The 55,865-nt window shown below is 71.7% G+C and carries 53 protein-coding genes and 1 riboswitch (2 of these 54 cut by a window edge); of the genes, 17 read left to right on the forward strand and 36 right to left on the reverse strand.

Translation table 11 applies throughout. The annotated features are described in order from the left end of the window. The 3 genes from pknB to AB0F77_RS17550 form a co-directional block, all read left to right on the forward strand. Positions 1 to 1,783, forward strand: partial view of a Stk1 family PASTA domain-containing Ser/Thr kinase gene (gene pknB / locus AB0F77_RS17540; RefSeq protein ID WP_361948607.1) — the 3' portion only. 140 nt of this gene lie to the left of the window's left edge; 1,783 of the gene's 1,923 nt are visible here — the last part of the coding sequence; its start codon lies off the left edge, out of view; its stop codon occupies positions 1,781 to 1,783. 49 nt (positions 1,784 to 1,832) lie between these two features. After that, entirely contained in the window at positions 1,833 to 2,720 is an 888-nt protein-coding gene (locus AB0F77_RS17545; protein ID WP_361948610.1) for a deoxyribonuclease IV, read from the forward strand. Between the two features lie 121 nt (positions 2,721 to 2,841). Continuing rightward, positions 2,842 to 3,327 (forward strand): DUF4396 domain-containing protein, encoded by a 486-nt coding sequence (locus AB0F77_RS17550; RefSeq protein ID WP_361948613.1) that lies wholly within the window; start codon positions 2,842 to 2,844, stop codon positions 3,325 to 3,327. Positions 3,328 to 3,359: 32 nt separating this feature from the next. Here AB0F77_RS17550 and AB0F77_RS17555 read toward each other — a convergent pair whose 3' ends face one another. Then, complete coding sequence (locus tag AB0F77_RS17555) at positions 3,360 to 4,001, reverse strand: sulfite oxidase-like oxidoreductase (RefSeq protein ID WP_361948616.1); 642 nt, start codon at positions 3,999 to 4,001, stop codon at positions 3,360 to 3,362. A gap of 173 nt (positions 4,002 to 4,174) precedes the next feature. Here AB0F77_RS17555 and bfr point away from each other — a divergent pair, with 173 nt between their 5' ends. Beyond that, positions 4,175 to 4,654 (forward strand): bacterioferritin, encoded by a 480-nt coding sequence (bfr, locus tag AB0F77_RS17560; RefSeq protein WP_361948618.1) that lies wholly within the window; start codon positions 4,175 to 4,177, stop codon positions 4,652 to 4,654. A gap of 16 nt (positions 4,655 to 4,670) precedes the next feature. Here bfr and AB0F77_RS17565 read toward each other — a convergent pair whose 3' ends face one another. Beyond that, positions 4,671 to 4,895: a (2Fe-2S)-binding protein gene (locus AB0F77_RS17565; protein WP_361948621.1), complete on the reverse strand. Its 225-nt coding sequence runs from the start codon at positions 4,893 to 4,895 to the stop codon at positions 4,671 to 4,673. Positions 4,896 to 5,049: 154 nt separating this feature from the next. After that, entirely contained in the window at positions 5,050 to 6,405 is a 1,356-nt protein-coding gene (locus tag AB0F77_RS17570; protein WP_361948624.1) for a class II 3-deoxy-7-phosphoheptulonate synthase, read from the reverse strand. Between the two features lie 101 nt (positions 6,406 to 6,506). On the opposite strand from AB0F77_RS17570, the gene AB0F77_RS17575 reads away from it, so the two are divergent. Together AB0F77_RS17575 and AB0F77_RS17580 are read left to right on the forward strand one after the other, a co-directional pair. After that, positions 6,507 to 6,563: a trp operon leader peptide gene (locus tag AB0F77_RS17575; protein WP_361948863.1), complete on the forward strand. Its 57-nt coding sequence runs from the start codon at positions 6,507 to 6,509 to the stop codon at positions 6,561 to 6,563. A gap of 106 nt (positions 6,564 to 6,669) precedes the next feature. Beyond that, positions 6,670 to 8,565, forward strand: coding sequence for an anthranilate synthase family protein (locus tag AB0F77_RS17580; RefSeq protein WP_361948627.1), 1,896 nt, complete (start codon positions 6,670 to 6,672; stop codon positions 8,563 to 8,565). Here AB0F77_RS17580 and AB0F77_RS17585 read toward each other — a convergent pair. The 4 genes from AB0F77_RS17585 to AB0F77_RS17600 form a co-directional block, all read right to left on the reverse strand. Then, entirely contained in the window at positions 8,535 to 9,563 is a 1,029-nt protein-coding gene (locus AB0F77_RS17585) for a 6-phosphofructokinase (RefSeq protein WP_361948630.1), read from the reverse strand. The two genes, AB0F77_RS17580 and AB0F77_RS17585, sit on opposite strands and share 31 nt — an antisense overlap. Positions 9,564 to 9,686: 123 nt before the next feature. Further along, entirely contained in the window at positions 9,687 to 10,364 is a 678-nt protein-coding gene (locus AB0F77_RS17590; protein ID WP_361948633.1) for a response regulator transcription factor, read from the reverse strand. Next, positions 10,361 to 11,587 carry a DUF5931 domain-containing protein gene (locus tag AB0F77_RS17595; protein WP_361948636.1) on the reverse strand — a complete coding sequence of 409 codons (1,227 nt, stop codon included), beginning with the start codon at positions 11,585 to 11,587 and terminating at the stop codon, positions 10,361 to 10,363. Before AB0F77_RS17595 ends, AB0F77_RS17590 begins: the two co-directional genes overlap by 4 nt. A 33-nt stretch (positions 11,588 to 11,620) precedes the next feature. Then, on the reverse strand, positions 11,621 to 12,367 hold the full coding sequence (locus AB0F77_RS17600) for a lysophospholipid acyltransferase family protein (RefSeq protein ID WP_361948866.1): 747 nt from the start codon (positions 12,365 to 12,367) through the stop codon (positions 11,621 to 11,623). 268 nt (positions 12,368 to 12,635) lie between these two features. Here AB0F77_RS17600 and AB0F77_RS17605 point away from each other — a divergent pair, with 268 nt between their 5' ends. Continuing rightward, complete coding sequence (locus AB0F77_RS17605) at positions 12,636 to 13,196, forward strand: hypothetical protein (protein ID WP_361948639.1); 561 nt, start codon at positions 12,636 to 12,638, stop codon at positions 13,194 to 13,196. 30 nt (positions 13,197 to 13,226) lie between these two features. Here AB0F77_RS17605 and AB0F77_RS17610 read toward each other — a convergent pair whose 3' ends face one another. The 6 genes from AB0F77_RS17610 to AB0F77_RS17635 form a co-directional block, all read right to left on the reverse strand. After that, the gene (locus AB0F77_RS17610; protein WP_361948642.1) at positions 13,227 to 13,970 is read right to left on the reverse strand and encodes an endonuclease/exonuclease/phosphatase family protein; all 744 of its coding nucleotides are present in this window, start codon (positions 13,968 to 13,970) and stop codon (positions 13,227 to 13,229) included. A gap of 128 nt (positions 13,971 to 14,098) precedes the next feature. Further along, the gene (locus AB0F77_RS17615; protein WP_361948645.1) at positions 14,099 to 15,052 is read right to left on the reverse strand and encodes an ROK family glucokinase; all 954 of its coding nucleotides are present in this window, start codon (positions 15,050 to 15,052) and stop codon (positions 14,099 to 14,101) included. A 54-nt stretch (positions 15,053 to 15,106) separates the two neighbouring features. Next, a complete protein-coding gene (locus tag AB0F77_RS17620; RefSeq protein ID WP_361948648.1) occupies positions 15,107 to 15,613 on the reverse strand; it encodes a DUF5304 family protein in 507 nt (168 codons plus the stop codon). A gap of 57 nt (positions 15,614 to 15,670) precedes the next feature. Beyond that, the gene (locus AB0F77_RS17625; protein ID WP_361948651.1) at positions 15,671 to 16,840 is read right to left on the reverse strand and encodes an ArsA-related P-loop ATPase; all 1,170 of its coding nucleotides are present in this window, start codon (positions 16,838 to 16,840) and stop codon (positions 15,671 to 15,673) included. A gap of 61 nt (positions 16,841 to 16,901) precedes the next feature. Further along, entirely contained in the window at positions 16,902 to 17,345 is a 444-nt protein-coding gene (locus tag AB0F77_RS17630) for an SRPBCC family protein (protein ID WP_361948654.1), read from the reverse strand. 114 nt (positions 17,346 to 17,459) lie between these two features. Then, the gene (locus AB0F77_RS17635; RefSeq protein ID WP_361948657.1) at positions 17,460 to 18,257 is read right to left on the reverse strand and encodes a metallophosphoesterase; all 798 of its coding nucleotides are present in this window, start codon (positions 18,255 to 18,257) and stop codon (positions 17,460 to 17,462) included. A gap of 329 nt (positions 18,258 to 18,586) precedes the next feature. Here AB0F77_RS17635 and AB0F77_RS17640 point away from each other — a divergent pair, with 329 nt between their 5' ends. Then, a complete protein-coding gene (locus AB0F77_RS17640; protein WP_361948660.1) occupies positions 18,587 to 20,383 on the forward strand; it encodes an AMP-dependent synthetase/ligase in 1,797 nt (598 codons plus the stop codon). 94 nt (positions 20,384 to 20,477) lie between these two features. Here the strand turns inward: AB0F77_RS17640 and AB0F77_RS17645 are convergent, their stop codons facing one another. Beyond that, positions 20,478 to 21,620 carry a glycosyltransferase family 4 protein gene (locus tag AB0F77_RS17645; RefSeq protein WP_361948663.1) on the reverse strand — a complete coding sequence of 381 codons (1,143 nt, stop codon included), beginning with the start codon at positions 21,618 to 21,620 and terminating at the stop codon, positions 20,478 to 20,480. Between the two features lie 92 nt (positions 21,621 to 21,712). Here AB0F77_RS17645 and AB0F77_RS17650 point away from each other — a divergent pair, with 92 nt between their 5' ends. Further along, positions 21,713 to 22,993 (forward strand): glycosyltransferase 87 family protein, encoded by a 1,281-nt coding sequence (locus AB0F77_RS17650; protein ID WP_361948666.1) that lies wholly within the window; start codon positions 21,713 to 21,715, stop codon positions 22,991 to 22,993. Positions 22,994 to 23,003: 10 nt separating this feature from the next. Here the strand turns inward: AB0F77_RS17650 and AB0F77_RS17655 are convergent, their stop codons facing one another. The 5 genes from AB0F77_RS17655 to AB0F77_RS17675 all read right to left on the reverse strand — a co-directional run bounded on the left by AB0F77_RS17655 (position 23,004) and on the right by AB0F77_RS17675 (position 28,362). Then, on the reverse strand, positions 23,004 to 24,206 hold the full coding sequence (locus tag AB0F77_RS17655; protein WP_361948669.1) for a hypothetical protein: 1,203 nt from the start codon (positions 24,204 to 24,206) through the stop codon (positions 23,004 to 23,006). A 29-nt stretch (positions 24,207 to 24,235) separates the two neighbouring features. Beyond that, positions 24,236 to 25,249, reverse strand: coding sequence for an NlpC/P60 family protein (locus AB0F77_RS17660; protein ID WP_361948672.1), 1,014 nt, complete (start codon positions 25,247 to 25,249; stop codon positions 24,236 to 24,238). A gap of 239 nt (positions 25,250 to 25,488) precedes the next feature. Then, positions 25,489 to 26,529: an NlpC/P60 family protein gene (locus AB0F77_RS17665; RefSeq protein WP_361948674.1), complete on the reverse strand. Its 1,041-nt coding sequence runs from the start codon at positions 26,527 to 26,529 to the stop codon at positions 25,489 to 25,491. 210 nt (positions 26,530 to 26,739) lie between these two features. After that, complete coding sequence (locus AB0F77_RS17670) at positions 26,740 to 28,083, reverse strand: NYN domain-containing protein (RefSeq protein ID WP_361948677.1); 1,344 nt, start codon at positions 28,081 to 28,083, stop codon at positions 26,740 to 26,742. 39 nt (positions 28,084 to 28,122) lie between these two features. Continuing rightward, positions 28,123 to 28,362, reverse strand: a complete 240-nt coding sequence (locus AB0F77_RS17675) for a hypothetical protein (protein WP_361948680.1) — start codon at positions 28,360 to 28,362, stop codon at positions 28,123 to 28,125. A gap of 155 nt (positions 28,363 to 28,517) precedes the next feature. Here AB0F77_RS17675 and AB0F77_RS17680 point away from each other — a divergent pair, with 155 nt between their 5' ends. After that, entirely contained in the window at positions 28,518 to 29,261 is a 744-nt protein-coding gene (locus tag AB0F77_RS17680) for a rhomboid family intramembrane serine protease (RefSeq protein WP_361948683.1), read from the forward strand. After that, entirely contained in the window at positions 29,258 to 29,539 is a 282-nt protein-coding gene (locus tag AB0F77_RS17685) for an Lrp/AsnC ligand binding domain-containing protein (protein WP_361948686.1), read from the forward strand. Before AB0F77_RS17680 ends, AB0F77_RS17685 begins: the two co-directional genes overlap by 4 nt. 45 nt (positions 29,540 to 29,584) lie before the next feature. Here the strand turns inward: AB0F77_RS17685 and AB0F77_RS17690 are convergent, their stop codons facing one another. The 6 genes from AB0F77_RS17690 to AB0F77_RS17715 all read right to left on the reverse strand — a co-directional run bounded on the left by AB0F77_RS17690 (position 29,585) and on the right by AB0F77_RS17715 (position 36,698). Then, the gene (locus AB0F77_RS17690) at positions 29,585 to 30,925 is read right to left on the reverse strand and encodes an aminotransferase class V-fold PLP-dependent enzyme (protein ID WP_361948689.1); all 1,341 of its coding nucleotides are present in this window, start codon (positions 30,923 to 30,925) and stop codon (positions 29,585 to 29,587) included. Between the two features lie 166 nt (positions 30,926 to 31,091). Beyond that, positions 31,092 to 31,208: riboswitch (SAM riboswitch) on the reverse strand. An 83-nt stretch (positions 31,209 to 31,291) separates the two neighbouring features. Continuing rightward, complete coding sequence (trpD, locus tag AB0F77_RS17695; RefSeq protein WP_361948692.1) at positions 31,292 to 32,356, reverse strand: anthranilate phosphoribosyltransferase; 1,065 nt, start codon at positions 32,354 to 32,356, stop codon at positions 31,292 to 31,294. A gap of 145 nt (positions 32,357 to 32,501) precedes the next feature. Next, a complete protein-coding gene (locus AB0F77_RS17700; RefSeq protein ID WP_361948695.1) occupies positions 32,502 to 34,139 on the reverse strand; it encodes a cytochrome bc complex cytochrome b subunit in 1,638 nt (545 codons plus the stop codon). After that, positions 34,136 to 35,194 (reverse strand): Rieske 2Fe-2S domain-containing protein, encoded by a 1,059-nt coding sequence (locus AB0F77_RS17705; protein ID WP_361948698.1) that lies wholly within the window; start codon positions 35,192 to 35,194, stop codon positions 34,136 to 34,138. Before AB0F77_RS17705 ends, AB0F77_RS17700 begins: the two co-directional genes overlap by 4 nt. Beyond that, entirely contained in the window at positions 35,191 to 36,003 is an 813-nt protein-coding gene (locus AB0F77_RS17710) for a cytochrome c (RefSeq protein WP_361948701.1), read from the reverse strand. The genes AB0F77_RS17705 and AB0F77_RS17710 overlap by 4 nt, the downstream gene beginning before the upstream one ends. 74 nt (positions 36,004 to 36,077) lie before the next feature. Beyond that, complete coding sequence (locus AB0F77_RS17715) at positions 36,078 to 36,698, reverse strand: heme-copper oxidase subunit III (protein WP_361948703.1); 621 nt, start codon at positions 36,696 to 36,698, stop codon at positions 36,078 to 36,080. 147 nt (positions 36,699 to 36,845) lie between these two features. Here AB0F77_RS17715 and AB0F77_RS17720 point away from each other — a divergent pair, with 147 nt between their 5' ends. Next, positions 36,846 to 37,247, forward strand: coding sequence for a hypothetical protein (locus tag AB0F77_RS17720; RefSeq protein ID WP_361948706.1), 402 nt, complete (start codon positions 36,846 to 36,848; stop codon positions 37,245 to 37,247). A gap of 105 nt (positions 37,248 to 37,352) precedes the next feature. Here the strand turns inward: AB0F77_RS17720 and AB0F77_RS17725 are convergent, their stop codons facing one another. From AB0F77_RS17725 to coxB, 4 genes are all read right to left on the reverse strand, one after another. Beyond that, complete coding sequence (locus AB0F77_RS17725) at positions 37,353 to 38,615, reverse strand: Ig-like domain-containing protein (RefSeq protein WP_361948709.1); 1,263 nt, start codon at positions 38,613 to 38,615, stop codon at positions 37,353 to 37,355. 163 nt (positions 38,616 to 38,778) lie between these two features. Beyond that, positions 38,779 to 39,177, reverse strand: coding sequence for a cytochrome c oxidase subunit 4 (locus AB0F77_RS17730; protein WP_361948711.1), 399 nt, complete (start codon positions 39,175 to 39,177; stop codon positions 38,779 to 38,781). After that, entirely contained in the window at positions 39,174 to 40,904 is a 1,731-nt protein-coding gene (ctaD, locus tag AB0F77_RS17735) for a cytochrome c oxidase subunit I (protein ID WP_361948714.1), read from the reverse strand. Before ctaD ends, AB0F77_RS17730 begins: the two co-directional genes overlap by 4 nt. Then, positions 40,901 to 41,860: a cytochrome c oxidase subunit II gene (coxB, locus tag AB0F77_RS17740; protein ID WP_361948717.1), complete on the reverse strand. Its 960-nt coding sequence runs from the start codon at positions 41,858 to 41,860 to the stop codon at positions 40,901 to 40,903. The genes ctaD and coxB overlap by 4 nt, the downstream gene beginning before the upstream one ends. 315 nt (positions 41,861 to 42,175) lie before the next feature. On the opposite strand from coxB, the gene AB0F77_RS17745 reads away from it, so the two are divergent. Continuing rightward, positions 42,176 to 43,558 carry an aminotransferase class V-fold PLP-dependent enzyme gene (locus AB0F77_RS17745; protein WP_361948720.1) on the forward strand — a complete coding sequence of 461 codons (1,383 nt, stop codon included), beginning with the start codon at positions 42,176 to 42,178 and terminating at the stop codon, positions 43,556 to 43,558. 33 nt (positions 43,559 to 43,591) lie between these two features. On the opposite strand, the gene AB0F77_RS17750 is transcribed toward AB0F77_RS17745, so the two are convergent. After that, positions 43,592 to 44,566 (reverse strand): carbohydrate kinase family protein, encoded by a 975-nt coding sequence (locus AB0F77_RS17750; RefSeq protein ID WP_361948723.1) that lies wholly within the window; start codon positions 44,564 to 44,566, stop codon positions 43,592 to 43,594. A gap of 127 nt (positions 44,567 to 44,693) precedes the next feature. Here AB0F77_RS17750 and AB0F77_RS17755 point away from each other — a divergent pair, with 127 nt between their 5' ends. Both AB0F77_RS17755 and AB0F77_RS17760 read left to right on the forward strand, forming a co-directional pair. Further along, positions 44,694 to 44,903, forward strand: coding sequence for a hypothetical protein (locus tag AB0F77_RS17755; RefSeq protein ID WP_361948726.1), 210 nt, complete (start codon positions 44,694 to 44,696; stop codon positions 44,901 to 44,903). A 96-nt stretch (positions 44,904 to 44,999) separates the two neighbouring features. Beyond that, complete coding sequence (locus AB0F77_RS17760) at positions 45,000 to 46,547, forward strand: hypothetical protein (protein WP_361948729.1); 1,548 nt, start codon at positions 45,000 to 45,002, stop codon at positions 46,545 to 46,547. 106 nt (positions 46,548 to 46,653) lie between these two features. Here the strand turns inward: AB0F77_RS17760 and AB0F77_RS17765 are convergent, their stop codons facing one another. Further along, positions 46,654 to 47,010, reverse strand: coding sequence for an iron-sulfur cluster assembly accessory protein (locus AB0F77_RS17765; RefSeq protein ID WP_361948732.1), 357 nt, complete (start codon positions 47,008 to 47,010; stop codon positions 46,654 to 46,656). A 302-nt stretch (positions 47,011 to 47,312) separates the two neighbouring features. Here AB0F77_RS17765 and nadA point away from each other — a divergent pair, with 302 nt between their 5' ends. Continuing rightward, on the forward strand, positions 47,313 to 48,497 hold the full coding sequence (nadA, locus tag AB0F77_RS17770) for a quinolinate synthase NadA (RefSeq protein WP_361948735.1): 1,185 nt from the start codon (positions 47,313 to 47,315) through the stop codon (positions 48,495 to 48,497). A gap of 76 nt (positions 48,498 to 48,573) precedes the next feature. Here nadA and AB0F77_RS17775 read toward each other — a convergent pair whose 3' ends face one another. The 3 genes from AB0F77_RS17775 to AB0F77_RS17785 all read right to left on the reverse strand — a co-directional run bounded on the left by AB0F77_RS17775 (position 48,574) and on the right by AB0F77_RS17785 (position 53,898). Further along, positions 48,574 to 51,681, reverse strand: coding sequence for an efflux RND transporter permease subunit (locus AB0F77_RS17775; RefSeq protein ID WP_361948738.1), 3,108 nt, complete (start codon positions 51,679 to 51,681; stop codon positions 48,574 to 48,576). Positions 51,682 to 51,834: 153 nt separating this feature from the next. Beyond that, positions 51,835 to 52,515: a response regulator transcription factor gene (locus tag AB0F77_RS17780; protein ID WP_361948741.1), complete on the reverse strand. Its 681-nt coding sequence runs from the start codon at positions 52,513 to 52,515 to the stop codon at positions 51,835 to 51,837. 90 nt (positions 52,516 to 52,605) lie between these two features. After that, entirely contained in the window at positions 52,606 to 53,898 is a 1,293-nt protein-coding gene (locus tag AB0F77_RS17785) for a histidine kinase (protein WP_361948744.1), read from the reverse strand. Between the two features lie 281 nt (positions 53,899 to 54,179). Here AB0F77_RS17785 and AB0F77_RS17790 point away from each other — a divergent pair, with 281 nt between their 5' ends. Further along, on the forward strand, positions 54,180 to 55,520 hold the full coding sequence (locus AB0F77_RS17790; RefSeq protein WP_361948869.1) for a DUF3616 domain-containing protein: 1,341 nt from the start codon (positions 54,180 to 54,182) through the stop codon (positions 55,518 to 55,520). Positions 55,521 to 55,551: 31 nt separating this feature from the next. Here AB0F77_RS17790 and AB0F77_RS17795 read toward each other — a convergent pair whose 3' ends face one another. Then, positions 55,552 to 55,830, reverse strand: a complete 279-nt coding sequence (locus AB0F77_RS17795) for a hypothetical protein (protein ID WP_361948872.1) — start codon at positions 55,828 to 55,830, stop codon at positions 55,552 to 55,554. Positions 55,831 to 55,859: 29 nt separating this feature from the next. Further along, positions 55,860 to 55,865 carry the final stretch of a PspA/IM30 family protein gene (locus AB0F77_RS17800; RefSeq protein ID WP_361948747.1) on the reverse strand. It continues 795 nt past the right edge of the window, so only the last 6 of its 801 coding nucleotides appear in the window; its start codon lies off the right edge, out of view — the gene reads right to left on this strand; the stop codon is at positions 55,860 to 55,862.

Below are 55,865 nucleotides of genomic sequence, written 5' to 3' on the forward strand. Positions count from 1 at the left end.
GGTGATGCACCCGGCGCTCGCGGCCGACGCGGGGTTCGTCGAGCGGTTCATCCGTGAGGCGAAGTCGGTGGCGCGCCTGGCCCACCCCAACGTCGTGCAGGTCTTCGACCAGGGCACCGACGGGTCGTACGTGTACCTCGCGATGGAGTACGTCGCGGGCTGCACCCTGCGTGACGTGCTGCGCGAGCGCGGCGCGCTCCAGCCGCGGGCCGCGCTGGACATCCTGGAGCCCGTGCTCGCCGCGCTCGGCGCCGCGCACCGCGCCGGGTTCGTGCACCGGGACATGAAGCCGGAGAACGTGCTCATAGGGGACGACGGCCGCGTCAAGGTGGCCGACTTCGGGCTCGTGCGGTCCGTGGACACCGTCACCAGCACCACGGGCGCCGTCCTCGGCACCGTCTCCTACCTCGCGCCCGAGCAGATCGAGCACGGCACCGCCGACCCCCGGGTCGACGTGTACGCCTGCGGTGTCGTCCTGTACGAGATGCTGACCGGGGCGAAGCCGCACGAGGGCGACACCCCGGCCGCCGTGCTCTACAAGCACCTGCACGACGACGTCCCGCCGCCCTCGGCCACCGTGCCCGGCATGCCGTACGAGCTGGACGAGCTGGTCGTCTCGGCCACCGCCCGCACCCCTGACGTCCGGCCGCACGACGCCGTGGCGCTGCTCGCCCTGACCCGGCAGGCCCGCTCGGGTCTGAGCGAGGAGCAGCTGGACGCGGTGCCGCCGCAGGCGCTGTCCGCGGGGCACGACATCTCCATGGACCGCACGAGTGTGATCCCGCGCTCGCTGACCGTGCCCCGGCCGCTGCCCGTCAACGAGGACGAGCCGGCGGACGTGCTGCACACCAGTCGGCTGGAGAGCCCGCCGCCGCTGCCCCCGCGGCGCCGGACGCGACCGCGGCGGGGCCTGATCACCCTGATCGTCGCCGTGCTGGTGGTGTTCGGTGTCGGGGCCGGCGTCTGGTACATCAACTCCGGCCAGTTCACCCGGGTCCCGCCGCTGCTGTCGAAGACCGAGGCCGAGGCCCGGGACCGGCTCGCGCGGGAGGGGCTGGACGTCGGACGGGTCGAGCACGCCTACAGCGACACCGTCGCGCGGGGCACGGTCATCAGCACCGACCCCGGCTCGGGCGCGCGCATCCGCGGCAACGCCTCCGTGGCGCTGACGATCTCCGACGGCCCGGAGACGGTGACGGTGCCGGACCTGGAGGGGCGCACGCTCACCGAGGCGAAGACGCTGCTGACGAAGGAGGGGCTCCAGCCGGGCATGATCACGCGCGCGTTCAGCGACGACGTGCCGCGCGGCTCGGTGATCGCCACCGACCCGGCGACGGGCACCACGCGCCGCGCGGGCTCGGCCGTCGCGCTGGTCGTCAGCAAGGGCAGCCCGGTCGACGTCCCGGACGTCACCGGTGAGGACCTGGACGGCGCGAAGCAGGACCTGGAGGACGCGGGGCTGGTCGTGAAGATCTCCGACCAGGAGGTCGGCTCCCTGTTCGACAAGGGGCTGGTCGCCGAGCAGACCCCGACGGGCGGCGGTCGGGCCGCGGAGGGCGACACGGTGACGCTGACGCTGTCCAAGGGCCCCGAGATGGTCGAGGTCCCGGACGTGGTCGGCTTGGGCTCCGGCGAGGCGAAGCAGCGGCTGGAGCAGGCGGGCTTCCAGGTCAAGGAGGACCGCGGACTGCTCGGGCTGTTCGGGGACACCGTGAAGGAGCAGTCCGTGGACGGCGGCCGGACCGCGCCCAAGGGGTCGACGATCACGATCACGATCCGCTGACGGGGACCGGGCGCGCGGGCGGGCGGCGGGCGCGTGACACCCTGAACGGGTGAACAGTCAGCGGTCCGTCGCCCCCGTCCCTCCCCGCAATCCCGTCGGCGGTCACGTCCCCGTGGCCGGCGGCCTCAGCTCGGTGGGGCTGTCGTACGCCCGTGACCTCGGGGCCGAGACCGTGCAGGTCTTCGTCGCCAATCCGCGCGGCTGGGCCACTCCGGCCGGGAACCCGCGGCAGGACGAGGCGTTCCGGGCGGCGTGCGCCGAGGAGTCGATCCCGGCGTACGTGCATGCGCCGTATCTGATCAACTTCGGCTCGCACACCGGGGCCACGGTGGAGCGGTCGGTGGAGTCGCTGCGGCACTCGTTGCGGCGGGGCCGGGAGATCGGCGCGCTCGGTGTGGTCGTCCACACCGGCAGCGCGACCGGCGGCCGGGCCCGGGACGTGGCGCTCAAGCAGGTACGGGAGCATCTGCTTCCGCTGCTGGACGAGCTGACCCACGACGACGACCCGTGGCTGCTGCTGGAGTCCACGGCCGGGCAGGGCTCCTCGCTGTGCTCGCGCACCTGGGACTTCGGGCCGTACTTCGAGGCGCTGGACGCGCATCCGAAGCTGGGCGTGTGCCTGGACACCTGCCATGTCTTCGCGGCCGGGCACGACCTGACCGGGCCCGACGGGATGCGTCAGACGCTGGACCTGCTGGTGGACACGGTCGGCGAGGGCCGGCTGCGACTGATCCACGCCAACGACTCCAAGGACGTGGTGGGCGCGCACAAGGACCGGCACGAGAACATCGGCTCCGGCCACATAGGCGAGGAGCCGTTCCGGGCGCTGATGGCCCATCCGGCGACGGCGGGCGTGCCGCTGGTGATCGAGACGCCCGGCGGCAAGGAGGGGCACGCGGCGGACGTGGCACGCCTGAAGCGGCTCCGGGGCGCCTGACGGCAGCAGAACACCCCCGTGCGGAACACCTCCGTACGGGAGCGCCCCCGCATGGGAATACCCCTAGGGGGTATACAGTTCCCGTCTGTCGAAGACACCGTCACTCGGCACAGGGGGCATCATGACGCATGAGGCACACGTCCACCACGGTCACGAGGGCGGGGCCGCCGCGGCCGGCTGGGGCGTCGCCGTCCAGGCCACGCTGCACTGCCTCACCGGCTGCGCCATCGGCGAGGTGCTCGGCATGGTCGTCGGCACGGCACTCGGCTGGGGCAACCTGCCCACCACGGTCCTCGCGATCGTGCTGGCCTTCTTCTTCGGCTACTCGCTCACCCTGCGCGGCGTCCTCAGGGCGGGCGTCGGCTTCCGCACCGCCTTCCGGGTGGCGCTGGCCGCGGACACCCTGTCCATCGCCGTGATGGAGCTGATCGACAACGGCGTGATCGTGCTGTGGCCGGACGCGATGGACGCCCAGCTGGACGACCTGCTGTTCTGGGGGTCGCTGGTGATCTCGCTGGTGATCGCCTTCGTGGTCACGACACCGGTCAACAAGTGGACGATCGGGCGCGGCAAGGGGCACGCGGTGGTGCACCAGTACCACCACTGACGGGGGGACCGCCCGCGGGGGCACGACCGGGATCAGAGCTCGGGGCCGTCCCCGGGCTCCTCCTGGTAGGAGTAGCGCTGTTCCTTCCAGGGGTCACCGATGTTGTGGTAGCCCCGCTCCTCCCAGAAACCGCGCCGGTCGGCCGTCATGTACTCCACGCCGCGCACCCATTTGGGACCCTTCCAGGCGTAGAGGTGCGGGACGACCAGCCGGACCGGGAAGCCGTGCTCGGCAGTGAGGAGTTCACCGTCCTTGTGGGTCGCGAAGATCGTGCGGTCGGCGACGAAGTCCGCCAGCCGCAGGTTGGAGCTGAAGCCGTACTCCGCCCAGACCATCACATGGGTGACGTCGGGCGCGGGCGGCGCGATGGCGAGGACGGCGCCCGCCGGCACCCCTCCCCACTCGGAGCCGAGCATGCTGAACTTGGTGACGCAGTGCAGATCGGCGACGATCGTGGTGTACGGCAGGGCCGTGAACTCCTCGTGGGTCCAGCAGTGCTTGTCGCCGTCGGCGGTGGCGCCGAAGACCCTGAACTCCCAGCGTTCGGGGCGGAACTTGGGCACCGGGCCGTAGTGCGTGACCGGCCAGCCGCGCTGGAGCCGCTGCCCCGGCGGGAGCTCGGACCGTACGGCCTCTCCAGATTCTCCAGACTCGCGCTCCACCGGGTGCCCCATGTCTCCATCCTGACAGACCCGGGACAGTGCCCCTGACCAGCCACCCTGCGGGGGGACAACAGGGGACGGGAGGCACTTACCCACTAAGTGCACACTTACTGGACGATCTTCGACACCGGTGCAATCATGCCGCCGCAACCTCCCCATCCCCCCATGCGGAAGGAGCCTCTGCGATGCAGGGCGATCCCGAGGTCATCGAGTTCCTCAACGAGCAGCTCACCGGCGAGCTCACCGCGATCAACCAGTACTTCCTGCACGCCAAGATGCAGGAGAACTTCGGCTGGACGAAGCTCGCCAAGTACACGCGGCACGAGTCGTTCGACGAGATGAAGCACGCCGAGGTGCTGACCGACCGCATCCTGCTGCTGGACGGGCTGCCGAACTACCAGCGGCTGTTCCACGTGCGGGTGGGGCAGACCGTGAAGGAGATGTTCGAGGCCGACCGGCAGGTCGAGGTGGAGGCGATCGACCGGCTCAGGCGGGGCATCAGGGTGATGCGCGAGAAGAACGACGTCACGTCGGCGAACATCTTCGAGTCGATCCTCGCGGACGAGGAGCAGCACATCGACTACCTCGACACACAGCTGGAGCTCGTGGACAAGCTCGGCGAGGCGCTCTACATCGCGCAGGTCATCGAGCAGCCGGAGAGCTAGGGCCCGGGCCCGTGCCCTAGGCGGCCTCGTCCAGCCGGGACAGGACGGGTCCGCCCCGGTCGGCCGTCTCCCGGCGCGGGCACGCCCCTCGGCCCAGGAGCGCCTGGATGCGCCGTACGCACGAACCGCAGTCGGTGCCGGCCTTGCAGGCGGAGGCGATCTGGCGGGGGGTGCAGGCGCCGCCCTCCGCGTGCTGCTTGACCTGCTGCTCGGTGATGCCGAAGCAACTGCACACGTACACGCGGTTCACCTCCCACCGGGATCGGTCACTGGCGCCATCCCGTTGCTCGGTGAGGCTAACCTAACCTTACCCGCAGGGCGGGAACCGCAAAAGCGCGAGGGGGCGCGGATCCACTGTGATCCGCGCCCCACTCGTCGTGTCGTGCCTGCCGGGCCTACTGGTCGCGGTACATCTCCGCGACGAGGAAGGCCAGGTCGAGCGACTGGCTGCGGTTGAGGCGCGGGTCGCAGGCCGTCTCGTAGCGCTGGTGCAGGTCGTCGACGAAGATCTCGTCGCCGCCGCCCACGCACTCGGTGACGTCGTCGCCGGTCAGCTCCACGTGGATGCCGCCGGGGTGGGTGCCGAGCGCCTTGTGGACCTCGAAGAAGCCCTTGACCTCGTCGAGCACGTCGTCGAAGCGGCGGGTCTTGTGGCCGGACGCCGCCTCGAAGGTGTTGCCGTGCATCGGGTCGGTCACCCAGGCCACCACGGCCCCGGAGGCGGTGACCTTCTCGACCAGCTCGGGCAGCTTGTCGCGGATCTTGTCGGCGCCCATGCGGACGATGAACGTCAGCCGGCCCGGAGTGCGCTCGGGGTCCAGGCGCTCGATGTACTGGAGCGCCTCCTCGGCCGTCGTCGTCGGGCCGAGCTTGATCCCGATGGGGTTGTTGATCCGGGACGCGAACTCGATGTGCGCGTGGTCCAGCTGCCGGGTGCGCTCACCGATCCACACCATGTGGCCGGAGACGTCGTACAGCTTGCCCGTGCGGGAGTCGACCCGGGTCAGCGCGGACTCGTAGTCGAGCAGCAGCGCCTCGTGGGAGGCGTAGAACTCGACGGTCTTGAACTCCTCCGGCTCCGCGCCGCAGGCCCGCATGAAGTTCAGCGCGTTGTCGATCTCACGCGCGAGCTGCTCGTAACGCTGGCCGGAGGGGGACGACTTCACGAAGTCCTGGTTCCAGGCGTGCACCTGGCGCAGGTCGGCGTAGCCGCCGGTGGTGAAGGCACGGACCAGGTTCAGCGTGGAGGCGGAGGCGTGGTACATCCGCTTCAGCCGCTGCGGGTCGGGGATGCGGGTGGCCTCGGTGAAGTCGAAGCCGTTGACGGAGTCGCCCCGGTACACCGGGAGGGTCACGCCGTCGCGGGTCTCGGTGGGCTTGGAGCGCGGCTTCGAGTACTGACCGGCGATCCGCCCGACCTTCACCACCGGCACTGACGCGGCGTACGTGAGGACCGCGCCCATCTGGAGGAGGGTCTTGAGCTTGGCGCGGATCTGCTCCGCGCCGACGGCGTCGAAGGACTCCGCGCAGTCGCCGCCCTGGAGGAGGAACGCCTCTCCCTTGGCGACGGCCGCCATCCGAGCACGCAGCTGGTCGCACTCGCCGGCGAAGATCAGGGGCGGATACGACTCGAGCTCGGCGATCACTTCGCGCAGAGCCTCGGGATCCGGGTAGTCGGGCTGCTGCGCCGCGGGCAGGTCTAGCCAGGACGCCTTCGCGGCGGCGGCTTCGGAATCAGCGTTCACGGTCACCCTGTAAACATTACGGGGTCGCGCGTGGTGATCTCCCCAGATGCCCGATGGATGAGACGGGCGGTGGGCACCGGCCCCGCCGTCGGGGTAGGGTTCGCGCCATGTTCGCGCACTCGATCCAGAACTGGTGGTGGACCGCTCCCCCGGCGGCCCACTGACTGCGCGTACGCACTGCTTCGCGAAGGCCGCCCGAGGGCGGCCTTCGGTGTTTCCCGCGGCCGTTCCTCACCGGCACCCACCGAGTCCCGTACCGGAAGAGGAACCATGGATCTGGCCCAGCTGGTGACCGACACCCGCCCCTTCGCCCTGCTCAGGCGCCGCACGCCCGGCCGCGCCGAGAACACGGTGGAGCTGCTGGTCGGCCCCGTCGCCGCGTACGACCGGCTCGCCGACCTGCCCGAGGAGGCGCTCGCGCTGGTACCGTTCCGGCAGATCCGCGAGCGCGGCTTCGACGTCCGCGACGACGGCACCCCACTGCTGGCGCTCACGCCCGAGGAACGGTACGACGTGCCGCTCGCCGAGGCGCTGGAGCGGCTGCCCGGCCACGCGGTGCGGGTCGAGGACGGCGGCTTCGACGTGGCCGACGAGGAGTACGCCGCGATCGTCGGGCGGGTCCTGGAGGAGGAGATCGGGCGCGGCGAGGGCGCCAACTTCGTGATCCGGCGGACGTACGGGGGCACGGTCCCGGGGTTCGGGCGGGCCGACGCGCTGGCGCTGTTCCGGCGGCTGCTGGAGGGCGAGCGGGGCGCGTACTGGACGTTCGTCGTGCACACCGGGGAGGGCGGGCGGACGCTGGTCGGGGCGAGCCCCGAGGTGCACGTGCGGATGTCGGGCGGCACGGTCGTGATGAACCCGATCAGCGGGACGTACCGCTATCCCGCCGAGGGGCCGACGCCGGAGAGCCTGCTGGACTTCCTCGCCGACACCAAGGAGATCGAGGAGCTCTCGATGGTGGTCGACGAGGAGCTCAAGATGATGTGCGCGGTCGGCGACATGGGCGGGGTGGTGGTCGGTCCGCGGCTGAAGGAGATGGCGCACCTCGCGCACACCGAGTACGAGCTGCGGGGCCGCTCGTCGCTGGACGTGCGGGAGGTCCTGCGGGAGACCATGTTCGCCGCGACGGTGACCGGCTCGCCGGTGCAGAACGCCTGCCGGGTGATCGAGCGGCACGAGCGCGGCGGGCGCGGGTACTACGCGGGCGCGCTGGCGCTGCTCGGCCGGGACGCCGGGGGTGCGCAGACCCTGGACTCCCCCATCCTGATCCGCACCGCCGACGTGGACGCGGCCGGGCGGCTGCGGGTGTCGGTCGGCGCGACGCTCGTTCGGGGCTCGGACGCGGCCGGGGAGGTGGCGGAGACGCACGCGAAGGCGGCGGGTGTGCTGACGGCACTCGGGGTGCGGCCGGGACGGCCGCGGGACGAGCGGACACGGCCCCGGCCGGCGGACGACCCGCGGGTGCGGGCGGCGCTGGACGGGCGGCGGGCGGCGCTGGCGCCGTTCTGGCTGCGGATGCAGGAGCGGACCGAGCCGCCGGCGGGGCGGGCGCTGGTGGTGGACGGGGAGGACACGTTCACGGCGATGCTCGCGCACGTGCTGCGCTCGACGGGCCTGGAGGTGACGGTACGGCGCCACGACGAGCCGGGGCTGCGGGAGGCGGTGCTCGCGCACGAGGGGCCGGTGGTGCTGGGGCCGGGACCCGGTGATCCGTCCGACCTCTCGGATCCGAGGATGCGGTTCCTGCGGGGGCTGACCGCGGATGTCGTGCGGGAGCACCGGCGCGGGGTGCTGGGGGTGTGCCTGGGGCACGAACTGCTGGCGGCGGAACTGGGGTTGGAGATCGTCCGCAAGGAGGTGCCGCACCAGGGGGCGCAGAGCACCGTCGACCTGTTCGGCAGGCCCGAGACGGTCGGCTTCTACAACAGCTTCACGGCCCGCTGCGACGACGAGGCGGAGCGCGAACTGGCCGCCCACGGCGTCGAGGTGAGCCGCGCGTCCGACGGTGAGGTGCACGCCCTGCGCGGCCCCGGTTTCGCGTCGGTCCAGTTCCACCCGGAGTCGGTGCTGACCCTGAACGGCCCCACGATCCTCGGGGACCTCCTCCGCGTCCCGCCGGCCCGGGTGGCGGCGGGTCAGCCGAAGAAGACCGAGATCTCCTCGTAGAGCTCGGGGCCGACCGTCTTCAGGCGGGACGTGGCGTCGGCGATGGGGACACGGACGATGTCGGTGCCGCGCAGGGCGACCATCTTGCCGAAGTCCCCGTCGTGGACGGCGTCGATGGCGTGCAGGCCGAAGCGGGTGGCGAGCCAGCGGTCGAAGGCGCTCGGGGTGCCGCCGCGCTGCACGTGCCCGAGGACCGTGGTGCGGGCCTCCTTGCCGGTGCGCTTCTCGATCTGCTTGGCGAGCCATTCCCCGACGCCGGACAGCCGTGCGTGCCCGAAGGAGTCCAGCGACTCGTCCTTGAGCACGATGTCGCCGTCCTTCGGCACGGCACCCTCCGCGACGACCACGATCGGGGCGTACGACGCCTTGAACCGGGAGGTCACCCAGGCGCAGACCTGCTCGACGTCGAAACGCCGCTCGGGGACGAGGATGACGTTGGCGCCGCCGGCGAGCCCGGAGTGCAGGGCTATCCAGCCGGCGTGACGGCCCATCACCTCGACGACCAGGACGCGCATGTGGGACTCGGCGGTGGTGTGCAGCCGGTCGATGGCCTCGGTGGCGATGCCGACGGCGGTGTCGAAGCCGAAGGTGTAGTCGGTGGCGGAGAGGTCGTTGTCGATCGTCTTCGGCACGCCGACGCAGGGCACCCCGTATTCGTCGGACAGCCGCGCGGCCACGCCGAGGGTGTCCTCGCCGCCGATGGTGACGAGGGCGCCGATCTCCTGCGCGGCCAGGTTCTCCTTGATCCGGGCGATCCCGTCGGTGGTCCTGAGGGGGTTGGTGCGGGAGGAGCCGAGGATGGTGCCGCCGCGGGGCAGGATGCCGCGGACGGCGGGGATGTCGAGGCGGACCGTGTCCCCTTCGAGGGGCCCGCGCCAGCCGTCCCGGAACCCGACGAACGTGTAGCCGTACTCCTGCACGCCCTTGCGGACGACGGCTCGGATCACGGCGTTGAGCCCGGGGCAGTCGCCGCCTCCGGTCAGTACTCCCACCCGCATGGAAATGTCCCTTCGCCGCGGTGACTTGAGGCTCACTCACAGTAGAGGTGAGATGCGTCACACAGCGAGAGGTGGGCGGGCTGATTCCGGTGGATTGTCGGGACACCGCTACGGCGCCCGGTCTCACTCCTCGTCGAGACCGCGCTCTATGGCGTACCGGACCAGTTCCACGCGGTTGTGCAGCTGGAGCTTGCCCAGGGTGTTCTGGACGTGGTTCTGGACCGTGCGGTGCGAGATCACCAGGCGCTCGGCGATCTGCTTGTAGCTCAGGCCCTTGGCCACCAGCCGCAGCACCTCGGTCTCACGCTCGGTCAGCCGGGGCGTCTCCGGCTTCCCGGCGTCCGGCGCGGACCCGGGCTCGGCGGCCAGCCGTCGGTACTCGCCGAGGACCAGTCCGGCGAGGCCGGGCGTGAACACCGGGTCGCCGACGGCCGTACGGCGCACCGCGTCGAGCAGTTCCCCGGTGGAGGCCGACTTCAGCAGATAGCCCGTGGCGCCCGACTTCACCGCCTCCAGGACGTCCGCGTGCTCCCCGCTGGCCGACAGCACCAGCACCCGCAGCGCCGGGTTGGCGCCGACCAGTTCCTTGCAGACCTGCACACCGGGCTTGGCGGGCAGGTTGAGGTCCAGGACGAGCACGTCGGGCCCCGCGGCCAGGGCCCGGCGCACCGCCTGCTCGCCGTCCCCCGCGGTCGCGACCACCTCGAAGCCCGCCTCGGCCAGGTCGCGGGCGACCGCGTCGCGCCACATGGGGTGGTCGTCGACCACCATGACCCTGACCGGACCCTGTTGCTGCGTCATCCCCGCTCCGCCTTCCCCCGCGCCCCGTCGGCGTCCTTCGGTACCGTCAGTTCCACTTCCGTGCCCTGTCCGGGCACCGAGATCAGCTCGGCGCCGCCGCCGAGGTCGCGCAGCCGGCCGCGGATCGACAGGGCCACCCCTAGCCGCCCCTCCCCCTCGGCCTGTGCGAGCCGCCCCTCGGGGATGCCGGGGCCGTCGTCCCGCACGGTCACCACCACCGTGTCCGGCTCGTCCTCGACCAGGATCCACGCGCGGGCGTCGGCCCCGGCGTGCCTGCGCACGTTGTCCAGGGCGGCGCCGACGGCCGCGGCCAGTTCCCGTGCCGTGCCGGGCGCGAGCGGCACCGGGGCGCCGGGCTCGGCGAGGCTGACCCGGGAGCCGGCGTAGGGGGCGAGCAGGGTGCGCAGGTCGACGGGGGCCGCGGGGTCGCCGTCCGGCTCCCCCGCGGGCGGTGCGCCGGTGCCCGACGCGGCGGGCAGCGCGGCGCGCGGGACCGGGACCAGGCCGCCGGAGACCAGGGTGCGCAGCGCGACCTCCTGCTCCCCCGCCATGCGCCCCAGTTCGGCCGCCTCCCCGCCGAGCACGGCACCGCGCCGCTGCACCATGGCCAGCACCTGGAGCACGCCGTCGTGGATGTCCCGGGCGAGGCGCTCCCGCTCCCGGGTGGCGGCCTCGATCTCCAGGGCGCGGGCGAGGGTGCGCTCGGAGGCGCGGGCGACCTCGACGACGTACCCGATGGCGATGGAGGCGACCCAGACGAGGATCACGTTGTGCACGGTGTCGCGGGCCGGGGTGCCCCGCTCGACGAGGTTGCCGACGGCGACGAGGGTGGAGGCGAGGGCCGCCCAGCGCCAGCCGCCCTTGATGGCGAAGGCCAGCACGGAGCCCGCGGTCCATATGGACGGCAGCGTCGGGCCGCCGTGGGCGACCTGGTGGACGTCGGCGAGCGGGGTGAGCAGGATGCCGGTGAGCGCGACGGTGAGGTCGGCGGCGAGGAAGCGCCGGGTGCAGCTCGCCGCGTTGGCCACCCGCGGGAGCGTCGCCAGGGTCCACGCGAACAGGACGGCGTAGTAGGCGATGGCGACGCCGGGGCGGGCGTAGCGGTCGTAGGCGCTGGCGAACAGGCCGATGGCGTACAGCATCGTCAGGACGCGGTAGCCGGCGAGCGCACGCCACAGCGGCTGCTCGACCGACATCCTCATGCCCCGCTCGCGTTCGGACATCTCCCCCACCCCCCGGGCCCCGCGGTGCCGCGTCTACGACTCGGTCCGCTGCCCCTCGGCCTGGTCCTTCTGCTCCTTCTCGGCGGCTTTCGCCGTCTTCGCGGCCTTCGCGGCCTCCGCGATCTGCCGTTTGGCGGCGGTCGCGTAGATGTCGACGTACTCCTGCCCGGAGAGCTTCATGATCTCGTACATGACCTCGTCCGTCACCGCGCGCAGCACGAAGCGGTCCTGTTCCATGCCCTGGTAGCGGCTGAAGTCCAGCGGCCTGCCGATGCGGATGCCGGGCCGCATCAGCTTCGGCATCACCTTGCCCGGCGGCTGGATCTTCTCGGTGTCGATCATGGCGACGGGGATGACGGGCGCCCCGGTGGCGAGCGCCACGCGCGCGAGGCCGCCGGGCTTGCCCCGGTAGAGGCGGCCGTCGGGCGAGCGGGTGCCCTCCGGGTAGATGCCGAACAGCTCTCCGCGTTCGAGCACCTCTATGCCGCTCCTGATCGCGGCCTCGCCCGCGCCGCGTGCGCCGGAGCGGTCGACCGGGAGCTGTCCGACGCCCTTGAAGAAGGCCGCCGTCAACCGTCCTTTGACCCCGGGTGTGGTGAAGTACTCGGCCTTCGCGATGAAGGTGACCTTGCGGTCGAGGACCACGGGCAGGAAGAACGAGTCCGAGAAGGACAGGTGATTGCTCGCCAGGATGGCGGGGCCCTCGGCCGGAACGTTCTCCAGACCCTCCACCCACGGCCGGAAGGCGACCTTGAGCGGTCCCCCGATGGCGACCTTCATCGTGCCGTACAACAACCGAGTGCCTCCTGTTTCCGTCGGTCAGACCATAACCCGCGCCATGGACGAAGGCCGACGGCCCTGGTCGGGGTCGGTGGGGTCGCGTACGGTGAAGCACATCCGGAGTCGTCGGTCTCGGCGTGGTGGCCGTCCGGCCGGAACACAGCGACCGCGCGGCGACGTTGGACCAGGAGCGGACCGGACCTTCGGAGGGAGCCTCGCCTTCGTGGGCGGCCCGCACCCCGTGTCGGCTAGGAAGGGACGGCCTCAGTTGGCTGAGCACGACTCCGACCGCGAGGACCGCGAGCCGGACGAGAAGGGTGTGCCCTTCGACGAGGATGCGGCCTGGCGGGCGATCGTCGCCGGGTACGGTGACGAGCCCCCGGACCCGCCGGGTGCCAAGCCGTTCAAGCCGGTGGAGGACCTCGCGCTGCCCGAGACCGGGCCGAACGAGGACGACGCGCAGGAAGAAGAACCGGAGCCGGCCGCGCCGGTGGGCAGCTCGGTCTCCTTCGCCCCCGGTGTGGGACCGCGCGACTACACGGCGCCAGAACCGGTCGAGGACGACTTCGACGAGGACGACGAGGGCCACTTCGTGCCGCCCGAGCCACCTCCGCTGCCCACCGGCGACACGACGGCCAGGTTCGCCTGGCTGGGGGTGGTCGGCGGGCCGATCCTGCTGGTGCTCGCGGTGGTGCTCGGCTGGGACATGACGTGGTGGCTGGCGACGCTCGGCATCGGCGGCTTCCTCGGCGGGTTCGTCACGCTGGTGACGCGCATGCGCACGGACGACGACGAGGACGGCGACCCGGGGCGCGGCGCGGTGGTGTGAGCGACCGCGCCACGCCGGCGGGACACCGCGCTACGCGGACGGGATTCTGAGGGCGGCCAGGACCGGGAGGTGGTCCGAGGCCGCCCTCAGGTCTGCGCCGTCGACGCCGGGCAGGTCGAGCGGGACGCCGCAGCCGAGCACCTCGACGCCCTTGGACGCGAAGATCGCGTCGATGCGCTGCCGCGGGTCGGCGGGGGTGGAGGTGTCCTCGCCGCCCCACGGCGCGGTGGCCCGGCAGTCCTGGAGCCCCTCGGCGAGGAGCCGGAAGGTGCGGCCCTCGGGTCCCTCGTTGATGTCGCCGCCGGCGAGGGTGTGCTCGGTGCCGAGTCCGGCGAGCCGGTCGAGCAGCATGCCGCCCTGCGCGCGGCGCTCCTCCCCCTGGAGGGAGAGGTGGCAGCTGAGGACGCCGAGGCGGGCCCTTCCGAAGCGGACGACGGCGGTGGCGAAGCCGCGGCGGTGCAGACCGGGGGTGAGCGGCAGCAGGACGTCCTCGGTGCGCTCGACGGTGGCGCGCAGATCGCACAGGATCGCGGGGCCCGCGGCGGTGCCGCCTCCGGTGAGGACGACCTGGCCGGAGGCCGACGCGAGGCGGGCGAGCTTCTTGCGCCAGCGGAAGAAGCGGGGGGCCTCCTGGACCAGGACGAGGTCGGGGGCGCAGGCCGTGATCACGCGGGCGAGGGCGTCCGTGTCGTCACGCATCGAGCGGATGTTGTAGCTCAGTACGCGGATGATCGCGGAGCCGTCGGGCTCGGTGCGGGAAGGGGGGAGCGCCATGTGGATCAATGTACGCCCACCGGCTCGGGGCGCGAGGACCGCGTGCGACCGACGGTGGTCGGTGGCTCGTCGCGCAGTTCCCCGCGCCCCTCGGCAGGCACGGTCGCCCCGAACCGACGAGGTGGGCGTTACATGATCGGGTCGGGCTCGCGGGCCAGGTCGGCCGCGCCCACCAGACCCGCCTCGTTGCCCAGCTGGGCCGCGATGACCTCGGCCACGGGGCGCCAGTTGCCGCCGACCAGCCAGCGCTTGTACGACTTGCGGATCGGGTCGAGGACCAGCTCGCCCTCGTCGGACAGGCCACCGCCGACGATGAACGCGGAGGGGTCGAAGAGGGAGGCCAGGTCGGCGAGGCCGGCGCCCGCCCAGCGGGCCAGCTCGCGGTAGGAGTCGACGGCGACGGGGTCGCCCTGGCGGGCCGCCATGGAGATGTGCTTGCCCTCGATGCCCTCGGGGCTGCCGTCGCCGAGACCGAGCAGCAGTTCGGCGTGCTCGGGGGTGGCGTTGGCGCGCTGCTTGGCGTATCTGACGAGCGCGCGCCCGGAGGCGTACTGCTCCCAGCAGCCCTGTGAGCCGCAGCCGCACAGCAGGCCGTCCGGGACCATCCGGATGTGGCCGAACTCGGCGGCCACGCCGAAGTGCCCGCGGCGCAGCTTGTTGCCGATGATGATGCCGCCGCCCAGACCGGTGCCGAGCGTGATGCAGATGACGTTGCGGTGGCCCTTGCCGGCGCCGAACTTGTACTCGCCCCACGCGGCCGCGTTGGCGTCGTTCTCCACGACGACGGGCAGGCCCACGCGGGCCTCGACCGCCTGCTTCAGCGGCTCCTGGCGCCAGTCGATGTTCGGCGCGAAGTAGACGGTGGAGCGCTGCCGGTTCACGTAGCCGGCGGCTCCGATGCCCACGCCGACGATCTCGTGCCCGGCCCGTGCGCCCTCGACGGCGGTGGCTATGGCGTCCACGATCGCCTCGGGCGTACCCGGAGTCGGCACCTTGTGGGTCGAGAGGATGTTGCCTTCCTCGTCGACCACCCCGGCCGCGATCTTCGTGCCGCCGATGTCGACGCCGATGGTGAGTCCCATGAATCCCTCAGTTTCGGTCGAGCCCCGCTACGGCCAACCGTACCCGAGGCCCTGTCAGTCCAAGTCGATGCGTTCCCCGGGGCCGGTGCCCTCGCCCGGCTCCCGGCCCTCGCGCGGATCGTCCTCCGGGCCGTGCGTGTCCCGCGCGCGGTCCGTCCAGCGGCGTTCCTGGGCCTGGACGGCGGAGCGGTAGGCCGCGAGCAGTTCGCCGCCGGCCGCGGCCAGGTGGTCGAAGACGTCCGGGTTGCGTTCCACCACGGGCTCGACGGCGGCCTTCGCCTGCTGCACGACCTGTCGCACCACCTGCTGGGCGGCGGGTCCCGCGACCGCGCCCAGGAGCGGGGACTGGAGGCCGGAGAGCTTGTCGGCGACCGCGTCGACGAGCTTGCGCAGTTCCTCGGCGGCCGAGCCCGGGGGCGATCCGTGGGCGGCGCGGCGGCGGGCCTTCTCCGCCGCGAGGTCCTCGGCCGCGGCCGTGGCCCAGGCGTCCGCGTCGGTCGCCCGTGCCTCGTCGGCCGCCGGGCCGTCGGGGGTGTCCGGTGTGGGGCGCTCTTCGCTCATGACGGACTCCTGACTACGGTTCGTCCCTACGACGTTACCCGAATGGGCGTACGTCCTTCACCGTGCACGCGGCCACAGGTCGGGGTCGGGCGTGAACCGGATGCGCAGTTCGCCCTCGCGCAGGGCGGCCCCGGCGACGGTGCAGCGGCGCAGGGCGGACGGCAGCGGGACGAGGCGCCGGAAGGGGCCCGCCGTGATCACGAGTTCGTCGCCGCGCCGGACCAGGTCGAGTTCGTCGCGTATCGCGCCGGGCAGCGGGATGTGCCAGACGACCACGCCGTCGTCGGCGGTGCGGTCGGTCACCGGCCACTCGACCGGGGCGGGCGCCCGGTTGACGCCGGGCGCGGCCAGCGCGGCCAGGTCGTCGGTGCCGCGGGGGTCGCGGCCGAGATGGGCGACGGGGTGGACGTCGTGGGTCTCGTGCCAGTCGGCGAGGGCCTTGCGCTGCTGGGCGGCGAGGCCGGCGAGCCAGGTGTCCCCGGCGGTCTCGGGCAGCACGCGGTTGGCGAGCACGGCCTCGGTGCGCAGGCCGCGCAGGGCGAGACCGAGGGCGCCCGTGCGGACGGCGTCGGCGCCGGCCGGGCCGGGTTCGGCGACGAGGCGCACGGCGGTGTCCCGGCCGGCAAGGACGGCCTCGACGGCGGCGAGTTCGGTGTCCCAGCGAGCGACGGTGTCGTACAGCCGCTCCGAGGGCATGGGCACGCCGGCCAGCCGGCCGAGGACGGGGCGCAGGGCGCGGGCCGCCTGGCGCTCGGGCGGGAGCAGCCGGCGCAGATAGCGGCGCAGTTCCTCGGGCAGGGCGAGCAGGGCGAGGGCGCGGGGGGTGGGCGGGAGGTCCACGACGAGGAGGTCGTGACGCTCGGAGAGGGCGGCGTCGCGCAGGGCGCGCAGCAGGGAGAGCTCCTCGGCGCCGGGCAGCGGGGTGGCCTCCTCGGCGTCGAGCCGGGAGGCTCCGAGGAGGTCGAGGAGGTCGGCGGCGCGGTCCTGGAGGGCGACGAGGTCGTCCCGGAAGCGGGCGGTGGCGTCGGGCCGCCACGCGGTGAGGTGCGGCGTGACCCGTACGGGTGTGGGGCCGGTCGCCGTGCCGAGCGCCGCGCCCAGGGTGTCCTCGCGGTCGGCGCCGAGGACGACGGTCCGGATGCCGTCGCCCGCGGCGGCCAGGGCGGTGGCGGCCGCGAGGGTGGTACGACCGCTGCCGCCGGGGCCGGTGATCAGGATGGTGCGCATGAGGGTGAACGGTAACGGAGCCGCGGACGCGGGCGTGCCCGCGCGGGGCCCGGGGCCGGGGTCACGCCTCGCCGGACTCGACCCTCTTCTTGAGGCCCGCCAGGGCGCGGTCGATGATGACCTTCTCCGCCTTGCGCTTGATCATGCCCAGCATGGGGATCTTGACGTCGACGGTGAGCCGGTAGGTGACCTCGGTCGCGCCGGCGCCCGCGGGCTTGAGGAGGTAGGAGCCGTCCAGGGAGCGCAGCATCTGGGACTTCACCAGCGTCCAGGACACCTCGTGCTCGCCGGTCCAGGTGTAGGCGAGCGTCTGGTCGTCCTTGATCGCCCCGGCGTCCATGACGAGCCTGACCTGCTCGGCGCGGTCCTGCCCGTCGGTGGCCAGGACCTCCGCCTCCTTCACCTCACCGGTCCAGTCCGGATAGCGGGCGAAGTCGGCGATCACCGCCATGACGTCGGCCGGTGCCGCCTCGATCGTGATGCTCGAGCTGGTGTGTTCCGCCATCGCCGTGGCTCCTCCGGATGCGGGCCCGTCGTGCTGCAAGTCGTGTGCGCACGTGTGTGCAGCGTGAAGGCTACCGCGCACGCGACCTGCCGGGTTCACCCCGCCCGGCGGGGCTCACCATTCGAGCGCCCAGGGCCGCCCGGTGCCGGCGAAGTGCCCGACGTTGACGCACTCGGTGGCGCCGATGCGCATGCGCCGCACCAGCGGCTGGTGGACGTGTCCGAACAGGGCATAGCGGGGCCGGGTGCGGCGGATGGCGTCCAGCAGGGCCCGGCTGCCCCGTTCGAAGCGCCGCGCCACCGTGTCGTAGACCAGCTCGGGCACCTCGGGCGGGATGTGCGTGCACAGCACGTCGACCTCGCCGATCGCCTCGATCTTCGCGGCGTACTCCTCGTCGCCGATCTCGTAGGGGGTGCGCATGGGGGTGCGCAGTCCGCCGCCGACGAAGCCGAAGGTGCGGCCGCCGATCTCGACGCGCTCGCCGTCCAGGACGGTGGTGCCCGGTCCCGCGTACTCCGCCCAGAGGGGCGGCATGTCGACATTGCCGTACGTGGCGTACGTCGGGGTGGGGAAGGCGGCGAACAGCTCGGCGTACTGCTTGCGCACCGCTTTCTCGATGGCGGCGGCCCGGTCGCCGGCGATGCCGGCCCACAGGCTCGCCCCGAACGCGCGCGCCTCCTCGAAACGCCGGGCGGTGCGCAGTTCGACGATGCGGTCGGCGTTCTCCACTCCGAACAGGTCCGGGAAGATGCCGCGCGCGTGGTCGGCGTAGTCGAGGAAGAGCACGAGGTCGCCCAGACAGATCAGGGCGTCCGCCCCCTCGCCGGCCCGGGCCAGGTCACGGGCGTTGCCGTGCACGTCGCTGACCACGTGCACGCGTGTCCTTCGGTTACCGGCGGGTGTGGGTGCCATGGTGATCAAGGGTAGGTCGGGCACGCCCCTGGTGAACAGTGCCGGACGCACCCGCCGTTACTGGCCAGTCAGGAAAGGCGTGGACTACTGTGCGCCAAGGAACAGCCCCCCGTCCGTCCCCATCCGTGTGACGCAGCGAACATCTCGCCGGATCCCCCTGTCGAAGACACCATACCGACGGGTAACGTCCGGGCAGTCCAGTCGTGCTCCGGATTTCGGTCACCGGGACCGAGACCCACGGTGGGTCGCCCGGAGCATCCGCCCGCCGTGGACCGGACCGTCGCATCACACGACGTCGTGGCGCCGGCGCCCTATGAGGAGCAGCAGTCTTGCGCGAGTTCAGCCTTCCGGCTTTGTACGAGGTCCCTGCGGACGGCAATCTGACCGACATCGTCCGCAGAAACGCCGCGCAGCACCCGGACGTGGCCGTCATCGCCCGCAAGACGGGCGGTGTCTGGCAGGACGTGACGGCCCGTGACTTCCTGACCGAGGTGCACGCCGCCGCCAAGGGGTTCATCGCCTCCGGAATCCGGCCGGGCGACCGGGTCGGCCTGATGTCGCGGACGCGCTACGAGTGGACACTGCTCGACTTCGCGATCTGGAGCGCGGGCGCGGTCACCGTACCGGTGTACGAGACCAGTTCGCCCGAGCAGGTGCAGTGGATCCTCGCGGACTCCGGCGCCACCGCCTGCGTCGTGGAGCTGGACGGGCACGCGGCGGCCGTCGAGTCGGTGCGCGACCGGCTGCCCGAGCTGAAGCACGTCTGGCAGATCGAGGCCGACGGCGTGGGCGAGCTGGGCCGGCTGGGCAGCGACGTCGCCGACGCGACCGTCGAGGAGCGCGGTTCGCTCGCCAGGGCCGACGACCCCGCGACCATCGTCTACACCTCGGGCACCACCGGCCGTCCCAAGGGCTGTGTGCTCACCCACCGCAGCTTCTTCGCGGAGTGCGGCAACATCGTGGAGCGGCTGCGCCCGCTGTTCCGCACCGGCGAGTGCTCGGTGCTGCTGTTCCTGCCGCTCGCGCACGTCTTCGGGCGGCTGGTGCAGATCGCTCCGATGATGGCGCCGATCAAGCTGGGCAACGTCCCGGACATCAAGAACCTCACCGACGAACTGGCCGCGTTCCGGCCGACGCTGGTCCTCGGCGTGCCGCGGGTGTTCGAGAAGGTCTACAACTCGGCGCGCGCCAAGGCGCAGGCCGACGGCAAGGGCCGGATCTTCGACAAGGCCGCGGACACCGCGATCGCCTACAGCAAGGCGCTGGACACCCCGTCGGGTCCGTCGCTGGGCCTGAAGATCAAGCACAAGACGTTCGACAAGCTGGTCTACGGCAAGCTGCGCGCGGTGCTCGGCGGCAAGGGCGAGTACGCGATCTCCGGCGGCGCCCCGCTGGGCGAGCGGCTGGGCCACTTCTTCCGCGGCATCGGCTTCACGGTCCTGGAGGGCTACGGCCTGACCGAGTCCTGCGCGGCCACCGCGTTCAACCCCTGGGACCGGCAGAAGATCGGCACGGTCGGGCAGCCGCTGCCGGGTTCGGTCATCCGCATCGCCGACGACGGCGAGGTGCTGCTGCACGGCGAGCACCTGTTCACCGGCTACTGGAACAACGAGGCCGCGACCGCCGAGGCGCTCGCCGACGGCTGGTTCCACACCGGTGACATCGGCACCCTCGACGAGGACGGCTATCTGCGGATCACCGGCCGCAAGAAGGAGATCATCGTCACCGCGGGCGGCAAGAACGTCGCCCCGGCCGTGATCGAGGACCGCATCCGGGCGCACGCGCTGGTCGCGGAGTGCATGGTGGTGGGCGACGGGCGGCCGTTCGTGGGCGCGCTGGTCACCATCGACGAGGAGTTCCTGGGCCGTTGGGCCGCCGAGCACGGGAAGCCGGCCGGCGGTTCTGTGGCGTCGTTGCGTGAGGACCCGGACCTGATCGCGGCGATCCAGACGGCCGTGGACGACGGCAACGCGGCGGTGTCCAAGGCGGAGTCGGTGCGCAAGTTCCGCATCCTGGGGGCCCAGTTCACGGAGGACTCCGGGCATCTGACGCCGTCGCTGAAGCTGAAGCGGAACGTCGTGGCGAAGGACTTCGCCGGGGAGATCGAGGCGATCTATTCGAAGTAGGTGCGCCTTCTGGGGTGCCACTTGATCAGCGTTCGCGGGTGCGGATGCGTTGTGGCACACCGACACGGCCCCGCGCCCCTGACGGGGCGCTGCATCACAGCAGGGTTTTCAGGTTCTCCGCCAGTCGGTCCCAGCGCCACTTCTCCTCCACCCAGCGCCGGCCCCGCTCCCCCATGCGGTGGCGCAGTTCGGGGTCGTCGAGCAGTGCGACGATCCGGTCGGCGGCCTCCTCGGGCGAACCGCCGCGCACGACCCAGCCGGTCTCCCCGTCGAGCACCGCGTCGGGCGCCCCGCCGGAGTCACCGGCGACCACGGGCAGCCCGGTCGCGGACGCCTCCAGGTAGACGATGCCGAGCCCTTCGACGTCGAGTCCGCGGCGCCGGGTGCGGCAGGGCATGGCGAAGACGTCGCCCGCCCCGTAGTGCGCGGGCAGCTCCGCCCAGGGCACCGCGCCGGTGAAGCGGACCGAGGCGGCGAGACCGGTCTCCGCGACGAGGCGGCGCAGGTCCTTCTCGTAGGGGCCGCCGCCGACGATCAGCAGCACCGTGTCGGGGTGCCGGGCGAGGACGCGGGGCAGCGCCCGGATCAGGGTGTCCTGGCCCTTGCGGGGCACCAGCCGCGAGACGCACACCACCACGGGCCGCTCGCTCAGCCCGAGCCGGGCGCGCACCTCGGCGCCGCCCGAGTCGGGGTGGAAGGTCTTCTCGTCGACGCCGGGCGGCAGGTGCGCCATGCGCGCGGCGGCGGCCGGGGTGAGCGCGTCCGCGATCCGGGAGCGGGTGTACTCGCCGAGGTAGGTGATCGTGTCCGTGGACTCGCCGATCCGGCGCAGCAGCCCGCGCGCGGCGGGCAGTTGGGCCCAGCCCGCCTCGTGGCCGTGGGTCGTGGCGACCAGCCGTCCGGCGCCAGCGGCACGCAGCGCCGGTGCCATCAGCCCGAGGGGGGCCGCCGCGCCGAACCACACCGACGTGCACCCGTGCTCGCGCAGCAGCCGCACAGCCGTGCGGGTCGCGGCGGGCGTGGGCAGTAGCATCGTGGTGCGGTCCCGTACGACGGTGAAGGGCTGCTCGGCGTCGAACGCGGCCGTGGCCTCGGCGCCCTCCCGGCCGCGCTTCCACGTGGAGGCGTAGACGACCAGCCGCTCCGGGTCGAGGCGCAGCGCCATGTTGTGCAGGAACGCCTGGATGCCGCCGGGGCGGGGCGGGAAGTCGTTGGTCACGATCAGGGTCTTGTGCATCGCCGCCGACCCTACCGGTCGGCCCGTGTCCGGGGCGCTCGCGGTCGCCGCCCGGGTGCGTCTGCGGGCCGTGCGCGGCCCGACGGGACATCATGGCCCGCGGGACCGGACACGAGGGCGAGGGACTGGGGGCTCAGGTGGACGTCGCGGGTGCGCGCGGGACGCCGGCGGGACCGGTGGCGCTCTGGGTGCCGACCAGACTGGTGCTGCTGCTCCTCGTGCTGCGGGTGTGGGTCTTCCCGGGCGCGGACGTCACGACGGACGTGTCGGTCATCTACCGGGGCTGGTACGAGGTGCTGCGCCAGGGCACGTTCCCGCTGGACGACGTGACCTGGCAGTATCCGCCCGCCGCCGCGCTGGCGATCCTCGCGCCCGCCCTGCTGCCCTTCCTCGCCTACCCCACCGCGTTCTCCGTGCTGGTCTGTCTCGCCGACCTGACGGTGCTGGTGCTGCTGTGCCGCACGGGCCGCCGCCCGGGCAGGGGCCTGCGCGGCGCGTGGCTGTGGGCGGCCGGGCTGCCCCTGCTGGGGCCCACCGCCTACGCCCGCTACGACGTGCTGGTGACGGCCGTGGCGGTGGCCGCGCTCCTCGCCGGCGCCCGGCGGCCCCGGCTCCTCGGCGCGCTGGCGGGTTTCGCGGCGATGGTGAAGGTGTGGCCGGCGCTGCTGCTGGTGGGGGCGGTGCGGCGCCGGGCGTGGACGTCGGCGGCGCTGGCGGCGGCCGGGACGGCGGCGCTGTTCGCGCTGGCCATGCCGGGCGCGTTCGCGTTCCTCACCTTCCAGCGGGAGCGGGGCACGGAGGTCGAGTCGCTGGGCGCCCTGGTCTTCCACGTGGCCCGGCACACCGGCTGGCGCGGCGAGGTGCTGCTGAACTACGGCTCGGTGGAGTTCGTCGGCCCGTACGTCGGTGTGGTCAGCGACGCGGCGCTGGCGCTCACGGGGGCGGCGTTCGGCTGGCTGCTGCTGTGGCGGTGGCGGGCGACGCGGTTCGCCCCGCACACGCTCGCGGACGCGGCGTTCACGGCGGTGCTGCTGTTCACGGTGACCAGCCGGGTGATCAGCCCCCAGTACCTGGTGTGGCTGCTGGGCCTGGGCGCGGTGTGCCTGTGCTCGCGGGCGAGCCGGATGACCGTGCCCGCGCTGCTGCTCCTGCCGACGGCCCTGGTCACGACCCTGGAGTTCCCGCTGGGCTTCACCCATGTGGTGGCGAGCGACGGCTACGGCGTCACGCTCCTGTTCGTGCGCAACGGCCTCCTGGTGGCGGCGGCGATCGCCGCGGCCCGTCTGCTGTGGCGCTCCACGGTCGCACGGCCGTCCGCCGAACCCGCGGCGGAGGGGCCGGCCCGCGCCGAGGAGACCCCGGTGGTCCCCTGACGGGGAGCGCTCAGCCGAGCTGGTCGCGGAGGTAGGCCCGCCACTGCTCCCGGAACCGCTCCGGGGTCGTCCCGAGGACGGTGCGCAGGGCGTCCTCGACGGCGCCCGCGCGCCGACCGTGGGCGCCCACGGCCCGGTAGAAGGCGGCGAGCCGGGCCTCGCCCCACTGCCCGGCGATCATCCGGCAGGCCAGCCAGCCGCCCTCGTAGGCGCGGGCGAGGCGGCCGGCGTCGGTGGTGAAGCCGAAGTCCCCGTCGGCGGGCAGGTCCTCGGGCAGGTCGCCGTCGCGCACGGCGCGGGACAGCTCGGGGGCGGCCTGGACGGGGGTGCGGTCGCTGCCGAGGTAGCCGATCCAGTCGGCGTAGCCCTCGGACAGCCACAGCGGGGTGGCCGCGTTCGTGTGGGTGCGGGTGGCCACGTGGGTGGTCTCGTGGGTGAGGACGAGCTGTTTGCCGGCGTCGCCGAGGAGGGCGTACGCCTCCGGATTGACGATGATCCGGTCCGCGGGTGTCGTCCCCGAGGTGCCGACCTCGCCGGTGGTGACGGCGGCGATCCCGCGGTACGAGGAGGCGTGCGAGCCGAGGAGCCCGGCCATGCCGTCGAGGGAGCGCGGGACGAGGACGACGACCCGGCGGGCCCAGTCGGTGCCCCAGGCCCCGGACACCGCCGGGACGGCGCGGTCGGCGAGCCGCTCGTAGGCCCGCAGCGCGGAGGTGGACTGCCCGACGCCCAGGACGAGGCCGTACGTGCCCCGGACGGCGCTCACCGTGCCCTGGTCCCACAGTTGCTCGCCCGTACCGCCTGCGGGCCGGTCGGCCGTGACGTACCAGTGCCCGTCGGCGGTGGTGCGCAGGGTGAGGCGGCGGGCGGTGGTCACGGGGGCCCGGTCGTAGCCCCGGACGCGGTAGCTGAGCCGGGCGTCGGCGGTGGCGGAGGCGCCGTCGCGGCGCAGCGCCGTCAGCCGGTACGACCAGGACTCCAGCGGCACCGCGCGCAGCCGGTCGTAGGTGTCCCGGGTGCCCGTCGTGCCGTACGCGGCCGGGTCGTGGCGCAGGAGCGCGGCGGACCGCACGTCGAGCACGTGCTGGACCTCGGCCCGCGCGGGGTCGGCGGTGCGCGGTCCGCCGCATCCGGTCAGCGGGACGAGCAGCAGACCGAGCAGCAGACCGAGTCCCGCGACCCCGGGGCGCCCCGCCCGCCGACGACCAGCCATTCGCCGATCGTACGGCCCCCGGCCCGCGCTCAGACCCGGGTCACCGAGGAGATCGGCATCATGCCGACCGGGTCGTAGCGCACGGGGGCGCCCGGGTGGGGGGCGTGGATGACCTGGCCGCCGCCGACGTACATGCCGACGTGGCTGGCGTCGGAGCGGTAGACGACCAGATCGCCGGGGCGGGCCTGGGAGAGGGGGACGCCGTGGCCCGCGTACCGCTGTTCCTGCGAGGTGCGCGGCAGCTGGACGCCGGCCTGTCCGTACGCCCACTGCATCAGGCCGGAGCAGTCGAAGCCGGAGGGGCCGCTGGCGCCCCAGACGTAGGGCCGGCCGAGGGCGGAGCGGACGGCGGCGACCGCGGCGGCGGCCCGGGAGTCGGGGGCGCCCGCGCCGAGGCCGGGCAGGCCCTGGCGGCCGTCGCGGGAGGCCCGTGCGTAGGCGGCGCGCTCCGCCCACGGCAGCGAGTCGAACAGCCGGCGGGCCTTGGCGAGCTTCTTCTCGACGGTCCGCTTGTGGGCGGCGACGGCCGTGCGGCTCTCCTCCAGGTCGGCCAGCTTTCCGGTGGCCTCGGCGCGCTCCTGGGCGAGTTCGCGCAGCGCCGACCGCAGGTCGCGCAGTTCGCCCGCCTCGTGGGCGCCGATGCGGTCGAGCAGGGCGGCCCGGTCGAGCCAGTCGTCGGGGCGGGCGGACAGCAGCAGGGCCACGGACGGATCGACGCCGCCCGAGCGGTACTGCGCTCCGGCCAGTGAACCGAGCTTCTCCCGCAGGGAGTTGACCGTGAGCTGCCGGCGGGCGATGCGGTCCTGGGCGTGGCCGATCTGCTCGCGCAGGGTCTCGGCGTGCTCGGCCGCCTTGTTGTACGCCTCGGTCGCGTTCTCGGCCTCCTCGTAGAGGCGGTCCACCTCGGCCCGGGTGTCGGGGTGCGGGGCGGCGGTGGCCGGGACGGCGCCGAGCGCGGCTGCCGCCGCGGACAGCACGCTGAGGGCTGCCGCGCCGGCGCCCCGCTCGAACCCGGACGGTGCAAGGCGACGATGAGACCCCACGGGAAGCCGCGTTCCTTCCGCTGGCGGACAGTTGCCGCTTCCCGGCGGCCGGACAGGGGGCCCGGCGTGAGGGGAGCGCGCCAGACAGTAACCGCGCGGACACGCGGCGGCCAAAGACCTCGGCGGCCACGCAACGTGACGCCCCGCCGCTGACGCAGGTCACCGGCGGGGCGTGGAGTCAGTTCCGGTTTCCGCGATTCGCCCGTTCGGGCGCTTCGCGATCCGGTTTCAGGGGGTCGTCAGACGCGGACGCCGAACATGAACGGGCCGCCGATGGTGCTCATCGACTCGTAGCGCACGACGGTGCCGGTGCGCGGCGCGTGCAGGACCTGGCCGTTGCCCGCGTACAGGCCCACGTGGTGGATGTCGTTGAAGAAGAAGACGAGGTCGCCGACGCGCAGGTCGCTCTGGCTGTAGATGCGCGTGCCGATGTTGGCCTGGGACTCGGAGGTGCGCGGGATGCTGACGCCGGCCTGGGCGTAGGCCCAGGAAGTCAGGCCCGAGCAGTCGAAGGTCGCGGTGCCGGTGGCGCCGTAGCTGTAGGGCCTGCCGATCATGCCCTGGGCGGCGGAGAAGGCCGCGGCGGCCCGGCCGGAGGCGGAGGGGACGTTGCCGAGGTCGACGCGCTCGGCGGAGGAGCGGCTGGCGCGGCTCTGCTCCTCGGCGAGGGCCGCCTTCTCCTTGGCCGTCAGGGTGTTGAGCGTCCGCTGGGCCTCGGCGAGCTTGCCCTGGACTTCCTTCTTCTTCTTGTTCAGCTCGGTCCGGGTGGTGGAGAGGTCCTTGAGCTTCTCGGTGGCCTCTGCCCGCTCCTGGGCGAGTTCGCGCTGTTTGTCCTGGATCTTCTTCAGGGCCTCGACCTGCTGGCCGCTCAACTGGTCGAGCGTGGACGCCTTGTCGAGGTAGTCGTCCGGGTCGGACGACAGGAAGAGCTGGACGGACGGGTCTATGCCGCCCGAGCGGTACTGGGCGGTGGCCATCGAACCCAGGCCGTCGCGCAGCTCGTTGAGCTCCTCCTGGCCGCGCGCCACGTTGTCCTGGATGGTGGAGATCTCCTTCTGGAGCTTCTCCTGCTTCTCCTTGGCCCCGTTGTACTTCTCGGTGGCCTGCTCCGCCTGCTCGTAGAGCGTGTCGACCTTTGCCTTGACCTCGTCCTTGCTCAGCTTCTCGCTGGGCGCGGCGTTGGCGGCCTGTGCGCTCAGCGCGACGGCGGCGGCTGCGGCGGTGGTCAGCACGGTCACGCGTGTGCGGCTCGGCTGCTTGGGTCGACGGTGGGACGCCACGGAGACGGGCTCCTTCTTTTGAGTGATCACCCGTGTGGAGGTTCGAGGCCAGACCCTAGTGACCTCGCTGTGATCAGTTCAAATCCTCACGCGAAAAATCTCGTCACACCAGCCATTCTTTGCCCACAACTCACATGGCGTGACGCCCACTTGACAGGGGGTGGCGCAACGGAAGGGCCAATTCGGGCAAAACCCGCGCACCTTCGCCTTTCACGACAGTCGCTTGAGAAGCACCGCAGAGGCGACGGGCCGGGCACCCGCCTTCGCGACCCCGTCGGCCACCTCGCGGTCGGTCGAGGCGACGATCACCGGCCGCCCCGGCGGCTCGGCGCGCACCAGCTGGCGGATCAGCTCGTCGGCGGTCACGCCCGGCTTGGAGAACAGCACCCGCACCCCGCGCGGGGGCGCGAGCAGCACGGGCGCGGCCAGTTCGGCGCCGTCGAAGACGCAGGTCACCTCGGCACCGGTCTGCGCGGCGAGCTGCGAGAGCTGGCCCAGCAGCCGCAGCCGCTGCTTCTCCAGCGGCATCTGCGGATAGCCGGTCTTGGTGACGTTGTAGCCGTCGACGACCAGGTGCGCCTGCGGCAGCGCGAGCAGTTGGTCGAGGATCGCGGGGTCGTGTTCCGACAGCGCCCGCGCGGCGATGTCCTTCGGGGTCATCCGGCCCGGCTCGACGGCGTCCACCGTCTCCGCGGGGCGCACGGAGACGGGCGGCAGCGCCAGTTCCCGGCGCAGTCCCTGGGCCGCGTCGAGCATCGTGTCGAGCAGCAGCCGCATCCGCATGTCCTCGACGCTGCGCCCCTCGCGGGCCGCCCGCCGGGTCGCCTCCAGGGCCGCCTCGGCCTCCCCCAGACGGGACTTGAGCCGTCTGGCCTCGCTCTCCGCCGTGGAGACCTGCGCCTGCGCCTCGGTCCGTACGGCCTCGATCTCGCCCTGCACCTTGCGCAGGGCGGCCTCGCCGCGCTTGACGTCGCTGAGGGCGGCGCGCAGTTTGCGGTGCAGCGCCTCGGTCTCCTTCTTGGCCGATTCCAGCTCCCCGCGCAGCCGTTCGGTCTCGCCGCGGATCTGCTCGCGGGCCCGGTCCAGCTCCTCGCGCAGCCGCTCCAGCTCCGCGCGGCTCTCCTCGTCGGCGCGCTCGGCGTCGGCCCGCATCGCCTCCTCGCCGGCGGCGGTCACGAGCTTCACCCAGCCGACGGGACGCAGCACGTAGGCCGCGGCCGCCACGTCGAGCGGATCCGCGGCCGGGGGCGGCGAGCCGGAGTCGAGGGCGCCGGCCAGCTCCGGCTGGGCCTCTCTGAGCTTCTCGCCGATGCGCTGCCGGAACAGCGTGTCGGTCTCCAGCGCCGCGGCCATGGCGTTGCCGGCGAACTTGGCCCGGCGGTTCGGGGCGAAGCGGGCGTACTGCCGCAGCTGGGCGGGCAGTTCGGCGACCGTCAGGCCGCCGAAGCCGTCCGAGACGATCTGCACGACACGCCGGCGCACACCGTCCGGCAGCGGACGGTCAAGCACCTCAGCGGTGCCGTCGCCCGGCCCCCCGCCTGTGGTCTCCACCATCCGTCACACCCCATCACCTGTGCGGGGCCGCTCCCTGGCTCAGGAGTCGGCGCCCGGCCTGTCCACGAGTTCCACCTGGTCCACCGCGTTGCACCAACGGCAGCGCACCGAATCGATGGTCTCACTGAGCACCTCGCGCTCCTCGACCTTCGGCTCACCGGCCAGGTCGAGGTGGACGTACTCGACGACCTTCGAGGCGCGCGTCACGTCGAAGCGCGTGAGGTTGCCGCAGAGGGTGCAGCGCCACCGCGTCGCGGCGGTCGGCAGGGGAACCGGCATCGTGGCTGTTCGCTTCCTTCTAGTGTCCGTGACGCGCCGTCTCCCCGGCGCGTGTGGCTCGTAACCCTACGGCCTGGCGGGTACTCGCCGCCCGTCCGTCCACGGCGGCGAGGCGGTCTGTAGGACTGCATCCCGTTACGTCATGCTCTGTGTTCATGATCAGCAACTGGAGCAGGGTGGCCGGCAGGACCCTTCTGAGCCCCCGGGGCGCCTCGGCGCCGATGACGTACACCCTGATCGGCCTGTGCTGTCTGATCTTCGTGATGGGCCCGGCGGCGGGGCTCAATCCGGCGTACGGCTCCGGCGACGCGCTGGTGGCGGCGCAGCGGGCGTACTTCCACCGCTGGGGCGTGGTCCCCGCGAACCTCTTCGACGGACCGGCCCGCGAGGCCCTCACCCCGGCCACGGCACTGTTCGTGCACGGCAGCTGGGTGCATCTGCTCGGCAACATGCTCTTCCTCTACGTCTTCGGCGCGATGACCGAGGAGCGCATGGGCCGCGTGCGGTTCACCCTCTTCTACGTCGGCTGCGGCTATCTGGCACTGCTCGGCTACGCGGCCGCCAACGACACCTCCCAGCAGTCGCTGGTGGGCGCGTCCGGGGCGATCTCGGCGGTCCTCGGCGCGTTCCTGTACCTGTTCCCCGGCGCGCGCGTCACCAGTCTCCTGCCGTTCCTCTTCTTCCTGCCGCTGCGGTTCCCCGCGTGGGTGGTGCTGCCGATCTGGGCGGCGCTCCAGTGGCTGGCCGCGGGGCGGGCGCCGTCCGGGCCCAGCGTCGCCTACCTCGCCCACCTCGTGGGCTTCTCGCTGGGCTTCGTCTTCGCCTGGGGACGGTTCGGGCGGGCGACTAGAGTGAAGGCCGCCCCAGCTCCGGCTCCCGAGGGAGAGAACCAGCCGTGATCACCGCGATCGTGCTCATCAAGACCAGCGTGGACCGGATTCCCGAGATCGCGGAACAGATCGCCTCGCTGGAGTCGGTGAGCGAGGTGTTCTCCGTGACCGGGACGTACGACCTGATCGCCATGGTGCGGGTGCGGCAGCACGAGGATCTGGCCGATGTGATTCCCGGGCGGATCAGCCGGATTCCGGGGGTGGAGGCGACGGACACGCATGTCGCTTTCCGTACGTATTCGCAGCATGACCTGGAGGCCGCGTTCGCCATCGGGCTGGATTCCTAGGAACCCGGGGTTGCGGCGCCCGGTCGCCTGCGGGGCGCGCTGTGCTCACGTCGCCGGGACGCAGCGGCCGTTTTCTGTCCTGTACGTCCACCTGGCGCCGTTGGTGACGAGTTCGTGGACCGCCGTCAGGAAGCGGTCCACGTGTTCGTCGGGGGTGCCGGCGCCGAAGCTGGCCCGGACGGCGTTCAGGGGGTCGGCGCCGCACTCGGCCGGGGTCCGGGGGGCCGTGTCCAGGAGGGTGCGGAGCAGGGGGTGGGCGCAGAAGAGGCCGTCCCGCACGCCGATGCCGTACTCGGCGGAGAGCGCCGCGGCGAAGTGGGAGCTGTTCCAGCCGTCCACGACGAAGGAGATCACCCCGACCCGGGGGGCGTCGTCCCCGAACAGGGACAGGATCCGCACCCCGGGCACCTCGGCCAGGCCCGCCCGCACCCTGGCGATGAGCTGCCGCTCGCGGGCGACGAGCGAGTCGAAGCCGGCCTCCGTGAGCGCCTTGCAGGCCGACGCGATGGCGTGGGCGCCGATGACGTTCGGGGAGCCGGCCTCGTGGCGGGCGACGCCGTCGTGCCAGTCCACCTCCACTCCCCCGTCCGCCCGCCGGGCGACCCGCCGGCTGGCGCCGCCGCCCGCGAGGTAGGGCTCGGCCGCCCCGAGCCAGTCGGCGCGTCCGGCGAGCACGCCGGAGCCGAACGGGGCGTACAGCTTGTGCCCGGAGAAGGCGACCCAGTCGACGTCCAGGTCCGTGACCGACACCGGGTGGTGCGGGGCGAGCTGGGCCGCGTCGAGGACGATCCGGGCGCCGTGCGCGTGGGCCGCGGACGCCAGCTCGCGCACGGGCCACAGCTCGCCGGTGACGTTCGAGGCGCCGGTGACGCACACCAGCGCGGGGGTGCGCGGGTCGTGGGCGGCGAGGGCGCGTTCCAGGGCGCTGACGGCCTGCTCCGGGGTGCGCGGGGCGTCCAGGACGGTGACCCGGGCGTCCGGCCAGGGCAGCAGCGAGGCGTGGTGCTCGGTCTCGAAGACGTAGACCCGGCAGTCGTCCGGGAGCACGGCGGCCAGCAGGTTCAGCGAGTCGGTGGTCGAGCGGGTGAAGACCACCTGATCGGCGGGCCGGCAGCCGAGGAACTCGGCGACGGTGGCGCGGGCGCTCTCGAACAGGTCGGTGGACAGCTGCGAGAGGTGACCGGCGCCGCGGTGGACGCTGCCGTAGTACGGCGCGTACGCGGCGACGTCGTCCCAGACCCGCTGGAGGGCCGGGGCGCTGGCCGCGTAGTCGAGCGCGGCGTAGGTGACCTCGCCGCCGGTGACGAGCGGGACGGTGACGTCCCGGCCCAGGACGGGCAGCGGGGCGCACACGGACGGGTCGGCGGCAACGGTGGAGACGGACATGGCGGACTCCCGTGAGAGGCGAGGCGAAAGCACCGTGCGAGCGCGGAGGGCTCCAGCACGGAGAAAGGGGAAAAGGGGTGCGCGGAGGCGGGGCTCGGCGGCCCTAACGCATTCGCTTGCTCACGGAAGGCTCCCTCGACGACCAGGACCCCTGGTGAACACGAGGGGTCCGCGCTTGCCGCAGACCTCGCTGCCTGCGGCCTGGTCCTCACCCGGGGCACCCCGCCACGGACGGAGGGTTGCCGGACAGCCGGCCGGGGCCGAATGGCTGTCGCTCATGACCTGCCGGACATCCTGCCACACGATCTCGACGCGCGAGGCGCGGTCCGGATGGTGGACCGCGCCTCGCGCGCGAGCGTGCCGGTGTCAGGCGTTGCTGGCCGCCACCCAGCGCTCCAGCGTCCGCCCGGCCGCCCCGGAGTCGATCGACTCGGCGGCCTTCGCCATCCCCGCGCGCAGCTGCTCGGCGAGGCTGCCGGGGCCGGGGTCGAGGGCGACGAGGGCCGCGGCCGAGTTGAGCAGCACCGCGTCGCGCACCGGGCCCGTCTCGCCGGCCAGGAGCCGCCGGGCGACCTCGGCGTTGTAGGCGGCGTCCGCGCCCCGCAGCGCCTCCACGGGTACCAGCTCGACGCCGACGTCACGCGGGTCGAAGACCTCCTCGCTCACCTTGCCGTCGCGCACGACCCACACCCGGGAGGTGGCGGTGGTGGTCAGCTCGTCGAGCCCGTCGTCGCCCCGGAAGACCAGGGACGAGTTGCCGCGCTCGGCGAAGACACCCGCCACTATGGGCGCCATCCGGGGGTCGGCCACCCCGACCGCCTGGGCCCGCACCCGCGCCGGGTTGGTCAGCGGACCGAGCACGTTGAAGGTCGTACGGATGCCCAACTGGCCGCGGGCGGCGGCCACGTGGCGCAGCGCCGGGTGGAACTTCACCGCGAAGCAGAAGGTGATCCCGGCTTCTTCGGCGACCTCGGGGACCCGCGGCAGGGGCAGGTTCAGATTGACGCCGAGCTTCTCCAGGACGTCCGAGGAGCCCGACGCCGAGGACGCGGCGCGGTTGCCGTGCTTGACGACCTTGGCGCCCGTGCCGGCGACGACGATCGACGACATCGTGGAGATGTTCACCGTCTTCGCGCCGTCGCCGCCCGTCCCGACGATGTCGATGGTCCGGCCGGGCACCTCGATCACATTGGCGTGCTCGTACATCGTGCGGACGAGTCCGGTGATCTCCTCCACCGTCTCGCCCTTGGCGCGCAGCGCCACCACGAACCCGGCGATCTGCGCGTCGGTCGCCTCGCCGCGCAGGATGCTGTCCATCGCCCAGGCGGTCGCGTCCGCGCTCTGGTCGTGGCCGTCGAGCAGGGCGTTCAGCACTCCGGGCCAGGAACGGCCCGCCGCGGTGTCGCCTCCAGCGGGGGTCACAGCGCTCATCAGCCGCTCCTGGGTGGTGTCGTCCCGCGCGTGTGGGTGCGGGACAGGGTTCCTGACGGCTCCACCCTATCCAGGCCCGGACACGGCGAAGGGCCCCGTCCGGTGTTCGGACGGGGCCCCTGCCGTGGTGTGGCGATGCGGACGATCAGTGGTGGCCGTGGCCGCTGGTGATCTCCTTGTACTCCTCGACGGTCGGCTTGGGGATCTGGCTGTCCTCGCCGTAGAGGGCGTCACCGAGCTTGGCGCGGAGCTTCTGCGAGCCCTTCACCTTGCGCTCGACACCGTTCTCGTCGACCGTCGGACCGATCGCGGCCGGCTCGTACTGGTGGTGGGCCGTGAGCGTGTGCAGTTGCTCCTGGCTGAGCGGCTCGTGGACCTCGATGAACTCACCGTGCGGCAGCCGCTTGATGATGCCGGTCTCGCGACCGTGCAGCACCTTGTCGCGGTCGCGGCGCTGGAGGCCGAGGCAGATCCGCTTGGTGACGATGAACGCGAGGACCGGGCCGACGAAGACGAAGATCCGGACGAACCAGGTGACCGCGTTGATCGACAGGTGGAGGTGCGTGGCCCACAGGTCGTTGCCGCCGCCGACGAGCAGCGTCAGGTACACCGTCATCCAGGCGACACCGAGGCCGGTGCGGGTCGGGGCGTTGCGCGGGCGGTCCAGGATGTGGTGCTCGCTCTTGTCGCCGGTGACCCAGGACTCGATGAAGGGGTAGACGGCGATCGCGACCAGGACAAGGGGGAAGATCACCAGCGGGATGAACACGCCCAGGACGAGCGTGTGGCCCCAGAAGTTGATCTCCCAGCCCGGCATGAAGCGGATCAGGCCCTCGGAGAAGCCCATGTACCAGTCGGGCTGGGCGCCGGTGGACACCTGGTCCGGACGGTAGGGGCCCATGGCCCAGATCGGGTTGATCTGCGCGACGGCCGCGATGGCCGCGATCACACCGAAGACCAGGAAGAAGAAGCCTCCGGCCTTGGCCATGTAGACCGGCAGCAGGGGCATGCCGACGACGTTCTTCTCGGTCTTTCCGGGGCCCGCGAACTGCGTGTGCTTGTGGTAGAAGACCAGGATCAGGTGGCCGACCACCAGGCCGAGCATGATGCCCGGCAGCAGCAGGATGTGGATCGAGTAGAAGCGGGCCACGAAGTCGCCGCCCGGGAACTCGCCGCCGAAGAGGAAGAACGACAGGTACGTGCCGACGATCGGCACGGACAGGATCGCGCCCTCCATGAAGCGGACACCGGTGCCGGAGAGCAGGTCGTCCGGGAGCGAGTAACCGGTGAAGCCGGTGAACATGCCCAGGACGAACAGCAGGAAGCCGAACAGCCAGTTGATCTCACGCGGCTTGCGGAACGCGCCCGTGAAGAACACGCGCATCATGTGCACGAACATGCCGGCGAGGAAGATCAGCGCGGCCCAGTGGTGGATCTGCCGGATGAGCAGGCCACCGCGCACGTCGAAGGAGATGTGCAGGGTCGAGTTGAACGCCTCGGACATCAGCTGTCCCTGGAGCGGGACATAGCTGCCGTGGTACTCCACCTCGTTCATCGACGGGTGGAAGAACAGCGTCAGGTACACACCCGTGAGGATGATGATGATGAAGCTGTAGAGGCAGATCTCGCCCAGCATGAACGACCAGTGGTCGGGGAAGATCTTGCGCATGTTGGCCTTGGCCAGGGAGTAGATCCCGAGCCGGCCGTCGGCCCAGTCGGCGACGCGCTCGCCGGCCGGTGCCTTCCCGCGTGCGCGGGACTCGGTGTTCTGGTTGGTGCTCATCCGCGCTCCCAGAAGGCAGGACCGACGGGCTCCTCGAAGTCGCCGAGCGCCTCGAGGTAGCCCTCGTCGTTCACGCCGATGCGCAGCTGCGGCAGGGCGTGACCGGCGGGGCCGAAGATCACTCGGGCACCGTCGGCGAGGTCGAAGGTGGACTGGTGGCACGGGCACAGCACGTGGTGCGTCTGCTGCTCGTACAGCGAGATCGGGCAGCCCACGTGGGTGCAGATCTTCGAGTACGCCACGATGCCCTCGTGCGACCACTCGAGTTCGCGCTTGTCCTTGATGTTGTCCGGCTGGAGCCGGACGATCATCACGGCCGCCTTGGCGATCTCGGTCTGGAACTCCTCGTCGGCCTCCTCCAGGCCCTCGGGCTTGACGAAGGTCAGCGAGCCGACGGCCACGTCCGAGGGACGCAGCGGCTCGTTGGTGTTCATGTTGACGAGGAGCTTGCCCTTCGACCACAGCGTGTGGCGCAGCGAGGTGCCGGGCAGCGGGCCGAGGTCGCGCAGCAGGACGACGCCGGACAGCGGCACCAGGGTGAGCGCGCCGAACATCGTGTTGCGGATCAGCTTGCGGCGGCCGAGCGCCGACTCCTTGGCGCCCTGCCGGAAGTCCTCGTGGACCTTGGCGCGGACGTCCGGTGCGGCCTCGATCGCGTGCCGCTCGTCGGCGATCTCCACGTCGGACATCAGGGTGCGAGCCCAGTGGACCGCGCCCGCGCCGATGCAGAACAGCGCCAGGCCGAGCGTCAGGCCCAGCGCGAAGTTCAGCGCGCTGATGTGACCGATCGGGAAGACGAAGATCGACTTGTCGTGCGGGATCGTCACGTACGAGGCGATGAAGCCGACGGTGGCCAGCATCGACACCGTGAACAGCAGGGCGACGGTGCGCTCGGACCGCCGGGCGGCCTGCTCGTCGATGTCCTGGATCCGGTGCTCGTGGGGCGGGAGTCCCGGGTCCGCGAACGGGTCCTTCTCGTCCGCGACGCTCACCGCGCCGTGCGCGGCGGCCTGCTCAGCGGGCAGGTTCTCTTCTGGAATGTCTTGGCTACTCATGACTTCTTGGCCTTTGCGGTCCGAGCGGCGACCCAGACGGCGACCGCGACCAGTGCGCCCAGTCCGAAGATCCACGCGAACAGACCCTCGCTGACCGGCCCGAGGCCGCCCAGTTCAAGACCGCCGGGGTTCACGGTGTTGTCGCTGTTGACCGCGTTCAGGTACGCGATGATGTCCTTCTTGTTCTTCTCCGACATCGTGGTGTCGGGGAAGGACGGCATGTTCTGCGGGCCGGTCTGCATGGCCTCGTAGATGTGCTTCGGTGCGACGTTCTCCAGGGTCGGCGCGTACTTGCCCTTGGTGAGGGCACCGCCCTTGCCCGTGAAGTTGTGGCACTGCGCGCAGTTGGTGCGGAACAGCTCGCCGCCCTTGGCGATGTCGGCGCCCTCGGGGCCGTACTGCTCCTTCGTCGGCACCTCGGGGCCGGCGCCCAGGGACGCGACGTAGGCCGCGAGCTGGTCGATCTGGGCCTGCGAGTAGATGTTCTTCTTGCTGGGGACCTGCGCGCCCTGCGAGGTGGAGGCCGGCATACGGCCGGTGCTCACCTGGAAGTCGACCGCAGCGGCGCCCACACCCACGAGGCTCGGGCCGTCCGAGGAGCCCTGCCCACCGGTGCCGTGGCAGCTGGCGCAGCCGACCGAGTAGAGCTTCTTGCCCTCCTCGATGGTCAGGGACTGGGAGGTTTCATCGGCCTGCGCCTTGCCCGCGGGCGCGAACGCGGCGTACAGCCCCCCAGTGGCCGCCAGCGCGAAGAGTAGGACGACGACCGCCGCCAGCGGATGGCGTCGTCGTGCGGAGAGCTTTTTCACGGATTACCCCGGTGTCAGGATCTTCTGCGTCGATGCTTCAGGGATGGATCGGTGGCCGTCGTGCGGCGCGCCGATTACTTGATCAAGTAGATCGTGGCGAAGAGGCCGATCCAGACGACATCGACGAAGTGCCAGTAGTAGGACACGACGATGGCCGCGGTCGCCTGCTCGTGAGTGAACCTCTTGGCCGCGTAGGTGCGGCCGAGGACCAGCAGGAAGGCGATGAGACCGCCCGTCACGTGCAGGCCGTGGAAGCCGGTGGTCAGGTAGAACACCGAGCCGTAGGGGTCGGAGGACAGCGAGATGCCGTCCTTCTTGACCAGCTCGGTGTACTCGTAGATCTGACCGCCGATGAAGATCGCACCCATGATGAAGGTGACGATGAACCACCCGCGGAGCTTCTTCACATCACCGCGCTCGGCGGCGAACACGCCGAGCTGGCAGGTGAGCGAGGAGAGCACCAGGATCGTGGTGTTCGTCGCGGAGAAGGGCACGTTGAGCGCGTGCGCCATCTCCTTCCAGTGATCCGGTCCGGTCACCGAACGCAGGGTGAAGTACATCGCGAAGAGGGCCGCGAAGAACATCAGCTCGGAACTCAACCAGATGATGGTTCCGACGCTGGTGAGGTTCGGCCGGTTGACCGACGGGTGCGCGTGCCCGGTTTCTACTGTCGTTGCTGTCGCCACGACCGACATTATGTCGGTCGCTTATCCCGCCCTCACTCCGGGGGGTGCCGTTCGGAGTGTCTCTGCCCGCCGGACCGGTGTTGACGTGGGGTTCGTGGGAGTAACATCCGCCTCGAACGGGCCCTGTCCGTAGGACGCCGACGTCTCGGAGGAACAATGCAGCCGACCGCCACGGTGCTGGTCTACAGCGACGACTCCAATACCCGCGAGCAGGTGCGGACGGCCACCGGGCGCAGGCCGGCACCTGACGCCCCGTTGGTCGAGTTCGTCGAGTGCGCCACCCCGGCCGCCGTCCTCCGTGAGCTGGACAAGGGCGGGATCGACCTCTGCGTCCTGGACGGGGAGGCCGTGCCGATGGGGGGCATGGGGATGTGCCGGCAGATCAAGGACGAGGTGTTCAACTGCCCGCCCGTGCTGCTGCTCATCGGGCGGCCGCAGGACGCGTGGCTGGCCACGTGGAGCCGGGCCGACGCCGCCGTGACGTCGCCCGTGGAGCCGGTGGAGTTCGCGGCTTCCCTCGCCTCTCTGCTGCGGAAGAAGAAGTTGCAGAGCGCCTAAGGGGTAGGGGCGCGGGGTTCGCCTGCGAGTGCCGGTTCGTCGTGGCTGATCGCGCCCACGCGGCGAAGCTGCACATCGATACAGCCCCGCGCCCCTACGGGCGCTCTACATGGCCGTCGGCTGGAGCCTCGCCGTTGCCTGTTCCGTTGCCGTGTTCGGGGTTGCCGCGCCGGTGAGGGCGCTGCCCGTGCGCCATTTGGCCCAGTCGAGGTTCCAGTCGCCGAAGCCGTTGCCGAAGGGCTCCATCGTGTCGCCGTACGAGTTGACGACCTTCACGACGTCGCCGGCGCGGACGGTGTCGTAGAACCACTCGGCGTTGCTCGTGTTCATGCCGGTGCAGCCGTGGCTGACGTTGGCGTAGCCCTGGGAGCCGACGGACCAGGGGGCGGCGTGGACGTACTCGCCTGACCAGGTCACCCGGGTCGCGTAGTAGACGGGCAGGTCGTACGACTCGGAGGTGCCCTCGGCGATGCCGACCGTCTCTCCGCGCATGCGTACGAAGTACTGCTTCTCCAGGACGACCTTGACGCCGTTGCGGGTCTCGAAGCCGGGCTTGCCCGTGGTGACCGGGATGGTGTTGATCTCGGCGCCGTTGCGGTAGACCGTCATCGAGTGCGTGGCCGCGTCCGTGACGGCCTCCACGCGGTCGCCCGTGGTGATCTTCAGGTCCTTGGCCTTGCCGCCCCGCAGCCGGTCGCCGACCTTGATGCCCTCCAGGTTGCTGTGCGCCGTGATGGTGGCGTGGGCGGGCCAGTACTCCTGGGGGCGGAAGTGCAGCTGCTTGTCGTCCACCCAGTACCAGGAGCCCTGGACGGCGGGCACGGAGTCGACGCGCAGGGCGCGCTCCACCAGGGCGCGCTGGGCCTTGTCCTTGACCGGCTGGTTGAGCTCGGCGGTGATGGGCTGTCCGACGCCGTACTCGCCCGCCGTGGGCCCGAAGGTGACGTCCAGCGTCTTCTTGGTGGTGACCTTGCTGGTGTCGAAGGCGAGGACCTTGCGGCCCTGGGCTCCGTCCTCGTCCTCCGTGCTGATGCGCACCGTGTAGTGGGCGTCGGCGGCCAGCGGGGAGGTGCTGTGCCAGCGGCTGCCGTCGGCGGCCAGTTCGCCCGCCACATGGCGTCCGGTGGCGTCCACGGCGGTGACGTCGATGATGCGTCCGTCGCCGTTGGACGTGACCTCCAGGGGCTTGTCCGGATCGGCCCTCTTCCCGTTCTCGGTGGGGCCGTTGAAGGTGACCTGGCCCGCCGCGTCGTACGGCTTGGCCGACAGGGGGTTGCCGTCGGAGCCGCAGGCGGTGACGCCCGCGCCGAGGGCGGTCACCAGCAGAGTGCAGCCGAGGACGGCACGGGTGCGCGGAGTGTTGCTCATGCGCCTCACGCTAGGGAGGTTCGTCAACCGGGGCGCGTTGGGCGACCCGTACGAGTGAATGTCCGTACGGAGGCGGCGGAGGCGGAGGCGTACGCGGCGCGGCAAAGCAAGGAGCCCGGACCTCCTGGTGGAGGGTCCGGGCTCCCTGGTGGTTCCGCGGGTGCTACTGGGTGCGGCTCTCACCGTGGTAGTACTCGAACACCCAGCCGAACAGGCCGATCATGATGATCGGTGCGGAGAAGTACAGCAGCCACCAGCCGACCGCGATACCGAGGAAGGCCAGCGCGCCGCCGATGCCGAGGGCGAGCGGCTGCCAGCTGTGCGGGCTGAAGAAGCCCAGCTCGCCCGCCTCGTCCGCGACGTCGGCCTCCTTGTCGTCCTGTGCGCCCGCGTCGACCCGCCGGGCGGTGAAGCCCAGGTAGAAGCCGATCATGATGCACAGGCCGAAGGCCAGGAAGAGTGCCGTGGTACCGGCCGGCTCCTTCGACCACACGCCATAGACGACCGCCATGACGAGGACGAAGACGCTCAACCAGATGAACATCCGGCCCTGGATCTTCACTTGCCGGCCTCCTTGCTGCCCGCGATGACGCCGTGACCGGCGTGCTCCAGCTGTTCGAGAGCGGCGATCTCGGGGTGGTGCAGGTCGAACGCCGGGGATTCACTGCGGATGCGCGGCAGGGTGAGGAAGTTGTGCCGCGGCGGCGGGCAGGACGTCGCCCATTCGAGCGAACGGCCGTAGCCCCACGGGTCGTCGACCTCGACCTTCTTGCCGTACTTGGCCGTCTTCCAGACGTTGTAGAGGAACGGCAGGATCGACAGGCCGAGCAGGAAGGAACTGATCGTCGAGATCGTGTTCAGGGCGGTGAAGCCGTCGGCCGCGAGGTAGTCCGCGTACCGGCGGGGCATGCCCTCGGCGCCCAGCCAGTGCTGGACCAGGAAGGTGCCGTGGAAGCCGATGAACAGCGTCCAGAAGGTGATCTTGCCGAGGCGCTCGTCGAGCATCTTGCCTGTCATCTTCGGCCACCAGAAGTGGAAGCCGGAGAACATCGCGAAGACGACCGTGCCGAACACGACGTAGTGGAAGTGCGCCACCACGAAGTACGAGTCGGAGACGTGGAAGTCCATCGGCGGCGAGGCCAGGATGACACCGGTCAGACCACCGAAGGTGAAGGTGATCAGGAAGCCGGTGGCCCACAGCATCGGTGTCTCGAAGGACAGCGATCCCTTCCACATCGTGCCGATCCAGTTGAAGAACTTCACACCGGTCGGTACCGCGATCAGGAAGGTCATGAAGGAGAAGAACGGCAGCAGCACACCGCCGGTGACGTACATGTGGTGCGCCCACACGGTCACGGACAGACCGGCGATCGAGATGGTCGCGGCGATCAGGCCCATGTAGCCGAACATCGGCTTGCGTGAGAAGACCGGGATGACTTCGCTGATGATGCCGAAGAACGGCAGGGCGATGATGTACACCTCTGGATGGCCGAAGAACCAGAAGAGGTGTTGCCACAACAAGGCGCCGCCGTTGGCCGCGTCGAAGACGTGGGCACCGAACTTCCGGTCGGCCTCCAGCGCGAACAGCGCGGCGGCGAGGACCGGGAAGGCGAGCAGGACCAGGACACCGGTCAGCAGCACGTTCCACACGAAGATCGGCATGCGGAACATCGTCATGCCGGGCGCGCGCATGCAGATGATCGTGGTGATGAAGTTGACCGAGCCGAGGATGGTGCCGAAGCCGGACATGGCCAGACCCATGATCCACATGTCGGCGCCGATGCCGGGCGAGCGGACCGCGTCGGACAGCGGGGAGTAGGCGAACCAGCCGAAGTCGGCCGCGCCGTCGGGCGTGAGGAAGCCGCCGACCGCGATGAGCGAGCCGAACAGGTAGAGCCAGTAGGCGAACATGTTCAGCCGCGGGAAGGCGACGTCGGGCGCGCCGATCTGGAGCGGCATGATCCAGTTCGCGAAGCCGGCGAACAGCGGCGTCGCGAACATCAGCAGCATGATCGTGCCGTGCATCGTGAACGCCTGGTTGAACTGCTCGTTCGACATGATCTGCAGGCCGGGGCGAGCGAGCTCGGCGCGCATGAGCAGCGCCATGACGCCGCCGATCAGGAAGAACACGAACGATGTGACGAGGTACAGCGTGCCGATCGTCTTGTGGTCGGTGGTCGTCAGCCACTTCACCACGACATTGCCGGGTTGCTTGCGCCTGACCGGCAGCTCGTTCTCGTACGAGTCCTCAGCTGCCGCGGCACCCTGGGGTTCGTTGAGGATGCTCACAGGTTGTTCGTCTCCCGGTTCTTCTCGTGGCTCGTCTGCGCGATGCCGGCGGGAATGTAACCGGTCTGCCCCTTCTTCGCGAGGTCCTTGAGGTGCTGCTCGTAGCGCTCCGGGGAGACGACCTTCACGTTGAACAGCATCCGGGAGTGGTCGACACCGCACAGCTCGGCGCACTTGCCCAGGAAGGTGCCCTCCTGGTTGGGCGTCACCTGGAAGGCGTTGGTGTGGCCCGGGATGACGTCCTGCTTCATCAGGAACGGCACCACCCAGAAGGAGTGGATGACGTCACGCGAGGTGAGGACGAAGCGGACCGTCTTGCCCTCGGGGAGCCAGAGGGTCGGACCGGGGTTGCCCGTCTGCGGGTTGCGCGTGCCCGGTGTACCGACGTCGTAGACACCGCCGGCGTTCGCCGGGAAGTCCTTCTTGAACCGGTCCGGAATGGCGTCCAGGTTCCCGTCGGTCTTGGCGTCGCCGGTCGAACCGTCGACGCTCTCGATGTAGTTGAAGCCCCAGCTCCACTGGAAGCCGACCACGTTGACCGTGACGTCGGGCTTCTTGGAGAGGTCGAGGAGCTTCGTCTCGTCCCGGGCCGTGAAGTAGAACAGCACCGAGATGATGATGATCGGGACCACCGTGTACAGCGCCTCGATCGGCATGTTGTACCGAGTCTGCGGAGGTACCTCGACCTTGGTGCGGCTGCGCCGGTGGAACATGGCGCTCCACAGGATCAGGCCCCACACCAGCACGCCGACGGCGAGCGCGGCAGCCCAGGAGCCCTGCCACAGGGAGAGGATCCGCGGAGCCTCTTCCGTGGTCGGGGTGGGCATGCCAAGGCGGGGGAAGTCCTTGTATGTGCAACCGGTTGCGGTCGCCAGGACCAGGCCCGCGGTCATTGCCATCAGCAGCTTCCGCCGCATCGGGCGCCGCGGCGAGCGGTCGGAGCCGTTGGGACTCACGTAGCGCCTTCCCGAGAGTCTCGCCCGCGCGGTCGGCTGCGGCCTTCTCGCTGGTCGGTCGCCGCCCTGCGTCGGGCAGGGGTTTGGATGTTTATGCGGACCAAACCCTAGCCGACGCCCTACAGGGGTTCGCGGGGAGGGTGCTGTACGCGTCGCCGGGTCACTCTGGAGGGGGTTGACGGCGCCTGATGGGGTGCGGCGACGGTTCGTCGGCGAGTGCGGCGGCATCGTGGCTTGTCGCGCCCACGCGGCGGAGCCGCACATCGGCACGGTCCCGCGCCCCGGTGAATTCCACCGGCGTTCTAACGTTGCGGTATGGCCTACTTCGACGCCGCTTCCGCCGCTCCCCTTCATCCCGTCGCCCGTCAGGCGCTGGTGGCCGCTCTCGACGAGGGCTGGGCCGATCCCTCGCGGCTGTACCGGGAGGGACGGCGGGCGCGGATGCTGCTCGACGCCGCCCGCGAGGCCGCCGCGGAGGCCGTGGGGTGCCGGCCGGACGAGCTGGTCTTCACCTCCTCCGGGACGCGGGCCGTGCACACCGGTGTGGCGGGGGCGTTGGCCGGGCGGCGGCGGATCGGACGTCACCTGATCGTGTCAGCCGTCGAGCACTCCTCCGTACTCCATTCGGCGGAGGCGCTGGAGGCGGACGGGGGTTCGGTGACCCGGGTGCCGGTGACGCGGACCGGCGGGGTGAGCGCCGCGGTGTTCGGGAGCGCGCTGCGGGAGGACACCGCGCTGGCGTGTCTCCAGTCCGCCAACCACGAGGTGGGGACCGTGCAACCGGTGGCGGAGGTGGCCGAGATGTGCCGGGCGGCCGGGGTGCCGCTGCTGGTGGACGCGGCGCAGTCGCTGGGGTGGGGTCCGGTCGGGGGCGACTGGTCGTTGCTGACGGGCAGTGCGCACAAGTGGGGCGGGCCGTCCGGGGTCGGGCTGCTCGTCGTGCGCAAGGGGGTGCGGTTCTCGGTCCGGGGGCCGGTGGACGAGCGGGAGTCGGGGCGGGCGGCCGGGTTCGAGAACCTGCCGGCGATCGTCGCGGCGGTGGCCTCGCTGCGGGCGGTGCGGGCCGGTGCGGAGCAGGAGGCGGTACGGCTGCGGGAGCTGACCGCGCGGATCCGGGCGCGGGTGCCCGGATCGGTGCCGGACGTGGAGGTGGTGGGCGATCCGGAGCGGCGGCTGCCGGGGGTCGTCACCTTCTCCTGTCTCTACGTGGACGGGGAGAGCCTGCTGCACGAGCTGGACCGGGAGGGCTTCTCCGTGTCGTCCGGATCGTCGTGCACGAGCAGCACCCTGACGCCCAGCCACGTGCTGGAGGCGATGGGGGTGCTCAGCGAGGGGAACGTACGGGTGTCGCTGCCGCCGGGGACACCCGCGGAGGAGGTCGAACGGTTCCTCGACGTGCTGCCGGGGGCGGTGGCGGGGGTGCGGGAGAAGCTGGGGGCGCCGGCACCCGCGCCGGTGACACGGGCGCGGGCGGCGGAACTCCTCGTGGACGCCCTCGGGAAGCGCTGCCCGATCCCGGTCATCGAACTGGCCAAGGTCATCGGCGACGTCCCGGTGGGCGGCACGGTCCGTGTCCTCTCCGACGACGAGGCGGCCCGCCTGGACATCCCGGCGTGGTGCGAGATGCGGGGCCAGGAGTACGTGGGAGAGGAGGGGGCGGAGTCCGGGGTGGCGTACGTGGTACGCCGGACGACCTGACAGGACGCCTCCCGCGGACCCGCGCCCGGCGCCTCAGACCAGGTGCTCCTGCACTTCGGCGGCGGCGTCGTGGCCGTACGCCTTGGTGAAGCGGTCCATGAAGTGCGCCCGCCGCAACTGGTACTCCTGAGTGCCGACCGTCTCGATGACGAGCGTGGCGAGCATGCAGCCGACCTGCGCGGCGCGCTCGTGCGAGACGCCCCACGCGAGCCCGGACAGGAACCCCGCGCGGAACGCGTCGCCGACACCCGTGGGGTCGGCCTTGCGCTCCTCCTCCGGGCAGCCGACCTCGATCGTGCCCTCGCCCTGGCGCTCGATGCGGACGCCGCGCGAGCCGAGCGTGGTGACGCGGTGGCCGACCTTGCCGAGGATCTCCTCGTCGCTCCAGCCGGTCTTGGACTCGATGAGCCCCTTCTCGTACTCGTTGGAGAAGAGGTAGGTCGCCCCGTCCAGCAGTATCCGGATCTCCTCGCCGTCCATGCGGGCGATCTGCTGGGAGAAGTCGGCGGCGAACGGGATGGACCGCGAGCGGCACTCCTCGGTGTGCCGGAGCATCGCCTCCGGGTCGTCCGCGCCGATGAGGACCAGGTCGAGGCCACCCACCCGGTCGGCGACGGTCTTCAGCTCGATCAGGCGGGCCTCGCTCATCGCGCCCGTGTAGAAGGAGCCGATCTGGTTGTGGTCGGCGTCGGTGGTGCACACGAAGCGGGCGGTGTGCAGGGTCTCGGAGATGCGGACCGATTCGGTGTCCACGCCGTGCCGGGTCAGCCAGGCGCTGTACTGCTCGAAGTCGAAACCCGCGGCGCCGACGAGGATCGGGCCGGTGCCGAGCTGGCCCATGCCGAAGGCGATGTTGGCGCCGACACCGCCTCTGCGCACGTCCAGGTTGTCGACCAGGAACGACAGCGAGACCGTGTGCAGCTGGTCCGCGACGAACTGGTCGGCGAAGCGGCCGGGAAACGTCATGAGGTGGTCGGTGGCGATGGAGCCGGTGACTGCGATGCGCACGGCGGGGACTCCTGGAGGGAGGGGGTTGACGGTTCACGCTACCCGCTCACGACGGGCCTCTGAAGTCGGCAAAACTACCCGATAGTAGATCTTTCTTCGCACGCCCGGGCGTGCTTACGGTTCCACTATGACGAACCTTAAGGTCCACGCCCCCGCTCCGGCCGACCTCGAAGGCGATCTCGCGTCGCTGCGCGGCGACTGCGCGCGGATGGCGCCCCACTGGACCGCCCCCGAGACCACCACCGCCCGTCCGGTGCCCCCGTCGCTGATCCACGGGGTGAGCGTCCCGGTCCAGTCGGCCCGGCTGCTGGACGCGATGTCTGACTACGGCGACTGACGACCGCCCGTCCGGCGGGAACCGTACGCTCCCCCGTCGCGTCCCATCGCCGTCCCCCGCTGGGGAGGCGGGACACGATCAGCGAGGAGCGATGCGGTGAACACCGAGCGACCCGATGAGCCGGAGCGGCCCGAGGCGGAGCCGCCCGAGGAGACGGCCGCGGACGACCGCCGCGCCCGCCGGCCGTCGCCGGTGGTCGTGCTCTCGGTGGCCGCCGCGGTGCTGCTGGTGGGCGGGGGCGGCGCCTATCTCGCGACGACGGCGGACGAGGACGGCGCGGACGGCCGTACGGGCGCCTCGGCCGGGGGTGCCGGCACTCCCCCGCCGCTGGTCCTGGACGGCTACGCGGGCCGGGGGGCGACCGGTCCCGCGAACGGTGTCGCGCCCGGCGAGCCCGATCCCCACGGCATGACCTACCGGGCGCGCGGACCGCTGCCGGGCGGACCCGGCTCCGCGGCCGTGTACCGGCCGGCCGGGGACGTGACCCGCGCAGAGGTCACCCGGCTGGCGGACGCGCTCGGGGTGCACGGCACGCCCGTCACGGACGGGCCGGTCTGGCGGGTCGGGCCGGAGAAGGACGGGGCCGGTCCGGTGCTGCGGGTGAACCGGCAGGCACCGGGCAGCTGGACCTTCGAGCGGTACGCGCCCGGGACCGACGACTGCCGGAAGGTCGCCGTCTGTCCGCGCACGCCCGCCGATCCGGTCGCCGACCCGGTGAGCCCGGCGGCGGCGAGGAAGGCGGCGGCACCGGTCCTCGCGGCGCTGGGGCAGGGGAACGCGACGCTCGACACCGGACAGGTCATGGGCGCGCGGCGGGTGGTCAACGCCGATCCCGTGGTGGGCGGACTGCCGACGTACGGCTGGTCGACCGGGCTGAGCGTCGACCGGCAGGGCGAGGTCGTGGACGGGAACGGGCTGCTGAAGGTGCCGGTGAAGACGGACACGTACCCCGTGCTGAGCGCCGCGCGGACGCTGGAGCTGATGAACGCGGCGCCGCGCGCCGACCACCGCATGGGCATCGGGGGCTGTGCGAGTCCCGTGCCGCTGAAGGACCGGTTCGAGCAGCCCTGCGGTTCGCCGAAGGCATCGGCGGCGCCCGGGACCGCCACGGTGGAGAAGGCCGTGTTCGGGCTGGCCTCGCGCTCGGCCGGGGGGCGGCAGACGCTGGTGCCGTCCTGGCTGTTCGACGTGCGGGCGCCCGGGGCGGGGGACGCGTTCACGGTGACGTATCCGGCGCTCGACCCGAAGTATCTGGCGCCGGCCGGGACCCCGGCGGACCCGGCGCCCACGCCCACCGGAACGGCGCCCACCGGGTCCGCGCCGACCGGGAAGCCGACGACCCGTGACGTCCGGCCGAGCGGCTACACCGCCGAGGGCGACGAGCTGACGGTGAGCTTCACGGGCGGGGTGTGCTCCGAGTACCGGACGAAGGCCGTCGAGAAGGGCGACCGGGTCGAGGTGACCGTCACGGAGACGTCGTGGCCGGACAAGGTGTGCATCCTCATCGCCAAGGAGTACCGGCAGACCGTGCGGCTGGACGAGCCGCTGGGCGCCCGGAAGGTGGTCGGCCCGGACGGGAAGGGCCTCACGCTGACGAAGCCGGGGGCGCGGCTGCCGGGGTCGGCGCCGTCACTGGCGCGCTAGTACGGACGCGTGGAAGGCGGCGGCCCCCGGTGCGGGGGTCGCCGCCTTCGTGGTCACACCTGGTGCCGGCGCGCTCCGTGCGCACACGTGGCGCCGGCGGTGGGGCTCAGCTGAAGGAGTCGCCGCAGGCGCAGGAGCCGGTCGCGTTCGGGTTGTCGATCGTGAAGCCCTGCTTCTCGATGGTGTCCACGAAGTCGACGGTGGCGCCGCCCAGGTACGGAGCGCTCATGCGGTCGGTGACGACCTTGACCCCGCCGAAGTCCTTCTCCACGTCGCCGTCGAGCGAGCGCTCGTCGAAGAAGAGCTGGTAGCGCAGGCCGGAGCAGCCGCCGGGCTGGACGGCGACGCGCAGCGCCAGGTCGTCGCGGCCTTCCTGGTCGAGCAGCGCCTTGACCTTGGACGCGGCGGCGTCGGTCAGGATGATGCCGTCGGCGACGGTGGTGGTCTCGTCCTGTACGGACATCTACATCTCTCCCGGGTTGTACGGAGACTGCTTGCCGACGAGTGCAACCGGCGGGTCCGCGGATTCATTCCGGGCCGGGCAATCGCGTTGTCGCGTTTTTCCTTACCTCCTTCATGCTCGCACACGCCCCAGGACACGAACACCGCCCTGTGGACGGGCTTTGGGGATTCACGTCACATGGACGCTATGGCCGTCGTCAAAGTGACGTGAACCGGTTATGATAGATAGCGTCATTTAGACGAGAAGTCCGCCGGTCCGGTGAATCCGGGTCGGCGAGCCGCAGAACAGAAAGGGTGCGTGTCGTGACCACCGCCCAGACCCAGGAGCTCGACGTACAGCCGACTCCCCTTGCCCTGCTGCTCCTCGGCCGGGAGGCCGACCCGAAGAGCGAGCGCGGCGTCGAGTGTCCCGGTGACCTGCCCTCGCCCTCCGACCCGGACCTCGTGGCACGCGCCCGCGCGGCCAAGGAGAAGCTCGGCGACAAGGTCTTCGTACTCGGCCACCACTACCAGCGCGACGAGGTCATCCAGTTCGCGGACGTCACGGGCGACTCCTTCAAGCTGGCCCGGGACGCGGCGGCGCGGCCGGAGGCCGAGTACATCGTGTTCTGCGGTGTGCACTTCATGGCGGAGTCGGCGGACATCCTGACCTCCGACGAGCAGAAGGTCGTCCTGCCCGACCTCGCCGCCGGGTGCTCCATGGCGGACATGGCGACGGCCGAGCAGGTCGCCGAGTGCTGGGACGTGCTGACCGAGGCGGGCGTCGCCGACCGGGTCGTACCGGTCTCGTACATGAACTCCTCCGCGGACATCAAGGCGTTCACCGGCCGGCACGGCGGCACGATCTGCACGTCGTCCAACGCCCGGCGGGCCCTGGAGTGGGCCTTCCAGCAGGGCGAGAAGGTGCTGTTCCTGCCCGACCAGCACCTCGGGCGCAACACCGCGGTCCGGGACATGGGGATGTCCCTGGAGGACTGCGTGGTCTACAACCCGCACAAGCCGGGCGGCGGCCTCACGGCGCAGCAGTTGCGGGACGCGAGGATGATCCTGTGGCGCGGGCACTGCTCGGTGCACGGGCGGTTCGGCCTGGACTCGGTGAACGAGGTGCGCGAGCGCATCCCCGGTGTGAACGTGCTGGTGCACCCGGAGTGCCGGCACGAGGTGGTGGCCGCGGCCGACCACGTCGGCTCGACGGAGCACATCATCAGGACGCTGGAGGAGGCGCCGGCCGGGTCCAAGTGGGCCGTGGGGACGGAGCTGAACCTCGTACGGCGGCTGGCGAACCGTTTCGCCCCGGAGGACAAGGAGATCGTCTTCCTGGACCGCACGGTGTGCTTCTGCTCGACGATGAACCGCATCGACCTGCCGCACCTGGTGTGGACCCTGGAGTCCCTGGCCGAGGGCAAGCTCGTCAACCGCATCTCGGTGGACCCGGAGACGGAGAAGTACGCCAAGCTGGCCCTGGAGCGGATGCTCGCCCTGCCGTAGGGCCGCGAGGCGGTGTGCAACGGAAAAGGGGCCCGGCGCCTGACGGCGACGGGCCCCTCCGGGTGTGCGGGGAGCGTTACACGCCCACCGGCTCCCTGATCTCGGGCTCACCGCTGGCGGCCGCCCGCTTGGCCTCGCGCTTCGCCGCGCGGCGCTCCTTGCGGAGCTCCAGCATCGTGTAGAGCGTCGGCACGAGCAGCAGCGTGAGCAGCGTCGACGTGATCAGACCGCCGATGACGACCACCGCGAGCGGCTGGGCGATGAAGCCGCCCTCGCCCGTGACGCCCAGCGCCATCGGGAGCAGCGCGAAGATCGTCGCCAGGGCCGTCATCAGGATGGGCCGCAGCCGGTGCCGGCCACCCTCGATCACGGCCTCCACGACGCCGTACCCCTGGTTGCGGTACTGGTTGATGAGGTCGATAAGGACGATCGCGTTCGTGACCACGATGCCGATCAGCATCAGCATGCCGATCATCGCCGGGACGCCCATCGGGGTGCCGGTGACGACCAGCAGACCGAGCGCGCCCGTCGCCGCGAACGGGATGGACACCAGCAGGATCAGCGGCTGGATCAGCGAGCGGAACGTGGCGACCAGCAGCATGAACACGATCGCGACGGCGGCCAGCATGGCGAGGCCCAGGTTCTTGAACGCGTCGTCCTGGTCGGAGGTGACACCGCCGATCTCGGCCGTGGTGCCCGCCGGGAGCTTCAGCGCCTTGATCTCGGCCTGGAGCTTGGTGCTGACCGCGCCGGTGTTGTCACCGGTCGGCTTGGCGGTGATGGTCGCGGCGCGCTGACCGTCGATCCGGGTCATCGACACCGGCCCGTCGACCAGCTTCACGGTGGCGATGTCGCTGAGCCTGGCCGGGCCCACCTTGACGTTCCGCAGCTCGGCGAGGGTGGTCGCGGGCCTGGCGGAGCGCACCACGATGTCGCGCTCGGTGCCGTCCAGGACGACCTTGCCCGAGGTGGTGCCCCGCACCGCCTGGGCCACGGCTCCGCCCAGCGTCTGGTCGTCGAGGCCCGCCGCGGCGGCCTTGGCGTTGGCCTTGACCGAGATCCGCGGCACGCTGCGCGCCAGGTCGCTGGTGACGTCGGTGACGTCGTCGAGCCCGGCCACGGCCTTGCGCACCTGCTCGGCGCCCTTGCGCAGGGCGTCCGCGTCGGACGCCTTCACGACGACGCTGAGGTCCTGGTTGCCGAAGCCGCCGCCGGAGGAGATGGTGGTGGTGCCGACGCCCTTGAGGTCGGCGAGCCCGTCCTCCAGGTGCTTCTGCACGTCTTCGTAGGCCGACGCGTCCTTCAGCATGACCTGGTAGGTCGCCTGGTTGGTGCCGGTGCCGCCGCCGAAGGCCGCGAGGTAGCCGGAGCCACCGACGGTGACCTGGTAGTCCTTGACGCCGTCGATCGAGGCGATCAGCTTCTCGACGCGGCGGGCCTGCTCGTCGGTGGCGGCGAGGCTGGTGCCGGGCTTCAGCTCCTGCTTGACGCTGAGGACCTCCTGGTCGCCCTGGTCGAAGAAGTTCGTCTTGAGCAGTCCGCTCATGCCGAAGGTGAGGATCAGGACGACGACCGCGATGAGCACGCTGGTGAGGCGGCGGCGGGTCGCGAAGCGCAGGACGGGGACGTAGACGCGCTGGAGACGGCTGCGCTCCTCCTTCTCCTCGGCCTGGCGGCGGGCCTCGTCGGCGTCCTCGGGGGTGCCCTTCGGGGCGCGCAGGAACCAGTACGACAGGACCGGCACGACCGTCAGCGAAACGAGCAGCGAGGCCAGCAGGGCGGCCGTCACCGTGAGGCTGAACGAGCCGAACAGCGCGCCCACCATGCCGCCGACCAGGCCGATCGGCAGGAAGACGGCGACCGTGGTGAGGGTGGAGGAGGTGACCGCGCCGGCGACCTCGCGGACGGCGGTGATGATCGCGGACTGGCGCTCCTCGCCGTAGCCGAGGTGGCGCTTGATGTTCTCCAGGACCACGATCGAGTCGTCGACGACACGGCCGATGGCGATGGTCAGCGCGCCCAGCGTCAGCATGTTCAGGGACAGGCCGCGCGTCCACAGGACGATCAGGGCGAGGACCACGGACAGCGGGATGGACACCGCGGTCACCAGCGTCGAACGGATCGACGCGAGGAAGACCAGGATGATCAGGATCGCGAAGAGCAGGCCGAGCGCGCCCTCGGTGGTGAGGCCGTCGATGGACTTGGAGACGGCCGGGCCCTGGTCGCTGACGACGGTGAGCGTCGCGCCGGAGCCCAGGTCCTCGCGCAGGCCGGGCAGCTTGTCCTTGACCGCGTCGGAGATGGAGACGGCGCTGCCGTCACGGTCCATGGTGACGTTGACGGAGAGGCTGGGCCGCCCGTCGGTGCGGGTGATGGAGGTGGCCGGGGCGGGCTGCTGGCGCACGGTGGCGATGTCGCCGAGGCGCGCCGGCTTGCCGCCCTGCGCGCCGGTGACCCGCAGGTCCTCGATCTGCTGCACCGAGGTGAAGCCGCCGCCGACCTGGACGGTGCGGTTGGCGCCGTCCTCGTCGAAGGAGCCGGCCGGGACGGTCGCGCCGCCCGCCTGGAGTGCCTTGCCGAGGTCCGCGGAGGTGAGGCCCGCGCTCGCCAGTTTCCCGTCGTCGGGGGTGACGGCGACCTGGAGCTCACGCACGCCCCCGACCTGGACGCGGCCGACGCCTTCGATGTTCTTGAGGGCGGGGACGACCGTCGTGTCGAGCTGGTCGGCGAGGGCCTGCTGGTCCTTGTCCGAGGTGACCGCGAGGACGACGGCGGGCAGGTCGTCGGTGGAGCCGGAGACGACCGACGGCTCCACGTCGTCGGGCAGCGACGGGCGGGCCCTGTTGACCGCCTGCTGGACGTCGGTGACGATCCGCTTGGTGTCGTTGCCGTAGTCGAAGGACACCATGATCACGGCGGTGCCTTCGGAGGCGGTGGAGGTCACGCCGGTGACCCCGTCGACACCCTGGATGTTGCTCTCCAGGGGTTCGACGACCTGCTTCTCGACGACGTCGGGCGAGGCACCCTGGAAGGGGGCGACCACCGAGACGATCGGCAGGTCGATGGTCGGCAGCAACTGCTGCTTGATCTGGGGTATCGCGATCGCCCCGAAGACCAGCACGATGAGGGACATCAGCCCGATCAGGGCCCGTTGCGCGAGGCTGAATCTCGACAGCCAGGACATGGGTCAGCGTCTCTCTTCTGTGAGCGGCGGCAGAACGGGCACGGATGAGCACCCACCCCAACACCATGGGCCATGCGGGGCCGCGGAATCGTAGGCCCCAGGTCCATTTCCGACCGGGGGGCCTACTCCGGCCGCAGTATGCCGAGGTGGAGGTCAGTCCATCCTCGGGCGTACCAGTCCCGACTCGTACGCGATGACCACCAGCTGGGCGCGGTCGCGGGCGCCGAGCTTGGCCATGGCCCGGTTGACGTGCGTCTTCACGGTGAGCGGGCTGACTTCGAGGCGTTCGGCGATCTCGTCGTTGGAGTGGCCGCCCGCGACCTGGACCAGGACCTCGCGCTCACGGACGGTGAGCGCGTCGAGGCGTTCGGAGCCGACCGGTCCCGGGCCGTCGAACCCGTCGCCCTGGGCGAGGAAGCGGGCGATGAGGCCCTTGGTGGCGGCCGGGGAGAGCAGGGCCTCGCCGCCGGCGGCGACCCGGATGGCGCTGAGGAGTTCCTCGGGCTCGGAGCCCTTGCCGAGGAAGCCGGAGGCGCCCGCGCGCAGCGCCTGCACCACGTAGTCGTCGACCTCGAAGGTGGTGAGGATGACGACGCGGACGTGGGCGAGGGAGGGGTCGGCGCCGATCATGCGGGTGGCGGCGAGACCGTCGGTGCCGGGCATGCGGATGTCCATGAGGACGACGTCGGCGCGGTGCTCCTTGGCCAGTCGCAGCGCCTCGGCGCCGTCGGACGCCTCGCCGACGACCTCCATGTCGGGCTCCGAGTCGACGAGCACGCGGAAGGCGCTGCGCAGCAGGGCCTGGTCGTCGGCGAGCAGGACACGGATGGTCATGCGGTCTCCCCGGGGGCGGTGGTGCGGACGGTCGTGCGGGCTCCTCGGCCGGGGCGGCGCGCGCGACGGCGCGTCACCCGGGCTCCCCCGTCACGCCGGTTCTCCGCTCGTGGCGGTGCGGGTCTTGACGGGCAGGATCGCATGGACGCGGAAGCCGCCCCCGTACCGGGGACCGGTGGTGAGGGTGCCGCCCAGGGCGGTGACGCGTTCGCGCATGCCGAGCAGCCCGTGTCCGCCGCCCGCCGCCGGGGCGCCGTCCGCGTCGTACGGGCCGGCCGCGCCGTGGGGGCGGTACGCCGCGTCGCCTCCGGCCGCCGCCGCGCCCTTGTCCCCGCCGGGGCCGTCGTCGAGCACGGTGACCTCGACGTTCGCTCCGACGCGTACGACGCTGACCTCGGCGGTGGCGTCCGGCCCCGCGTGCTTCTGCACATTGGTCAGGGCCTCCTGGATGATCCGGTAGGCGGCCAGGTCGACGGCGGCGGGCAGGGTGGTGTCCTGGTCGGCGCGTGCGACCTCGACGTGGTAGCCGGCGCTGCGGAAGGTGCCGGCGAGTTCTTCGAGGCGGTTGAGGCCGGGCGCGGGTTCGGTGGGGGCCTCGGGGTCACCGGACTGGCGCAGCAGGCCGACGGTGGCGCGCAGTTCGTTGAGGGCGGAGCGGCTGGCCTCGCGGACGTGGGCGAGGGCCTCCTTGGCCTGGTCGGGGCGCTTGTCCATGACGTGGGCCGCGACCCCGGCCTGGACGTTGACCAGCGCGATGTGGTGGGCGACGACGTCGTGCAGGTCGCGGGCGATGCGCAGGCGTTCCTCGGCGACGCGGCGGCGGGCCTCCTCCTCGCGGGTGCGTTCGGCGCGTTCGGCGCGTTCCCGGATGGCCCGTACGACGGCGCGGCGGCTGCGGACGGCGTCCCCCGCGGTGGCGCCGATGCCGGTCCAGGCGGCGATCGCGAGGTTCTCCTGCGCGTACCAGGGCAGGGGCCCGGCGAGCATGGCGGCGGCGGTGAGCACGACCATGGTGATCAGGGTGACGCGCCAGGTGGTGGAGCGGTCGGTGGTGGCGGCGACCGTGTAGAGGGCGATGACGGCGGACATCGCGACGGGGGCGCGGGGGTCGCCGGTGACGCTCTCGACGAGGGCGACACCGCCGGTGACGGCGAGCACCGTGCGCGGGAACCGGCGCCGGAGCACGAGGGCGGCGGCGCCGAGGGTCATCAGGACGAGGCTGAGCGGGTCGGGCGTGCGGACGCCCCAGGTGACGCCGTTCTCGCCGCGGGGCACGACGAAGGAGCCGACGACCATGCACACCAGGACGGCGGCCGCGATGCCCGCGTCCAGGGCGAGGGGGTGGGCCTTCACACCGCAGCGGGCGCGTTCCAGAGTGCTCACGTCCTGCACAGTACGGCGCCGGGCGGGTGGCGGTCAGCCGTGTGCGGGGGTGCCCGGCCGGACCGCCCTGGCCTGGGCGCCCGTCACCGGGCGCGGCCGGACGGGCGTCAGGTGTCGGACGCTGTTCGCGATCATGACGTGTACAGGTCGCCTCTTGTTGGCCCGGTGTGCTCAGCCTTCTCGACGGCGTCCGCGCCACCCCGGCCGGCCGCTCCCGTCGACGAAAGGCAGCCACCGTGCGCCCTCATTCCTCGCCCTCCCGCCGGGTGCTCTGGCCGGCCGTGGCGGTCGCGCTGGCAACGGCAACGGGCCTGGTCTCCCCCGCGCAGGCAGCGACGCCCGGCACCCCGACCATCAAGCTGTCGGCCGCCTATCTGTCGGGCGCCGTGGGCAGCACCGGTGACCCCACGGTCACGGTGACCGTCGCGCAGAGCGGAGCGGACGTCTCGGCGCTGACCGTCACGGCCACCAAGAGCAGCAAGACGTCGGTCGCGGCCACCACCGACGTCCAGGTCACCGGCACCGGCGCCGCCCGCACCCTGGCGGTCACCGCGCACACCCGGGGCTACACCGACCTCACCCTCAAGGTGACCGGCGCCGGCGGCAAGACCGCGACGACGACCCTGCACTACGCCGCCTCGCCCGCCGTGCAGCGCTCGGCCGACGCCCGCTACCTCACCGGCGCCTCGGACGCCTCCGCCGCGGTCGACGTCGGCGGCGGTTACGTCGTCGTCGCCAACGACGAGGACAACACCCTGCGCCTCTACGACGGCTCCGCCTCCGGCGCCCCGGTGAAGACCTGGGACCTGGACGGCAAGCTGGACGCCGACAAGGAGGTCGACATCGAGGGCGCGGCCCGCGTCGGCGACACGATCTACTGGACGGGTTCGCTCGGCAACAACAAGGACGGCGAGTACAAGGCCGACCGCAACACCGTCTTCACCACCAAGGTGTCCGGCTCGGGCGCGTCCACCGCGCTGACCTTCGGCACCGCAGGACACCGGCTGCGCGACGACCTGGTCGCCTGGGACAAGGCCAACGGCAACCGCTACGGCTTCGCGGCCGGCACCGCCGACGGCGAGGTGCCCAAGCAGATCGACGGCTTCAACGTGGAGGGCCTGGAGTTCGCGCCGGGCAGCACCACCACCGCGTACGTCGGCTTCCGGGCGCCGCTGGTCCCGCCGAAGGCGGGCGGCAAGGCGCTGATCGTGCCGGTCACCAACTACGACAAGGTCGCGCAGGACACCAAGGCCACCTTCGGTACGCCCGTCGAGCTGGACCTCGGCGGACTGTCGATCCGGGACCTGCGCCGGAACGACCAGGGGCAGTTCCTGATCCTCGCCGGTTCCTGGGCGGCGGACGACAACAGCGACCCGTACGCCGTCTACTCCTGGGACGGGACGGCCGGCCACCAGCCGGTGAAGGTGCTGGACCTGCCGACCTCGGACGCGGGCGGCTGGGAGTCCATCGTGTCCGTGCCCTCGGGCGGTACGTCGGGCGCGCGCGTGCAGCTGATCACCGACGACGGTGACGCCGACCTGTACGGCGACGGCGTCCAGGCGAAGGACCTCTCCCACCCGGAGTGGCAGAAGTCGCGCAGCACCTGGTTCACCCTGGGCTGACGCCGTCACCGCTCCCGGGCCGGCCGTGCGGTCAGCCCGGGATCAGTCCGTCGTCGCCGAGCAGGGAACGCACCTCGTCCAGTGTCGCGTCCGGCGACGGCAGGATGAGGTCCGACGGTTCGAGGGCGTCGTCCGGCAGGGGCTCGCCCAGGTCGCGGACCTTGGTCAGCAGGGCCTGGAGGGTGCGACGGAAGCCGGGTCCGTCGCCGTTCTCCATCTCGGCCAGGAGTTCGTCGTCGAGTGCGTCGAGCGCAGCGAGGTGGCCGGCGGCCAGCCTCAGCTGTCCCTCCCCCATGATCCGTACGACCATGTCGGCCATCTCGCCCTCCAGGCGGTCGGCTACTG

This window comes from Streptomyces sp. NPDC026672 (assembly GCF_040638185.1).
Lineage (GTDB): Bacteria > Actinomycetota > Actinomycetes > Streptomycetales > Streptomycetaceae > Streptomyces.

Coding starts and splice junctions, on each gene's coding strand:
- AB0F77_RS17700 (WP_361948695.1), bottom strand. CDS start 34,139: ATGAGCACCAACCAGAACACCGAGTCCCGCGCACGCGGGAAGGCACCG.
- AB0F77_RS17610 (WP_361948642.1), bottom strand. CDS start 13,970: ATGGCGCTCCCCCCTTCCCGCACCGAGCCCGACGGCTCCGCGATCATC.
- AB0F77_RS17600 (WP_361948866.1), bottom strand. CDS start 12,367: ATGAAGGTCGCCATCGGGGGACCGCTCAAGGTCGCCTTCCGGCCGTGG.
- AB0F77_RS17550 (WP_361948613.1), top strand. CDS start 2,842: ATGACGCATGAGGCACACGTCCACCACGGTCACGAGGGCGGGGCCGCC.
- AB0F77_RS17795 (WP_361948872.1), bottom strand. CDS start 55,830: ATGGTCGTACGGATCATGGGGGAGGGACAGCTGAGGCTGGCCGCCGGC.
- AB0F77_RS17590 (WP_361948633.1), bottom strand. CDS start 10,364: ATGACGCAGCAACAGGGTCCGGTCAGGGTCATGGTGGTCGACGACCAC.
- AB0F77_RS17580 (WP_361948627.1), top strand. CDS start 6,670: ATGGATCTGGCCCAGCTGGTGACCGACACCCGCCCCTTCGCCCTGCTC.
- AB0F77_RS17625 (WP_361948651.1), bottom strand. CDS start 16,840: ATGCGCACCATCCTGATCACCGGCCCCGGCGGCAGCGGTCGTACCACC.
- AB0F77_RS17780 (WP_361948741.1), bottom strand. CDS start 52,515: ATGACCATCCGTGTCCTGCTCGCCGACGACCAGGCCCTGCTGCGCAGC.
- AB0F77_RS17635 (WP_361948657.1), bottom strand. CDS start 18,257: ATGGCACCCACACCCGCCGGTAACCGAAGGACACGCGTGCACGTGGTC.
- AB0F77_RS17595 (WP_361948636.1), bottom strand. CDS start 11,587: ATGTCCGAACGCGAGCGGGGCATGAGGATGTCGGTCGAGCAGCCGCTG.
- AB0F77_RS17645 (WP_361948663.1), bottom strand. CDS start 21,620: ATGCACAAGACCCTGATCGTGACCAACGACTTCCCGCCCCGCCCCGGC.
- AB0F77_RS17745 (WP_361948720.1), top strand. CDS start 42,176: ATGGCCTACTTCGACGCCGCTTCCGCCGCTCCCCTTCATCCCGTCGCC.
- AB0F77_RS17555 (WP_361948616.1), bottom strand. CDS start 4,001: ATGGGGCACCCGGTGGAGCGCGAGTCTGGAGAATCTGGAGAGGCCGTA.
- AB0F77_RS17585 (WP_361948630.1), bottom strand. CDS start 9,563: ATGCGGGTGGGAGTACTGACCGGAGGCGGCGACTGCCCCGGGCTCAAC.
- AB0F77_RS17690 (WP_361948689.1), bottom strand. CDS start 30,925: ATGTCCGTCTCCACCGTTGCCGCCGACCCGTCCGTGTGCGCCCCGCTG.
- AB0F77_RS17755 (WP_361948726.1), top strand. CDS start 44,694: ATGACGAACCTTAAGGTCCACGCCCCCGCTCCGGCCGACCTCGAAGGC.
- AB0F77_RS17670 (WP_361948677.1), bottom strand. CDS start 28,083: ATGGTGGAGACCACAGGCGGGGGGCCGGGCGACGGCACCGCTGAGGTG.
- AB0F77_RS17705 (WP_361948698.1), bottom strand. CDS start 35,194: ATGAGTAGCCAAGACATTCCAGAAGAGAACCTGCCCGCTGAGCAGGCC.
- AB0F77_RS17715 (WP_361948703.1), bottom strand. CDS start 36,698: ATGTCGGTCGTGGCGACAGCAACGACAGTAGAAACCGGGCACGCGCAC.
- AB0F77_RS17630 (WP_361948654.1), bottom strand. CDS start 17,345: ATGGCGGAACACACCAGCTCGAGCATCACGATCGAGGCGGCACCGGCC.
- AB0F77_RS17620 (WP_361948648.1), bottom strand. CDS start 15,613: ATGAGCGAAGAGCGCCCCACACCGGACACCCCCGACGGCCCGGCGGCC.
- AB0F77_RS17775 (WP_361948738.1), bottom strand. CDS start 51,681: ATGTCCTGGCTGTCGAGATTCAGCCTCGCGCAACGGGCCCTGATCGGG.
- AB0F77_RS17765 (WP_361948732.1), bottom strand. CDS start 47,010: ATGTCCGTACAGGACGAGACCACCACCGTCGCCGACGGCATCATCCTG.
- AB0F77_RS17655 (WP_361948669.1), bottom strand. CDS start 24,206: ATGGCTGGTCGTCGGCGGGCGGGGCGCCCCGGGGTCGCGGGACTCGGT.
- AB0F77_RS17720 (WP_361948706.1), top strand. CDS start 36,846: ATGCAGCCGACCGCCACGGTGCTGGTCTACAGCGACGACTCCAATACC.
- AB0F77_RS17650 (WP_361948666.1), top strand. CDS start 21,713: ATGGCCCGCGGGACCGGACACGAGGGCGAGGGACTGGGGGCTCAGGTG.
- bfr (WP_361948618.1), top strand. CDS start 4,175: ATGCAGGGCGATCCCGAGGTCATCGAGTTCCTCAACGAGCAGCTCACC.
- AB0F77_RS17615 (WP_361948645.1), bottom strand. CDS start 15,052: ATGGGACTCACCATCGGCGTCGACATCGGCGGCACGAAGATCGCGGCC.
- AB0F77_RS17675 (WP_361948680.1), bottom strand. CDS start 28,362: ATGCCGGTTCCCCTGCCGACCGCCGCGACGCGGTGGCGCTGCACCCTC.
- trpD (WP_361948692.1), bottom strand. CDS start 32,356: ATGAGCGCTGTGACCCCCGCTGGAGGCGACACCGCGGCGGGCCGTTCC.
- AB0F77_RS17680 (WP_361948683.1), top strand. CDS start 28,518: ATGATCAGCAACTGGAGCAGGGTGGCCGGCAGGACCCTTCTGAGCCCC.
- AB0F77_RS17725 (WP_361948709.1), bottom strand. CDS start 38,615: ATGAGCAACACTCCGCGCACCCGTGCCGTCCTCGGCTGCACTCTGCTG.